This window comes from Thermophilibacter sp. ZX-H3 (assembly GCF_052599055.1).
On record NZ_JBQXES010000007.1, the window covers coordinates 54,034 to 100,573 of the forward strand.

Sequence of the window (46,540 nt, forward strand, 5' to 3'; positions counted from 1 at the left end):
GCGCCATGCCGAAGTTGCGGCGCACGCGCTCCTTGGTTGAGTTGCCGCGCTCGATGGCGATGACGGTCATCACGCGGCCTCCCTTCCAGCCGATGCCCGCCACGATGGCGGCGTCGTCGGCGAAGAGGCGGTCGCCGTGAAGCTCGACGAAGCCGTCGAGGCCACGCTCCAGGAGCTCGAGCGCCGTCGCGCGGTCGGCGGAGCGGGTGAGCTTGACGATGTCGTAGGCGCAGGTCGGCTCCTCCACGCGCTTGGGGCGCGCGCCGCGCTTGCCGCGGGGCTCCTCGCGGGAGAGCGTGTGCGGGGCCCCGGCCGCGGGGGCCTCGCCCTCGTGCAGGGCAAGGAGCTCGGTCAGGGTGGCCACCATGTCCTTGCGCTCCACGATGAGGTCGCAGAAGCCGTGCTCGAGCAGGAACTCGGAGCGCTGGAAGCCCGCGGGCAGGCGCTTGTGGGTGGTCTGCTCGATCACGCGCGGGCCGGCAAAGGCCACAAGCGCGCCCGGCTCGGCGAGGATGACGTCGCCCTCCATGGCAAAGCTCGCGGTGACGCCGCCGGTGGTCGGGTCGGTGAGCACGGTCAGGTAGAGCAGACCCGCCTCGCCGTGACGGCGCACGGCCGCCGAGACCTTGGCCATCTGCATGAGCGAGGTCGTGCCCTCCTGCATGCGGGCGCCGCCGGAGACGGTGAAGCCCACGACGGGCAGCCCGAGCTCGGTGGCACGCTCGAAGGTGCGACAGATCTTCTCGCCCACCACCGAGCCCATCGAGCCCATCATGAACTCGGCGTTCATGAAGAAGACCGCGCACTCGTGGCCGCCGATCTCGGCGCGCCCGCACACGACGGCGTCGGCCTCGTGGGACTTCTCGCGCGCGTCCGCGAGCTTCTCGGCATAGCCGGGGAACTCGAGGAAGTCCGTGGCGGCGAGGTCGCGGTCCCATTCCTGGAAGCTCCCGGCGTCCACGGTCATGCGCATCCGCTTGCGGCCGGAGACGCGCAGGTGGCGCCCGCAGCGCGGGCACACGTCAAGGTTCTGGGCGAGCTTGTCCTGATCGATCACGCGCCGGCAGCCCGGGCACTTGACGAGGATGTGGCGCTCGGGGAACTCCGCCGACACCTCGGTCATCGGCCCCTCGAGGGCGTTGATGCTCTTCTCTCGCTTACTCATAGAGATGCTCCATCAGGTTGGTGTGGTAGTTCCCCGAGACGAACTCGGGGTTGGCGAGAATGTCGAGGTGCAGCTCGCTGTTCTCGGCCACGCCGTCGACCACGAGCTCGCCGAGGGCGGAGCGCATCTTGCGGATGGCCTCCTCGCGGGTTGACGAGCAGACGATGAGCTTGCCGAGGAGCGAGTCGTAGTACGGCGGGACCACGGCCCCCACGTAGAGCGCGGAGTCAAAGCGGACCTGCGGGCCGCCGGGGACGTGCAGCATCGTGACGTCGCCGCAGGACGGGAGGAACTCCGGCGTCTCGGCGTTGATGCGGCACTCGATGGCGTGCCCCTGAATGGAGATGTCATCCTGCGAGAAGGGCAGCTCGGCCCCCGCCGCCACGCGCAGCTGCCACTTGACGAGGTCGACGCCGCTCACGAACTCCGTGACCGGGTGCTCGACCTGCAGGCGCGTGTTCATCTCCATGAAGTAGAAGTTGCCGTCGTCGGCGAAGAGGAACTCGATCGTGCCCACGCCCACGTAGCCCACGGCGCGCGTGAGGTCGCGGGCGGCCTTGTGCATGCGCTCGCGGACGCCCGGGTGGGCGTCCAGGCACGGCGCCGGGCTCTCCTCCACGAGCTTCTGGTTGCGGCGCTGGACGGAGCACTCGCGCTCGCCGAGGGAGACCACGTTGCCGTGGGCGTCGGCGAGGACCTGGACCTCGACGTGGTGGGCCGGGGAGACGAACTTCTCCATGTAGCACTCGCCGTCGCCGAAGGCCGCCTCGGCCTCGGCATGGGCCTCGGTGAAGGCCTTGCCGGCGTCGGCTGGCTCCTCGACCTTGCGGATGCCGCGGCCGCCGCCGCCCGAGCGCGCCTTGATGAGCACGGGGCAGCCGATGCGCTCCGCCTCGCGGACCGCCTCGTCCGCGTCCTTGAGCAGGTCGCAGCCCGGAACGATGGGCACGTCCGCCTCGCGGGCGGTGCGGCGCGCGTTGTCCTTGTCGCCCATGCGGTCGATGACGTCCGGGTCGGGGCCGATGAACACGAGGCCGCACTTCTGGCACTCGCGCGCGAAGTGCGAGTTCTCCGAGAAGAACCCGTAGCCGGGGTGGATGGCCTTGGCGCCCGACTGCAGGGCGACCGTGAGGATGGCGTCCTCGTTGAGGTAGCTGTCCGCCGGGCGCGGCCCGCCGATGCAATAGGCCTCGTCGGCAAGGGCGACGTGCAGCGCCTCGGCATCGGCCGTGGAGTACACGGCAACGGTCTTGACGCCCATCTCCTTGCAGGCGCGAATCACGCGGACCGCGATCTCGCCGCGGTTCGCAATGAGGATCTTGTCGAACATCGTCGCCTCCTGGCGCACCGTGCAAAGGGGACAGTCACTTTTGCACGCCGCTCTCTTCGAATGCCCAGCACCGTGCAAAAGTGACTGTCCCCTTTGCACGGAAGAGCCTCCGTCACATCAGCGCGAAGGACATCTCCGCCTGGCAGCAGAGCTCGCCGTTCACGCGGGCCTCGCCCGTGGCAAAGCGGAAGGGCCCGCGGCTCCTGGTGATGCGGCACGTGAGCTCCACCGTGTCACCAGGACGCACGGGATGCTTGAAGCGAACCTTGTCGAGGCTCGTATACATGGGCGTGGCGCCCTTGGCGGCAAGGTCGTCGGCGAGAAGAACGCAGCAGTTCTGCGCGAGCATCTCGCACTGGATCACGCCCGGGACGATGGGGTTGCCCGGGAAGTGGCCCTGGACGAAGAACTCGTCACCGGTGATGGTGATCTTGCCGTGGGCCTCGCCGTCGACGACCTCCGCCTCGTCGAGCAGGAGCATCGGCTCGCGATGGGGCAGCAGGTCCTTGAGCTCTTCCTTGTTCATCTTCTCAGCTCCCAACGTGGAAACGTGACCGTGCAAAAGTGACTGTCCCTTTTCCACCTAGTAGATCTTCATGAGGCAGCAGCCGTACTCGACGAGGTCGCCGTCCTTCACGCAGATGTCGACGATCTCGCCGTCGGCCTCGGCGGTGACCTCGTTCATGACCTTCATGGCCTCGATGACGCAGAGGGTCTCGCCCTTCTTGACCTTGGAGCCCACGTGCACGAAGGGCTCGGCCCCAGGCGAGGGTGCCGCGTAGAAGACGCCGACCATCGGCGCGCGCACGGCCGTGGCGTGGGACATGTCCATGGGGGCGTCGTCCGCCGGCGCGGGCGCAGGGGCCGCGGGGGCGGCAGGGGCCGGAGCCGCGGGCGCCGGGGCGGGCGCGGCGGGCGCGGCCGGGGCGGGCGCGACGGCGCCGCACTCGAGCTCGACCGCCGAGCCGTCAGGCTCCTCGACGCGCACGCGCGAGAGGCCGTGGTCCCTCATGATGTCGGCAATCTGGGAGATCTTCGCAGAGTCCATCGTTAGCTCCTCTCCACGGCGCGCAGCGCCAGCGCGGCGTTGTGGCCGCCAAATCCGAGGTTGGTGGAGAGGGCCCAGGTGAGCTCGCACTCCACGGCCTCGTTGGGCGTGTAGTCGAGGTCGCACGCCGGGTCGGGCGTGTGATAGTTGATCGTGGGCGGGACGACCCCGTTCTCGAGGGCGAGGGCGCAGGCCATGGCCTCGACGGCACCGGTGGCCCCGATCATGTGGCCGGTCATGGACTTGGTCGAGGAGACGTGCGCGGCGCGCGCGGCCTCCTCGCCGAGGGCCTGCTTGAAGCCGAGGGTCTCGGAGGCGTCGTTGAGCTTGGTGGAGGTGCCGTGGGCGTTGATGTAGAGGCCCTCCTCGGGCTTCACGCCGCCCTCCTCCACGGCGAGCCTGATGGCACGCGTGATGCCGGCCGCCTCCGGGTCGGGAGAGGTGATGTGGTAGGCGTCGTCGGTGTTGCCGTAGCCCACGACCTCAGCGTAGATGTGGGCACCGCGCGCGACGGCGTGCTCCCACTCCTCGAGGACGAGCACGCAGGCGCCCTCGCCCATGACGAAGCCGTTGCGGTCGGCGTCGAACGGGCGGCACGCGGTCGCGGGGTCCGGGTTGGTGGTGAGGGCGCGGCAGCTCGTGAAGCCGGCGATGGACTCGGGCATGATCGCGGCCTCGGCGCCGCCGGCGAGAATGGCGTCGGCGTAGCCGTGCTTGATCGCGCGGAAGGCCTCGCCCACGGCGTGGGCGGAGGTGGCGCAGGCGGTCACGACGGGCAGGGTGGGGCCAAGGGCCTTGTGGCGGATGGCGATGTTGCCGGTCGCCATGTTGGCGATCATCATCGTGATCATGAACGGGGAGGCGCGGCGCGGGCCGCGCTCGGCGATGGTGTGGACGTTGTCGGCGAAGGCGTTGATGCCGCCCGTGCCGGAGCCCACGTAGACGCCCAGGCGCTCGCGGTCGATCGAGCCCTCGGCGTCGAGGCCGGAGTCGGCCATGGCCTCGTCGGAGGCGACGAGCGCGTACTGGGAATAGAGGTCCAGGTGCGCCGCCTCCTGCTTGCCCAGGAGCTCGGCGCCGTCGAAGTCCTTGACCTCGGCGGCGACCTTGACCTTGAACGCCTCGGTGTCGAAGTGGGTGATGGGGCCGATGCCGCAGCGACCGGCGACCATGCCCTCCCACGTCTCCTTGGCCGTGTTTCCGAGCGGCGTAACGGCGCCGATACCGGTGATTGCTACCCTGTGCTCCATCTCAACTCCCAACGCGTGCAAAAGGGACAGTCACTTTTGCACGTCTGTCGTGCGGGCGTGCAAAAGTGACTGTCCCTTTTGCACGCGTGCCAGTTACATCGCCATGCCGCCGTCGACGCGGATGACCTCGCCGGTCACGTAGGACGCAGCGTCGCTCACCAGGAAGCGGGTGACTGCGGCGATCTCGTCCGCAGTGGCCAGGCGCCCGAGGGGAATCTGCTTCTCGTAGCTCTCGACGACGCCCTCGGAGAGGACCGCCGTCATGTCCGTCTCCACGAAGCCGGGCGCGATGGCGTTCACCGTCACGCCGCGCGGAGCGAGCTCGCGCGCCACGGACTTGGTGAGGCCGATCAGGCCCGCCTTGGACGCCGCGTAGTTGGCCTGGCCGGCGTTGCCCATGAGGCCCACGACGGACGCCATGTTCACGATGCGGCCGCCGCGCTGGCGCATGAAGGCGCGCGTGAGGGCGCGCGTGGTGTGGAAGGCGCCCTTGAGATTGACGTCGATCACGCGGGAGAAGTCCTCGTCGCTCATGCGCACGAGCAGGCCGTCACGGGTGACGCCCGCGTTGTTGACGAGGGCCCAGACGCTCCCGAAGTCGGCGAGGACCGCGTCGACGGTGGCCTTCACGGCCTCCGCGTCCGAGACGTCGCAGCGATAGGCGCGCGCCGTGGCGCCGGCCTCCTCGCAGGCGGCGACGGCCTCGGCGGCCGCGGCCTCGTTGCCCGCGTAGACGAGCGCGAGGTCAAAGCCGTCCGCGGCGAGCCCCTCGGCGACGGCGCGGCCGATGCCGCGGGAGGCGCCGGTCACGAGGGCCACGCGACGGGAGGCGTCGCGCTCGATGGTCCCGGTCTTCTCGGCCATGGCTACTCCCCCTTCTCGGAAAGCGCGGCGAGAACCGCCTCGAGCTGCTCGACGGTCTCGCACGGCAGCGCCGTGACGCCCTCGAGCGTGCGGGAGACGAGGCCCGTGAGGGTCTTGCCGGGACCGACCTCGATAAAGGTGTCGACGCCGTCGGCGGCCATGCTCTGCAGGGTGCGGACCCACTGGACGGGGTTGGCCACCTGGCTGGAGAGCAGCTCGACGCGCTCGGCCTCGTCAGCCGGGTAGGCCTCGCCCGTGCGGTTGGCCAGCACGGGAACGGACGGACGGGCCGGGGCATGGCCGTCCGCGAGGTACGCGGCGAGGCCCTTCTCGGCATCCGCCATGAACGGGCTGTGGAAGGCGCCCGAGACGGCGACCTTCATCGCGCGGCCCTTGGCCTCCTTGACGAGAAGATCGAGCTTCTCGCAGGCCTCCGGCGTCCCCGCGACGACGGTCTGGAGCGGGCTGTTGTAGTTCACGGGCCAGGCGTCGCCCGCCTCGGCCGCGAGGCGCTCGACGGTCTCCGCGTCGAGCTTCACGACGGCGCGCATGGCGCCGGGGTGGGTCTCTGCGGCGTCGGCCATGAGCTCGGCGCGGTGGCACACGAGCTCGAAGCCCTGCTCGTCGGTGTAGGCGCCGGCAAAGGTGAGCGCGGCGACCTCGCCGAGCGAGAAGCCCGCCACCACGTCCGGCGTCACGCCGCGCCCGGCGAGCGCGCGGGCGCACGCGAGGTCGGCGGCAAAGACGCAGGGCTGCGTGTTGATGGTCTGCGCCAGCTCCTCCTTGGTGCCGGAGAGGCACTGCTCGGTGGTGCCGGGGCGCACCGCGTCCGCCACGTCGAAGACGGCCTTGGCCGCGGGCTCGGACTCGATGAGGTCGGCGCACATGCCGGGGTGCTGGGCGCCCTGGCCGGCGAAGAGGAAGGCTACTTTACCCATTGCATCGCTCCTGCCAGGACCTTCTCGGCCCCGTTCACGAGGTCGTCGACGATCTCGAGCGCGCTCTGGCGCTCCTTCACCATGCCGGCGATCTGGCCGCAGAGGAAGCTGCCGTTCTCGTAGTCGCCCTCCTTGGCGGCCTTGCGGAGTGCCCCGGTGCCAAAGGCGTTGAGCTCCTCCTCGGGCGCGCCCGAGGACTCCATCTGGGCGTACTTGTTGGAGAACGGGTTCTTGAGGGCGCGGACCGGGTGGCCGGTCGAGCGGCCGGTGGCGCGCGTGGCGATGTCGTTGGCCTTGAGGACCATGTCCTTGTACTTGTCGGACACGGTGCACTCCTCCGCCACGAGGAAGCGCGTCCCCACCTGGACCCCAACGGCGCCGAGCATGAGGGCGGCGGCGACCCCGCGCCCGTCGGCGATGCCGCCGGCGGCGATGACGGGGATCTTCACGGCATCCACGACCTGCGGCACGAGGGCCATCGTGGTGGTCTCGCCGATGTGGCCGCCGGACTCGGTGCCCTCGGCCACCACGGCCACGGCGCCGGCGCGCTGGACGAGCTTGGCCATGGCAACGGAGGCCACCACGGGGATGACCTTGATGCCGGCCGCGTTCCAGGCCTTCATGTACTTGGTGGGGTTGCCGGCGCCGGTGACGACCACGGGCACGTGCTCGTCGATGACGACCTGGGCGACCTCGTCGGCGAACGGGCTCATGAGCATGACGTTCACGCCGAAGGGCTTGTCGGTCTTCTCGCGCAGCTCGTGGATCTGGTCGCGCAGCCAGTCGGCGTTGGCGTTCATGGCGGCGATGATGCCGAGGCCGCCGGCCTCGGAGACCGCGGCGGCGAGGGAGGCGTCGGCGATCCAGGCCATGCCGCCCTGGAAGACGGGCTTCTCGATGCCGAGAAGGTCACAGATGGGGGTGCGCAGCATGGCTAGTTCTCCAGGAGGGCGTCGACCATCTCGACGAACTCGCCGATGGTGGTGGGGTTGGACTCGGCGTCGATCTCGATGCCGAACTCGTCCTCGCAGGCCATAACGGCCTCGACGGTGGCCAGGCTGTCCAGGCCGACCTCGGCGAGCGTGGTCTCGGCGGTGAGCTCGACGTCATCGAGGCCGCCCTGCTCGCGGACGATCGCGCAGACGCGGTCGAAGGTGCTCTGATCTGCCATGGTGTTCTCCTTTGTTCCGTGCGCCCGGTCGGGCGCGCCAATGGACGAATATGTGCGACCTACTCCCAGCGGAGCAGGCAGGCACCCGTATCGAGGCCGGCCCCAAAGCCCACGAGGGCGACGAGCTGTCCGGCCTTGAGCTGGCCGGAGCGGACGAGCCGGTCGAGGGCGAGCGGCACGCACGCGCTCGAGATGTTGCCGGTCTCCGCAAGCGAGCGCACGACCTTCTCGTCATCGAGGCCCAGGCGGGCGACGGCTGACGACAGGATGCGCTCGTTGGCCTGATGGAAGACGAAGTGGTCGATGTCCTCGACGGCCACGCCCGCCTCGCGCGCGAGCTCGGTCACCGAGGTGCAGATGGCGTTCACGCCGAACTTGAAGACGCGGCGCCCCTCCATGGAGAGGGTGTTGGCGGGATGCTCGGTCGCGTCGTAGGGCGAGCTGCCCCCGATGCCGGGCACGTGGAGGATCTCCACGGACGGCTCCGTCTCGAGCCGCATGGCGAGCGGGTTCTGGCCGCCCGCGGACAGAACCGCCGCGGCGGCCCCGTCACCGAAGAGGACGCACGTGGCGCGGTCCTCCCAGTCCACGAGGCGGCTCATCTTCTCCGCCGCAACGACGAGCACGCGCTCCGCGCGGCCGCGCGCGAAGTAGCCGTCCGCGACGTCGAGGGCAAAGACGAAGCCCGCGCAGGCCGCCGACACGTCGAAGGCCGGGCAGGTCGCGCCGAGGCGCTCGGCGATGGCGCAGGCCTCGGCGGGGATGAGGTGGTCGCCGCTCGTGGTGGAGCAGATGATGAGGTCAAGCTGGTCGGGCGTGACGCCGGCCGCCTCGAGGGCGCCGCGGCTCGCCTCGCACGCGAGGTCGTCGAGCGACTCGGAGGTGCAGATGCGGCGGCTCCTGATGCCGGTCCGGGGGAAGATCCACTCGTCAGAGGTATCCAGGAACTCCGAGAGGTCGTCGTTGGTGACGGAGCGCGCCGGAAGCGCCGAGCCCGTTCCCAGAATGCGGAATCCCATCTTCTCGCCTCCTGCCTCGCTCTGTTGTTAACGCGTCAACATCTCTTTGGTAGGCTAGCAATATAGACGATGACGCTGCGTCGTCATTCCCCCACCCCGCTATTTTGCCACGATACCTCCACACGCGTGTGTACCATTTGAGCACCTGCCGCAAACGGGGGAAACGACCGGGAGAGCGTATGGAAAACGAAACCGAGATTCGCGTGGTCGACGAGGTTGGCTCCACGAACGACGAGGCGCTTTCCCTTGGCCGGGCCGGCGCGGCGCACGGGTCCGCAATCGCCGCGCGACGCCAGATTGCGGGGCGCGGGCGGCGCGGGCACGCGTGGGAGTCGCCCGAGGGCAACCTCTACCTCTCCGTCGTGCTGCGGCCCGCCGTAAGCCCCGCACGCCTCCCCGGCCTTGCCGCCGCCTGCGGGCTGGGCGTGACGGACGTCCTGCGTGGCACGCAGCTCAAGTGGCCCAACGACGTCCTCGCTCGCGGGCGCAAGCTGGCCGGGATCCTCGTCGAGACCGCGCGCGATGACGCCGGGCGGACGTTCGCCGTCTGCGGCGTGGGCGTCAACGTGGGACGGGCGCCGCGTGACCTGCCCGCGATCTCCTTGGCCGAGCTGGGGGGCGCGCCGTCCTTCTCGGCCCTCGCCGAGGCGCTGCGGGGCGAGGTCGTCCGACGGGTCGACGCATGGGCCGCCGCACCCGGCGACCGGCCGCTCGACGGGATTCGCGAGGACTACCTCGCCCGCCTCGCCTGGCTCGGCAACGAGGTCCGCGTGCTCGCGGGCGACGGAGAGGCCGCGCTCTCATGCGGCACGTTCGAGACCGTCGACCCCTGGGGACGCGCCGTCGTGGACGGCACCGCGTATGCGGCCGAGCTCTCCTCCCTGCGCCCGCTCGCCTAGCGCGTCCACCTCCGCCTGTCCGCGCGCTGCCGATTTGGGGGTCATGGCAATTCTCGCGCGCGGGGCGTTGCGCTGATGGGGGTCATGGCAGTGATTGGGCTGCCATGACCCCCTTCCGTGCAACAGGGCGAGAAGAACGCCCAGTTGACGCCCCGCGCCGATTGCCACGACCCCCATCCGCGCAACGCCCCGGCTCCAGCCGCTGCCACAACCCCGAAACCCGCAACGCCCCAAGCGGAGCCCCAGCCCCGCACGTTGCGGTCGGCGACCTTCGGCCCACACGACACGGGGCGGCCCGGTTCTTCTCGCCCGGCGACTTCTGCGCGCAGCGCAGTGAGCCGGAGAGAAGAACCGGGCCGCCCCCTCAGGTGCGATGGGACGAGCGCCTACTCCTCGGTCTCCTGGCGGACCACCTGGGAGAGGAGGTCGTCGAGGGAGCCAAGGTCCTCGTTGATGATGCCCGAGTCGCTGGACGGGGCCTCCGAGCCGCCGATCAGCTCGTCGTCATCGAAGTGGTGCGTCGAGGGCGCGGCGGTGCCGAGCATGATGTCGGCGTCCGCGTCCGGCGAGAAGACCATGTTGAGGAGCTGGGAGAGGTCCTCGCTGTCAGCCTCGGAGTCATCGGGCTCCAGGATGTAGAGCAGGCCGCGGGCCTCGAGGCCGTCGCGGAGCTCCTCGATCGCCTTGGCGCCGATGCCGTCGATGCGCAGCAGGTCGTCCTCGGTCTTGCCGATGAGGTCGCCCACGGTCTCGATGCCCACCTCGCTGAACTTGTTGGTCCAGCGCTGCGAGACGCCGAGGTCGTCGAAGAGGTAGAGCTTGGCGTCCTCGCTGGAGAGCGTGCGGCCGTTCTTGGAGTACACGCCGCCGAAGCCGTAGTCGTCGCCGACCCAGTCGAGCTGCTTGGGCAGCTGCTCCTCGATGTCCTTGAGCTCGTCGGGCGCCCACTCCGGCAGGCTCTTGGCGAGCGGCGAGGTGGGACCGTCGATCTTGGTGCCGTGGTAGGTGAGCTCCACGTTGTTGTAGGCGGAGAGGCCGGTGCCGGCGGGGATCTGCTTGCCCACGATGACGTTGGACTTGAGGTCGAGCAGGTGGTCGATGTCGCCCTCGATGGCGGCCTCGGTGAGGACGCCGGCGGTGCGGATGAACGACGCGCTCGAGAGCCAGGAGTCGATGCTCGAGGCGACCTTGAGCGTACCGAGGATGACGGGCTCGGCCTCGGGCGGGGTGCCACCGGCCAGCGTCACGTTGCGCACGGTGTCGGCGAACACGTAGCGGTCAACGTACTGGCCGAGCAGGTACTGGGAGTCGCCCGGGTTGGTCACCTGGACGCGGCGCAGCATCTGGCGAGCAATGACCTCGATGTGCTTGTCGTTGAGGTCGACGCCCTGGGAGGTGTAGACGTCCTTGACCGACTCGACGAAGGTGTGCATCGTCGACTCGATGTCCGTCAGGCGGCGCAGCTTGCGGAAGTTGACGAAGCCGCGGGTGATCTGGTCGCCGGCGCGGACCACGACGCCGTCCTCGACGTCCGGCATGAAGCGCACGGACGCGGGCACGCGCCACTCCTCGATGATGCGGCTCGGGTCCTCCGTGTCGACGATGCGCAGGAGGTACTCGGTCTGCTCGGGGGTGATGCGCAGGGTGCCGGAGACGGGCGCGAGGTCGGCCTCGCGGCCGAGGATCTTCTCGTTGACGTTGCCGACGACGTCGAACATGCGGGCGACCGTGGGAAGGCCCTGCGTAATGTCGTCAGCGCCCGCGACGCCGCCGGAGTGAATGGTGCGCATCGTGAGCTGGGTGCCCGGCTCGCCGATGGACTGGGCGGCGATGACGCCGACCGCGGTGCCGATGTTGACCGGGCGACGGGTGGAGAGGTCCCAGCCGTAGCACTTCTGGCAGACGCCGTACTTGGACTTGCAGGTGAGCAGCGCACGAAGCTCAACGCGCTTGAGGCCGTGCTCGACGAGCATCTCAAGGTCGGCCTTGGACTCGATGTAGCCGTCCTTGGCGATGAGCACCTCGCCGGTGGCGGGGTCGACGATGTCATTGAGCGCGCAGCGGCCCACGAGGTCGGTGTCCACGGAGGTCTGGCCTGGCTTGATCAGCGGGTAGGTGACGCCCTCGTCGGTGCCGCAGTCCTCCTCGCGGACGATGACGTCCTGGGCCACGTCGACGAGACGACGGGTCAGGTAGCCGGAGTCGGAGGTGTGCGACGCGGTGTCGACGAGGCCCTTGCGGGCGCCGTAGGTGGAGATGAAGTACTCGAGTGGCTCGAGGCCCTCGCGGAAGTTGGCCTTGATCGGCAGGTCGATCGTGTCACCGGACATGTCCGCCATGAGGCCGCGCATGCCGGCGAGCTGACGCAGCTGCGTCTTGGAGCCACGGGCGCCGGAGTCGGCCATCATGTAGATGGGGTTGTCCTCGGCGAAGCCCGCGAGCATCTCGGTGGCGAGGAGGTCGGTGCACTCGGTCCACGCGTTGACGACCTCGGTGTGACGCTCCACCTCGGAGAGGAAGCCGTCCTCGTAGTACTCGTTGATCTCGTCGACGCGGCCCTGCGCCTCCTCGAGGAGCTGGGGCTTGTCGGCCGGGATCGTGGCGTCCCACACGGAGACGGTGAGGCCCGCGAGCGTGGCGTAGTGGAAGCCGGTCTCCTTGATGGCGTCGAGGATCGGCTCGACATCGGCCGTGGTGTAGCGGTCGCAGCAGTCGTTGACCAGCGCGCCGATGTCGCTCTTCACCATCTTGTAGTTGATGAAGGGGTAGTCGGCCGGCAGGCACTGACGGTTGAAGATGATGCGGCCCGGCGTGGTCTCGAAGCGCGCGGTGTGCTCGGTGACGTCGAAGTCCTCGTACTGGCCCTTGGCGGTGAGCACGCGGAAGATCTTGCGGTCGCCCTCGACGACGTTGGCGTCGGCGGCGGAGACGCGCACGATGACCGGCTCCTGGATGCCCAGGCCGCGCTTCATGTCGATGGCGAGAAGGGCGTCGTCGAAGTCGGCGAAGACCTGGGTCTCGTCGTTCTTCTCGCCCGTCTCGGTGGTGAGGTAGTAGGCGCCGAAGACCATGTCCTGGGACGGCACGGTCAGCACCTTGCCGGAGGCCGGCGAGCGCAGGTTGTTGGAGGACAGCATGAGGACGCGGGCCTCGGTCTGCGCCTGCGTGGAGAGCGGCACGTGCACGGACATCTGGTCGCCGTCGAAGTCGGCGTTGAAGGGGGCGCACACGAGCGGGTGCAGGTGGATGGCCTTGCCCTCAACGAGAACCGGCTCGAAGGCCTGGATGGAGAGGCGGTGCAGCGTAGGGGCGCGGTTGAGCAGGACCAGGCGATCCTGGACGACCTCCTCGAGCACGTCCCAGACGGCCGGCAGCTGGCGGTCGATCGCGCGCTTGGCGCCCTTGATGTTCTCCACCTTGCCGAGCTCGACGAGGCGGCGCATCACGAACGGCTTGAAGAGCTCGAGGGCCATCTGCGTGGGCAGGCCGCACTGGTGCAGCTTCAGCTTGGGGTCGACGACGATGACCGAGCGGCCGGAGTAGTCGACGCGCTTGCCGAGCAGGTTCTGGCGGAAGCGGCCCTGCTTGCCCTTGAGGGCCTCGGCGAGCGACTTCAGCGGACGCCCGCCGCGCCCGGTGACGGGGCGGCCGCGACGGCCGTTGTCGAAGAGCGCGTCCACGGACTCCTGGAGCATGCGCTTCTCGTTGTTGACGATGATCGCCGGGGCGTCGAGGTCGAGCAGGCGCTTCAGGCGGTTGTTGCGGTTGATCACGCGACGGTAGAGGTCGTTCAGGTCAGACGCCGCGAAGCGGCCGCCGTCGAGCTGCACCATCGGGCGCAGGTCGGGCGGGATGACCGGGATGACGTCGAGGATCATGTTGGCCGGGTCGTTGCCGCCCTTGAGGAAGGCGTCGACGATCTCCAGGCGCTTGATGGCCTTCTCGCGCTTCTGCTTCTGGGCGTCCTCGGAGGCGATGATCTGGCGCAGGGTCTGGGCCTCGGACTCGAGGTCGATGCCGCGCAGCAGCTCGCGCACGGCCTCGGCGCCCATGCCGCCCTTGAAGTAGATGCCGTAGTAGCGCTTGAGCTCGGAGAAGAGGCTCTCGTCGGAGATGAGCTCGCGCTCCTCGAGCTGCATGAACTTCTCGTAGGCGTCGCGGCGGAGCGCCTTCTCCTCCTCGTACTCCTCCTCGAGGTCGGCGATGCCGGCGCGGATCTCGTCGGCCGAGAGCGGCTCGATGTCGCTGAACTCGTCGTCGGAGGCCTCGCCCTGCTCCTTCAGGCGCTCGATCTGCTCGTCGCGCTCGGCGTCGAGCTCCTCGAGGTCGGCGGCCAGCTCCTCCTTGAGGTCGTCGGCGTCGGCCTCGCGGGCCTCGGTGTCGACGTTGGTGATGATGTAGCTGGCGAAGTACAGGACCTTCTCGAGGTCCTTGCTCTTGATGTCGAGCAGGCGCGCGAGCGGGAAGCTCGTGGGGCTCTTGAAGTACCAGATGTGGCTCACGGGGGCCGCGAGCTCGATGTGGCCCATGCGCTCGCGGCGCACCTTGGCCGTGGTCACCTCAACGCCGCAGCGCTCGCAGACGATGCCGCGGAAGCGGATGCCCTTGTACTTGCCGCAGGCGCACTCCCAGTCCTTGGTGGGGCCGAAGATCTTCTCGCAGAACAGGCCGTCCTTCTCGGGCTTGAGGGTGCGGTAGTTGATGGTCTCGGGCTTCTTGACCTCGCCCTGCGACCAGCTGCGGATGCGGTCGGCAGAGGCAAGGGAGATCTTGATGGCGTCGAAGTCGGTGGTGTCGAAGTCTGCCACAGTCGCTACTCCTTATCGCTCTTCACGTCGCCAGCGAGAACGGCGTCGGCGTTGTCGAGGTCATCGTCCGAGCCGATGAGGTCATCGGCGGGCGCCATGTCGGCGAAGACGTCCACGGCGCTCTCGGCAGCGGCCTCCTCCTGCTCCTGGGCGGCGCGGTCGGCGCGCTTCTTGTAGGAGATGGGCTCGATGTCGAGGGCCAGGGAGCGGATCTCCTTGACGAGGACCTTGAAGGACTCCGGGATGCCGGCGGACGGCACGTTCTCGCCCTTGACGATGGACTCGTAGGTCTTGACGCGGCCGTTGGTGTCGTCGGACTTGACGGTGAGGATCTCCTGGAGGACGTTGGCCGCGCCGTAGGCGTAGAGGGCCCACACCTCCATCTCGCCGAAGCGCTGGCCGCCGAACTGGGCCTTGCCGCCGAGCGGCTGCTGGGTGACGAGGCTGTAGGGGCCGGTCGAGCGCGCGTGGATCTTGTCGTCGACCATGTGGCCGAGCTTCAGGATGTAGCTCGTGCCCACGGTGATCGGGCTCGCGAAGGGCTCGCCGGTGCGGCCGTCGTAGAGGGTGGTCTTGCCGAGCTCGTTCAGCTGCGGGACGAACTCCTCGCGCATGTGCTCGCCGTAGTCCATGCGGGCCTTGTTCATGAGGTTGATGTTCGTGCGGCGCAGGAGCTCCGCGACCTCCTCGTCGGTGGCGCCGTCGAAGACGGGCGTGGCCACGTTGATCGGGCCGGGCACGTAGCGCTCGGAGTTCTCCGACTCGTCATCCCAGCCGTGGGCGGCGCCCCAGCCGAGGTGGCACTCGAGGAGCTGGCCGACGTTCATACGGGACGGGACGCCCAGCGGGTCGAGAAGGACGTCGACGGGCGTGCCGTCGGCCATGTAGGGCATGTCCTCCACGGGCAGGACGTTGCAGACGACGCCCTTGTTGCCGTGGCGGCCGGCGATCTTGTCGCCCTGCTGGATCTTGCGGCGCTGCGCGACGAAGACGCGGACGAGCTCGTTGACGCCCGGCGGGAGGTCGTCGCCGGCCTCGCGGCTGAAGCGGACCACGTCCACGACGCGGCCGTAGGCGCCGTGCGGCATCTTGAGGGAGGTGTCGCGCACGTCGTGGGCCTTGGCGCCGAAGATGGCGCGGAGCAGGCGCTCCTCGGCCGTGAGGGCCGTCTCGCCCTTGGGCGTGACCTTGCCCACGAGGATGTCGCCAGGGCCGACCTCGGCGCCGATGCGGATGATGCCGTCATCGTCGAGGTTGGCGAGCATGTCCTCGGAGAGGTTGGGGATCTCGCGGGTGATCTCCTCGGGGCCGAGCTTGGTGTCGCGGGCGTCGATCTCGTGGCGGGAGATGCTCACCGAGGTGAGGAGGTCCTCCTGCACGACGCGCTCGGAGACGATGATGCCGTCCTCGTAGTTGAAGCCCTCCCACGGCATGTAGGCCACGGTGAGGTTGGCGCCGAGGGCGAGCTCGGAGTGGTCGATCGAGGTGCCGTCGGCGAGCGGCTGGCCCGCCTCGACCTTCTCGCCCGCGTGCACGATCGGGCGGTGGTTGATGCACGTGGACTGGTTGGAGCGCTCGTACTTGGGGAGGTCGTAGCGCTCGGAGCCGTACTCGTCGGAGTAGACGACCACGTGGGCGGCGTCGACCTCGGAGACGGTGCCGGCGTGCGCGGCGCGGATGAGCTCGCCGGAGTCGAGCGCGGCGCGCTCCTCCATGCCGGTGCCGACGAACGGGGCGTGCGCCTTGATCAGGGGCACGGCCTGACGCTGCATGTTGGCGCCCATGAGGGTACGCTTGGCGTCGTCGTGCTCGAGGAACGGGATGAGGTTGGCGGCCACGGAGAGCAGCTGGCGCGGGGAGACGTCCATGTAGTCGACGTCCTCGACGGCGACCTGCGCAGGAGCGCCGAAGGAGCCGTCGAAGTCGCGGGTGCGGGCGATGACGCGCTCGGGGTGCGTCACGTTACCGTGGGAGTCGACCTCCACGAACTCGCCGGTCTTGGGGTCGAACGGCGTGTTGGCGGGGGCGATGTTGTGCACCTCCTCCTCGTCGGCCGTCATCCAGTCGATCTTGTCGGTGACCTTGCCGTCCTCGACGCGACGGTACGGCGACTCGATGAAGCCGTACTCGTTGACGTGGGCGTAGAGGGCGAGCGAGCCGATGAGGCCGATGTTCGGGCCCTCGGGGGTCTCGATCGGGCACATGCGGGAGTAGTGCGAGTTGTGGACGTCGCGGACGGCCGTCGGCACGTTGGTGCGGCGGCTGGAGCCGGACTTGTGGCCGGCGAGGCCGCCCGGGCCGAGCGCCGAGAGGCGGCGCTTGTGGGTGAGGCCGGCCAGCGGGTTGGCCTGGTCCATGAACTGCGAGAGCTGCGAGGAGCCGAAGAACTCCTTGATGGCCGCCACGATCGGGCGGATGTTGATCAGGCTCTGCGGCGTGATATCGTCAACGTCCTGGGACGCCATGCGCTCGCGCACGACGCGCTCCATGCGGCTCATGCCGATGCGGAACTGGTTCTGGACCAGCTCGCCCACGGTGCGGACGCGGCGGTTGCCGAAGTGGTCGATGTCGTCGAGGCGCTTGGTGGTGTCACCGGCGTGGAGGGCCAGCAGATAGCGCAGGGACTCGACGATGTCCTCCTGCGTGAGCACGCGGGCGGAGGACTCGAGGTCGAGGCCGAGCTTCTTGTTGACCTTGTAGCGGCCGACGCGAGCGAGGTCGTAGCGCTGCTCGTTGAAGTAGAGGCCGTCGATGAGCGAGCGGGCGGAGTCCACGGTGGGGGGCTCGCCGGGGCGCTGGCGACGGTAGATCTCGAGCAGGGCGTCCTCGCGGGTGGTGGCGGTGTCGCGCTCGAGCGTGTTGCGCACGACGTCGGAGTCGCCGAGGAGCGAGAGGATCTCGTCGTCCGTCTCGGCGATGCCGAGGGCGCGCAGGAACATCGTCGCGGACTGGCGGCGCTTGCGGTCGATGGAGACCACGAGGTGGCCGCGCTTGTCGACCTCGAACTCGAGCCAGGCGCCGCGGGCGGGGATGAACTGCGCCTTGTGGACGCGCACGCCGTTGTCCATCTCGGAGGCGAAGTACACGCCCGGGGAGCGGACGAGCTGGGAGACCACGACGCGCTCGGTGCCGTTGATCACGAAGGTGCCGCGCTCGGTCATGAGCGGGAAGTCGCCCATGAAGACGAGCTGCTCCTTCATCTCGCCGGTCTCCTTGTTGACGAAGCGCACGTCAACGAAGAGGGGGGCCTGGTAGGAGATGTCCTTCGCGCGGCACTCGGCGATGGTGTGCGCCGGATCGCCGAACTGGTGGTCACCAAAGGTGACCTGCAGGGTGTGCGCGGAGTTCTCGATCGGGGAGAACTCGGCGAAGGACTCGGCAAGCCCCTCCCCCATGAACCGCTCGAAGGACTCCTTCTGAACGGAGATGAGGTTCGGCAGCTCCATCGCCGGGGCGATCTTGCTGAAGGTCTTGCGTCCGGTCGTTCCTTGTGGTTTGGTAAGAGCAGTCTTTGCGGTAGACACCAGGCTTTTCCTCCTTCAAAAAGGGTGGAAGGCGGCAATTGTCGCAACGTAATAAGTTACCGAAACCACCTGGCATGGTCAATGAAAAGTCTTGACTTGGCTACCGTTTTCGAGTAGGTTTTCGCAGATACCCCTTTGAGCTGCATAAACGCGATGACGAGAAGAACCTCGATGTGAAGGTTCGGTGTTTGCCCGCCGCTCGACGTTCTTCTCGCCGTCAGCGGGCCCTCTCGTCGTGCCTGCCGACCGGCCGTGGCCCGCGGCGGCCCGCCCCCATCCTCCCCCGTTGGCAAATCTGGGGTTATGGCAATCTCGCCGCGTTCGGCGTTGCCCAATCCGGGGTCGTGGCAGCAATCGGCCTGCCACGACCCCGGATTGGGCAACATGCCAAGAAGAACTCCCTGTTGGCGCCTCGTCCTGGTTGCCATAAGCCCCAAAACGCCAACGCCGCCGGCCCGGAAATTGCCACAACCCCCAACCGCGCAACGCGTGCGGCGCGCTCACGAGAAAGGGGCCGGACCCGAAGGTCCGACCCCTTGTCTGCGCTGAGCGCGTAACCCGAGTAAGCGAACTTACTTGAGGGTGACGGTGGCGCCGGCCTCCTCGAGCTGCTTCTTGGCGGCCTCGGCGTCCTCCTTCTTGGCGCCCTCGAGAACGGCCTTCGGGGCGCTCTCGACGACCTCCTTGGCCTCCTTGAGGCCGAGGCTGGTCAGGGCACGGACGACCTTGATGACGGCGATCTTGTTGTCGCCGAAGCCCTCGAGCACGACGTCGAAGTTGGTCTTCTCCTCCTCCTCGGCAGCGGCGGCGGCCGGAGCGGCGGCCACGGCGGCGACGGGGGCGGCGGCGGAGACGCCGAAGGTCTCCTCGATGGCCTTGACGAGCTCGGAAGCCTCGAGCAGGGTCATCTCCTTGAGGGCGTCAATGATCTCCTCAGTGGTAAGCTTAGCCATTTCTGTTTCCTTTCGGTCCCGTGCGGCGTGCACGGATTGCTTTTGCGTGTGCGGGGCTGACGCCCCGGGTGCGCGGCGTGATGCCGCAGGTTGCCGCTAGGCGGCCTGCTTCTGCTCGGAGACAGCGTTGACGGAGCGCGCGAGGCCAGCGGGGACCTCCTTGACGCACACGGCGATGTCGCGGGCGAAGCCGCTGATGAGACCAGCGATCTGAGCCATGAGCTGCTCGCGGTTGGGCAGGTCGGCGTAGGCCTTGGCCTCGTCGGCAGTAAGGGCCTTGCCGTCGGTGATGGCGCCGACGAACGCCATCTTCTTGAGCTTCTCGGACTGCTCCTTGATGACCTTGGCGGCATCGACGGGGTCCTTCTCATAGAAGACGTAGGCGCAGGTGCCGGCGAGCGCGTCGTCGATGTTGGGCAGCCCGGCGTTCTCGAGCGCGAGCTTGACGATGTTGTTCTTGTACACCTTCATCTCGGCGCCCGCCTCGCGCAGCGCGCGACGAACCTCCTGGGTCTCCTTGACGGAGAGGCCACGGTAGTCGACGACGAACACGCCCTGGGAGGACTCCAGCGAGTGGGAGACCTTCTCGAGCATCTCGACATTGGACTTGGACGGCATGTAGTACACCTCCTTCTCTCTGCGGTCGGGCATGCCGCCGACGCGGGCGGGCCTTCCGCATGAGAAGACCCCGTTCGGCACAGCCAAAGCGGGGTCCTCGAAGATGCTATCTCTGAGACCACCTCGGCAGGCGGGTTACCCCTTTGAGCCTTGCGGCACCGGCTGTCTTTGGCAGCGGACATGCGATGTTCTTCACACAGGACGGGCGTCCTGCGCGTGACATTCTGTCACGACGCCGGACGCCCGTCAAGCAGACACAGGAACTTCAAACGAGAAGAACTACTCCTCCATGAGGTTGCGGGTCTTGGTGGAGTCGACCTTGATGCCAGGGCCCATCGTGGTGGAGACGACGACGGACTTGACGTACTTGCCCTTGGCGCTGGACGGCTTCACGCGGAGCAGCTCGTTGATGAGCGCGCCGTAGTTCTCGACGAGCTTCTGGGTGTCGAAGGACACCTTGCCCATCGGGACGTGGCAGATGCCGTAGCGGTCGGCGCGGTACTCGACGCGGCCGGCCTTGAGCTCGCCGACCATCTTGGCGACGTCCATGGTGACGGTGCCGAGCTTGGGGTTCGGCATGAGGCCGCGGGGGCCGAGGATCTTGCCGAGGCGGCCGACCTTGCCCATCATGTTGGGCGTGGCGATGGCGGCGTCGAAGTTCAGCTCGCCGGCCTGGACCTGGGCCACGAGATCGTCGGAGCCGATGACGTCGGCGCCGGCGGCCTCGGCCTCGCGGGCCTTCTCGCCCTCGGCGAAGACGGCGACGCGCACGGTCTTGCCGGTGCCGTGGGGCAGCGCGATGGAGCCGCGGACGTTCTGGTCGGCCTTGCGGGTGTCGACGCCGAGGCGGACGTGAACCTCGACGGTCTCGTCGAACTTGGCGGGGGCGAGCTCCTTGGCGAGCTCCATGGCCTCCTTCGGGGAGTAGAGCTTGGTGCTCTCGACCTTCTCCGCGGCGGCCTTGTAGTTCTTTCCGTGCTTAGGCATGTTGCTACCTCCTGTGGTCAACGGGCTTCTTGCCCTCCCACATCGTGCGTGCAAAGGGGACAGTCCCTTTTGCACGGTGAAAGCGTGCAAAAGGGACTGTCCCCTTTGCACGCACGAAACGCTACTCGGCGATGGTGACGCCCATGGAGCGGGCGGTGCCGGCGACGATCTTCTTGGCGGCCTCGATGTCGTTGGCGTTGAGGTCCGGCATCTTGATCTCGGCGATCTTGGTGAGCTGCTCCTGGGTGAGCTGGCCGACCTTGTCGCGCTGGGGCACGCCGGAGCCGCTCTTGAGGCCGAGCTCCTTCTTGATGAGCTGCGCCGCGGGCGGGGTCTTGCAGACGAAGTCGAAGGAGCGATCCTCGTAGACGGTGATCTCGACGGGGATGATGTCACCCTGCTTGTCCTGCGTGGCGGCGTTGAAGGCCTGGCAGAACTGCATGATGTTGACCTGGGCGGCGCCGAGAGCGGGGCCGACGGGAGGCGCGGGGTTGGCCGCACCGGCCGGAATCTGGAGCTTGATGAAGGCAGTGACCTTCTTCTTTGCCATGGTTCTTCTCCTTGAAGACGTGTCGGGTCGTACTATGTGTGCGCCGCGTCCGAGAAGCTATCCTCACCGATACCGGACGGGCGGGAACTCCGCTAGGCGATGACGGAGATCTGGTCGAGCGTGAGCTCGACGGGGGTCTCGCGGCCAAAGATGGTGAGCATGACCTTGACCTTGCCGGACTCGGGCATGACCTCGGAGATCTGGCCGTCGAAGTCGGCGAGCGGGCCGGAGAGCACGTGGACCGCCTGGCCGACCTCGAGGTTGGTGGCGACGCGCTTGGGAACGGCCGCGGTAGTGCCGCGAGAGCCGCCGCGACGCATGATCTTGTCGAACTCGTCGCGACGAAGCGGCGTCGGCTTGCCGTCCAGCCCAACGAACCCGGTCACGCCCGGGGTGTTGCGCACCACGGCCCAGGTGTTGTCATCAACCTCCATGCGGACGAGGACGTAGCTCGGGAAGACCTTGGACTCCTTGGTCTCGCGCTTGCCGCCGTCCTTGATCTCCGTGACCTCCTCGGTCGGGATCTGGATGTCGACGACCTTGTCCTCGAGGCCATAGGTCTCGATGCGGTGCTCAAGGTCAGCCTTGACCTTGTTCTCGTAACCAGAGTAGGTGTGAATCACGTACCAACGCTTAGCCATGCCTACCCCCTGAGACCAGTGAAGCCGATAAGAGCGGCGACGATGCCGGAGTCAACGAGCCAAATGACGATGCCAAAGACGATGAGCATGGCGATGATGGCCACCGAGCAGCTCATGAGCTCGTCGCGAGAGGGCCACACCACGCGGCGCATCTCGGAGCGGACGTCGCCGAGGTAGTTCCGCAGGCGACGGAAGAGGCCGGGCTTCTTGTCCGACTTCTTCTCGTCCTTCTTTGCGGGCTTCTTCTCGGCCTTGACGACCTCCTTGGCCGGCTTCTTGCCGTCGGAGCCGGCAGAACCCTGCGCAGAGGCGGCCTGGGCGGCCTCGACGCGGGCGCGCTCCTCGGCACGGGCCTTGCGGACGCTCCTCTTGTTACGGTCCTTGTTCGCCATCCGTCGACTCCTAGAAACGGGCCTTACATGGAAACCGGCTATCCCCGAAGGGAAAGCCGGTGGTGAAATCTGGCAGGCCAGGAAGGACTCGAACCCTCAACAAACGGTTTTGGAGACCGCCGCTCTACCATTGGAGCTACTGGCCTGTGATGAAAACCCACCTAGTTAGCGGGTCTCCCTGTGAAGCGTGTGCTTCTTGCACCACGGGCAGTACTTCTTGAGCTGCATACGGTCCGGGTTGTTGGACTTGTTCTTGTCCGTGGTGTAGTTGCGGCGCTTGCACTCGGTGCACGCGAGGGTAACTAGAGTACGCATTGATCCTCCTGAAGAGCTTCTCGTTGGAGGGAGTTTCCCTCGAACGCGGTGCGGTGGTAAACACTACCAGTACCGCAGCCATTCTGTCAACCTCGCACGAGGCGAGAAGAACGAATCACAAAACCGTCAAATATCTTGGCGGATTCGAGCGAAAAAAGGACCCGGTACCAGAGGGTACCGGGTCCAAGAGTCTCTTCCTGGGAAGTTACTCGATGATGGTGGAGATACGGCCGTCGCCGACGGTGTGGCCGCCCTCACGGATGGCGAACTTGTCGCCCTGCTCCATGGCGATGGCGTGGATGAGCTCGGCGGTGATGGTCACGTGGTCGCCCGGCATGGCCATCTCGACCTTGGTGCCGTTGGAGTCGGTGAGCTCCTGGATGTCGCCCGTGATGTCCGTGGTGCGGAAGTAGAACTGCGGACGATAGCCGGCGAAGAACGGGGTGTGACGGCCGCCCTCCTCCTTGGTCAGGACGTAGATCTCACCGGTGAACTTCTTGTGCGGGTCAACGGAGCCCGGCTTGCAGATGACCTGGCCGCGCTCGATGTCCTCGCGCTTGATGCCGCGGAGGAGGATGCCGACGTTGTCACCAGCCTCGCAGAAGTCCATGGTCTTGCGGAACATCTCGATGCCGGTGGCAACGGAGGTCTGCTTCTCACGGATGCCGACGATCTCGACGGGGTCGTTGAGCTTGAGCTGGCCACGCTCGACACGACCGGTGGCGACGGTGCCGCGGCCGGAGATGGTCATGACGTCCTCGATGGCCATCAGGAACGGCTTGTCGTTGTCACGCGGCGGGGTCGGGATGTACTCGTCGACGGCGTGCATGAGCTCGATGATGGAGTCGACCCACTTCTGCTCGCCGTTGAGGGCGCCGAGGCCGGAGCCACGGATGATGGGGAGGTCGTCTCCGGGGAAGCCGTACTCGGAGAGGAGGTCACGGGTCTCCATCTCAACGAGGTCGATGAGCTCCTCGTCGTCAACCATGTCGCACTTGTTCAGGAAGACGATGATGTAGGGGACGCCGACCTGACGGGCGAGAAGGATGTGCTCGCGGGTCTGGGCCATGGGGCCGTCGGTGGCGGCGATGACCAGGATTGCGCCGTCCATCTGAGCAGCGCCGGAAATCATGTTCTTGATGTAGTCGGCGTGGCCCGGGCAGTCGACGTGAGCGTAGTGGCGCTCCCAAGTCTCGTACTCGATGTGGGCAACGTTAATGGTGATGCCGCGCTGACGCTCCTCGGGAGCCTTGTCGATGTTCTCGAAGGCGGTGTAGTCGGCCTTGCAGCCCTCGGTCTCAGAGAGGACCTTGGTGATGGCCGCGGTCGTGGTGGTCTTGCCGTGGTCGACGTGACCAATCGTACCGATGTTTACGTGGGGCTTAGAACGATCGAACTTCTCCTTGGCCATTGCCATCCTCCTTTTGGAACCAACCTGTTCGGCCATCCCGTAGTGCTAACGCGTTCTTATGGTAAGCGGCGCCGAAGCGCCGCTAAGAACTCTGGTACCGGTGACTGGACTCGAACCAGTGACATCGCGGGTATGAGCCGCGTGCTCTAACCAACTGAGCTACACCGGCGTGGTGCCGTACGACTGAAAGAGGGAATGGAGCCCGCGACCGGATTTGAACCGGTGACCTCTTCGTTACCAACGAAGTGCTCTACCGACTGAGCTACACGGGCGGATGGTGGGGATGCTTGGACTCGAACCAAGGAACCCAGAGGGAGCGGATTTACAGTCCGCCGCAGTTGCCGCTGTGCCACATCCCCATTCCGTTTTCAGCCACCCACAAGGCGCTTTCTCCCCTGCGAGCGGAAGATAGATTACGCCGGAGAAAAAAACTTGTCAACGTATACCCCGTAGCCGGGCGTCTCTATACTCACGAGTTGCACACATCCGCAGGTCAGAATGGTCCTTCGTGGCGCTTTATACGCAACGAGGCCGCAGCGCATGACGCAACGGCCTCGAATCTTTTCTGGAGCCGGCAGAGGGAGTCGAACCCCCAACCCACGGTTTACAAAACCGTTGCTCTGCCATTGAGCCATGCCGGCGTGTCAGTACATGATAGCGAGTTGGTCGTGCGGCGAGAAGTGCGTTCTTCTCGCCGCCGCCTTTGCGTACCCCGGCCGGCACTCATGAGTGCCGGCCCGGGAGTGCGGGCTGAGGCGACGGCCCAGGGCATCGAGTGCCGGCTCTTTCCTGGCGTTTGGCGAGAAGTGCCGGCCGGCAGAGGGCGTTGTGCCCGCACTTATGAGTGCCGGCTGGAAGTGCGGGCTGGGAGTGCCGGCTGAATGCGCCGGCGGGCCCAGGGAGAAGGGCGCCGGGAGAGCCTCACCCGCGCAGGAGGCGCCAGAGCTTCTCGCGGGCGGCCGGGTCGATGCGGTCCTCCAGGCGCATGTGCTGCGTCTGGCGCTCGGCGTTGGCCTGCTCGTACTCCGCGGTCAGCTGGTTCACGTCAGCAACGAGGACGTCGCTCGAAATTCGCGTCACGGGCACGCCGCCCACCGTCGCGCGGATCGTGCGGTCCGAGGTCACCACGGTCACCGCCCGCGGCAGCAGGCGCTGCTCGGTCACGATCCGCTCTATGACCGCGTCTGCGGACTCGCCGGTACGCGAGAAGACCATGCGCACGCCGGCCTTGGAGAGGTCGGGCCGCTCCGGGGAGACGTTTCCGGCCGCGTCGAACACGATCACCGGCTCGTAGCGCCCCTTGGCATAGGCCGCCACGTCGGCGACGAGCAGGTCGCGGGCCTGCTCGAAGGGGTCGCCCGCAACGGTCTCGTCCATGCGGGCGAGATAGCGAGCCGACTTGAAGATCACGTTGTAGCCGTCCACCACGAGCAGCTCGCGGGAGCCCTCCGGGCTAGGCATCCGCCCCACCCGTCTCGACGCGCCGCAGCCACTCGTAGCAGAGCACGGTCGTGGCCTGGGCGACGTTCAGCGACTCCACGCGGCCGCGCTGCGGAAGACGGCAGGCAAAGTCGCACTTCTCGGCAACCAGGCGCGAGATGCCCTCTCCCTCGGAGCCCATGACCAGGGCCAGGCGACCGCCCACGGGCGCGTGCCAGACGTCCTGCTCGGCATGCTCGGTCGCGGCGCAGGCCCAAAATCCCGCGGCCTGGAGCTCCTCGATGGCACGGGCGAGATTGGGCACCTGCGCGATGGGCAGGTGCATGACGGCGCCGGCGGAGGTCTTGTACGCGCCCACGCCAACGGAGGCGCTCCTCGCCTTGGCCACGACGACGCCCGCCGCGCCCACGACCTCGGCCGTGCGCACGATGGCGCCGAAGTTGCCCTGGTCGGTCACGTGGTCGAGCACCACCACGAGGGCGTCGCCCTCCCCCGCCGCGGAGATCACGTCGGAGAGCTCGGCATACTCAAAGGGGCGCGTGCGCACCACGACGCCCTGGTGCGCGCCGTGGCTCGACAGCGCGTCAAGCCGGCCGCGCGGCACCCGCTCCACGGGGACGCCGGCATCCTCCAGGCGTGCGGCGATCCTCTCGAGCGCCTGGTCGCGCTCGCCGGAGCGCTCCTGCACGAGGGCGCTCCTCAGCGGCATGCCGCACCCGAGCGCCTCCTCGACGGCGCGGCGCCCCTCGATGAGGTCGCCCCTGTCGCGGAGCTGCGGGCCGCGCCGCGCCGCGCCCGGAAACGGGCGAGGCCCGCGGCCCTTCTCGCCCCGCGTGGCCCTGCCCTTGGGCCCACCTGGGCGAGGCGCCTGCGCGCGCCCCTTGCCCTTGCCGCCGCGGACGTCGCGGCCCGGCGTGCGTGACTGGTTCTTTGCCATACGACTCTCCCCTTGCTTTGTTTAGCCAGTATACCGGGCCCACGTCACCCGACGCGACGATACTTCAGCCCCCTGCCCGCGCCAATCGTCTCCACGAGCCCAAGAGCAATCAGACGCTTGAGGATTCCCCGGAGCTTTGAGCGACTAAAACTCACGCTCTTCTCAAGCTCTCCGGTCGCCATGGCCCGCACGGGACTGAGCAGATCGTATACGAGCCTCTGATCGCCCTCCAGTCCGTTATCCTCCTTGACGAAGGGCAAGGTCACCGTTATCGAATTCTCAGCGACAGCAAACGTCGGCTTTGCAACGCTGCCCTCATACGCCTCCTTGATCCTGATGACCCCCGTACCAAAGGCCTCGATGATGCCCAGCCGGTAGAACACGTTGGCAAGGATGGGATTACGCATGATGGAGACCCTGCCGAAGAGGTACTCCTCCTCGGATATGCCCGCTGGAAGCCCGCCCGGAGATGAGACCTCCACGCGGTCGGGGTGCATCGACACGCGAACCCGCGCCGCAACGTCCCACGTCCTGTGAACGACCGCGTTTGCGAGCGCCTCGCGGAACGCCTGGACGGGAACCGTTTCGACCAGCCTGCGATGGACCCCCTCAACCCGTTCGTAGCAATATGCGTCCCTGAAGAGCCCTGCCACGTCATCAAACTCCGCCAGGAGAGACGCGCCTTCATAGGTCGCGCGCTTGAGTATCACGCTGATGTCCTCGCCAAAGCGTGCGACATCGATTCCGGGGAACGCGCTTCGATCGGCGAGAATCGCCGCGGCGTTGTTGTAGGTTCCCGACGGGGAGAGAAGGCTGAGCGTCTTGAGCGTGTCGGAGTTAAAACTCGCAAGACCCAGCTCCTCCTGCATCGCCGCCCCAAGTCGAGCGAACGTAAGATCCTGGTCCTCTGACGGGAGCTGCTCGAAGCTCAGATTGCTGCCGGCAAGGGTGAGGCGCGTCAGTTCCGTACGATCGACCTCGACCGTCGCGCTATCTGCGCGCTTGTAAGCCTTCGCACGATAGAGATAAGGCGTTGCGGCACCCGGCATGACCTTGAGCTCGACCGTCGAGGTGAGCGCGCGTATCGTGAGCTCAAACTCCGGAATGGGCGCGATGGAGTCGTTGATGCGGTTCTCTATGTCGAGACACGCCCGCGTGGGGTCTTGAAGACCAACCGGCGTCCCGTCATCAGCGATGCCGAAGTAGACCGTCCCGCCACCGTAGTTCGCAAACGCAGAAACAGTTTTGAGGAACGAGTTGCTCACGGACGCCTTGAACTCAACGGTTTTCGACTCTCGCATTTCATCCCCCTCTCTCGTTTGCCCACAAAGTGTACGCAGAAAAGTGCGCACAAAATTTTGCGCGCACTTTTCTGCGTAAAAAAACGAGAAAGCCGTATTTGCTCGTACGCTGGCGCCTACTCCTTGCGACGCAGGCGGGCGCCCGCGGCGGTGTCCTCGACCACGAGGCCGAGGGCGGTGATGCCATCGCGGATGGCGTCGGCCACGCCCCAGTTCTTCTCGGCACGTGCCTGCTGGCGCGCGGCGAGAAGGACCTCTGCGGCCTCTGAGGGGGCATCGCCCTCATATCCGGCCTGCTCGCGCGCGAGGTCGACGAGCTCGGCCGGCAGGTCGTCGTTCCCGGCGGTGCGGGGCAGCTCGATGCCCATGACGTCGGCGAGCTCGCAGAGCATGTCGGCGGCGCGCAGCGTCACGGCCGTCGAGGTGTCGTCCGCGGCGTCGGCCAGGTAGGTGTTGGCGTCGGTCACGAGCGAGAAGATCGCGGCGAGGCCGCCCGCGGTGTTGAAGTCGTCGTCCATCTGGCGGCAGAACTCCTCGCGCGCGGCGTCGATGGCGCGGCCGAGCGTGCGGTCGGCATCGTTGAGCTCGCCGTCCTGCGGGGCGCGCTCCGCGGCCCAGCGCAGGTTCTTCACGCAGGTCTGCAGGCGCTCGAGGGTGCCGCACACGCCGTCGAGCCGGTCGAAGGAGAAGTCGAGCGGCGCGCGGTAGTGGGTCTGCAGCATGAGCAGGCGCACGGCGTCGGCGGGGTACTTGTCGAGCACCTCCTTGAGCGTGTAGAAGTTGCCGAGGCTCTTGGACATCTTCTCGCCGTCGACGCGAAGCATGCCCGTGTGCATCCAGGTGTTGGCGAGCGCGGCGTCCCAGGCGCACATGGCCTGGGCGGTCTCGTTCTCGTGGTGCGGGAAGACGAGGTCGGCGCCGCCGCCGTGGATGTCGATCGGGGTGCCCAGATAGCGGTGGATCATCGCGCAGCACTCGGTGTGCCAGCCGGGGCGGCCGTCTCCCCACGGGGAGGGCCAGCTGGGCTCGCCGGGCTTCGCGGCCTTCCAGAGGGCAAAGTCGAAGGGGTCGCGCTTCTCGTCGTTGACCTCCACGCGCTCGCCGGCGCGCATCTGGTCGAGGTCGCGCCCGGAGAGGACGCCGTAGCTGTGGTCGGAGCGCACGGAGAAGTAGACGTCGCCGGACGGCACCGGGTAGGCATGGCCGCGCTCGATGAGAAGCGAGATCATCTCCTGCATGGCCTCGATCTCGCGCGTGGCGCGCGGGCGGATGTCGGGGTCGAGCACGCCGAAGCGGTGCATCTGCTCGATGAAGGCGGCCGAGCACTCCTCGGCGACCTCGGCGGCGGTCTTGCCCTCCTCGTTGGCGCGGTTGATGATCTTGTCGTCCACGTCCGTGAGGTTCTGGGCAAAGGTGACGGCGTAGCCCTTGTACATGAGGTAGCGGCGAATCACGTCGAACGCGAGGAACGTCCGCGCGTTGCCGATGTGGATCTGGTCGTAGACCGTGGGGCCGCAGACGTACATCCGGATCTTGCCCTCCTCGATGGGGGTAAGCTCCTCCTTCTTGTGCGTCTGGCTGTTATAGACGAGCATGCTTGCTCCTTGGCGTCTCGGATACGTTGTCTGACCAGTATAGCGCCGGGACCGGCGCAGGCCGGCCTAGGGCTCCGCGCGCTCGAGAAGGACGACGGCCCAGGCCGCGATCCCCTCCTCGCGTCCCACGAAGCCGAGCCGCTCCGTCGTGGTGGCCTTGACGCCCACCGTCTCGGTGGGAACGCCGAGGGCGGCGGCCATGTTGGCACGCATCTGCTCGCGGTAGGGCGCGAGCTTGGGCGCCTGCGCCGCGATGGTGCAGTCGGCGTCCGCCACGCGCCAGCCGCGGCCGCGGGCGAGTTCGGCCACGCGGCGCATCAGCGCGAGCGAGTCGGCGCCCTCGTAGGCGGGGTCCGTGTCGGGGAAGAGCTTGCCGATGTCGCCCTCGCGCAGCGCGCCGAGCACGGCGTCCATGAGCGCGTGCGCCACGACGTCCGCATCCGAGTGGCCGGCGAGGCCGCGCTCCGCGGGCACGTCGACGCCGCCTAGGATGAGACGGCGCCCCTCCGCGAACGCGTGCACGTCAAAGCCATGTCCTATGCGAAGCATCTTCGTCCTTTCCTGGTTGTGCCCCCGGCGTCTGCGTGCCACGGGCGTCTGTGCCACTGGCGTCAGGTTTATTTGGCACGCGGCCTACGCGTGCCAAATAAACCTGACGCCAGTGGCACGCGGTCTACGCGTGCCAAATAAACCTGACGCCAGTGGCACGCAGACGCCGGGGGCACGCTCATTGCCCTATGAGGCGCTGTCCGAGGGCGGCCTCGGCGAGGGCGAGGTCCTCGGGAACGGTGACCTTGATGTTGTCGCGCGAGCACTCGACCACGCGCACGCGGCCTCCATGGCGCTCGACGAGCGAGGAGTCATCGGTGCCCTGGTACTCGTCGCGGGCGGCCGCCCGGTGCGCCGCAAGCAGGATGCGGCGCCGGAAGACCTGCGGGGTCTGGGCCGCCCAGTAGAACGAACGGTCCGGCGTGGCCACGATGGTGTCCCCCTCCACAAGCTTGAGCGTGTCGACGGAGCGGGAGGCCAGGATGGCGCCGGCGAGCGAGGCGTCCCCGCGCACGGCGGCGACGGCCCGCTCGATCATCTCGACCTCGATCAGCGGGCGCGCCGCGTCGTGCACGGCAACGAACTCCAGCTCGCGGGGCACGGAGCCCAGGCCGGACAGCACAGACGCCTGCCGCGTCGCCCCGGAGGGGGCCAGGGACACGGACTTGGTCAGGGAGAGCCGCGAGAGCACGTCCTTCTCGACCTCCGGGCCGCGCTCGGGGGCGCAGACGACCACGATTCGCGCGACGGAGGGGGCCTGGTCGAAGGCCGCGACGGACCAGCACATGAGCGGGAGGCCGCAGAGGTCCACGAACTGCTTGCCGCGCGGGTCGCCAAAGCGCTCGCCGGTGCCGCCCGCCACGATGACGGCGCAGGTGTCCGCGCCGGCCTCGGGCGCGCCCATGAGGCTCGGCTCCGCGCAGGCGCACGGCGTCGGGGCGTCGGGGCCCATCACTCGCCCTTCCCCCACATGCGGTGCAGGCTGCTGGCGAGGATGTCGGGGTTCTTCACGCCTATCTCGCCGAGGCGCTGCGGGTCGTCGTCGACGGCCTCGAGGATCTCCTGGAGCGAGCCGTACTCGTCGACGATCTTGTCGGCCATGCCGTCCCGGACCACCGGGACGCGCGAGAGCGTGCGCAGCCCGAGCGGCGTCATGATGGAGTCCTCGCCGCGCTCGTCCCCGTAGCCGAGGATCTTGGCCACGAGCTTGGCGGAGCGCAGCTGCGCGTTGACGGTGTCGTGGAGGCGCTTGCGGATGGTTCGCGCGGCCTCCTCGGAGGAGTCGACCGCGTAGTCGCGAATCATGAGCGTGTAGGCCTCGTCCACGCCCGAGAGGTACTCCTCGCGCTGCATCTGGGCAATCTTGCCCTCGTTTCCGAGCTGGACAATGCACTCGTCGAGCTCGGAGCCCGCGGACATGAGCACCTCGAAGAGGTAGAAGATGTCCGTGAGGTCGCCGAGCGTGACGCAGTCGTCGAGCTCGAGGCTCGTGAGGCGCAGCAGGCTCCGGTCGAGCTGCGAGCGCGTGTTCTGCATCGCCACGGTGAGCTGGTTGCCCAGGACGAAGAGGTCGCGCACGCTCTTGATCTGGAAGCCCTTACCGTCCACGTAGACGTTTACGACGGAGCGGCGCGAGGACACCGAGATGACCGTCGCCTTGGTGAGCAGGCTCATCCGCGCGGCGGTGCGGTGGCGCGTGCCGGTCTCGGAGGTGGGCAGCGACGGGTCGGGGTTCAGGTGGTAGTTGGCGCGCAGGATCTTGGTGATGTCGCGGTCGATGACCACGGCACCGTCCATCTTGCAGAGCTCGAAGAGGCGGTTGGCCGTGAACGAGACGTCGAGCTTGAAGCCGTCGTCGCCGGCGGCGAGCACGTTCTCGGTGTCACCGACGCAGATGAGCGCCCCGAGGTGGCCGGCGAGGATCATGTCGAGCGCCACCCTGAGGGGCGTGCCGGGGGCGGTGTTCCTGATGGCGTCCTGCAGGCGCTGCTCGCGCTCCGCGACACCCGTGTTCAGCTGGGATGCGTCCATGGGCGGCCCCTTCATGTGCGCCGACCTCAAACGGGCCGGCCGGTCTTCTCATCCCCCAGTATACGGCCTCGGCGGCAATGGGTCATGAGAGGTCGGAGGTGAGGGGGACGGAGCGGCCACGGCCCCTCCGTCCCCCTGTCGCGCTAGTCGGATGCGAGGAGGCTCCCGCCGCTCGCCCTCGGGGCGGACGGCTCCGGGAGCGAAGCGAGGTCGGGTGACGCCATGTGCTCGCGGCGACGCGGCGCGGGAATCTCGCCGGTCGCGTGCTCGAAGACGAGCCGCCCGTCCTTCTCGTCCACGCGAATGATCTCCCCGCGGTGCCAGATGTTCTGCAGCAGCTCCTCGGAGAGCGGGTCCTCGATGAGCGTCTGGATGGCGCGACGGAGCGGCCGCGCGCCATACACCGGGTCGGCGCCCTCCTTGGCCACGAGGTCGCGCGCCGCGTCCGTGAGCTCGATGGACATGCCCTGCGCGATGAGGCGGTCGCGCAGGTCGGCCACCATGAGCTCCACGATGCCGCGCAGCTGCTCGGGCGTGAGGGACTTGAAGACCACGACCTCGTCCACGCGGTTGAGGAACTCCGGGCGGAAGTGTTTCTTGAGCTCGGACATCACGCGGCTCGTGATCTCCTTGTCGGAGAGGCCGTTCGCGCCCTGCGCGGAGAAGCCCATCGTGGTGGTCTGCGCGATGTCGCGCGCGCCGATGTTGGACGTCATGATGATGACGGTGTTGGAGAAGTCCACGTGACGGCCCTGGCCGTCCGTGAGGCGACCCTCCTCCAGGATCTGGAGAAGGACGTTGAAGACGTCGGGGTGCGCCTTCTCCACCTCGTCGAAGAGCACGACGGAGTAGGGCCGGCGGCGCACGGCCTTGGTGAGCTCGCCGCCCTCGTCGTAGCCCACGTATCCCGGAGGGGCGCCGACGAGCTTGGAGACGGTGTGCTTCTCCATGAACTCCGACATGTCAAAGCTGATGAGCGCTTCCTCGGAGCCGAAGAGGAACTCGGCAAGCGCCTTGGCGAGCTCGGTCTTGCCCACGCCCGAGGGGCCGAGGAAGATGAACGAGCCGCCGGGGCGGCGCGGGTCCTTGAGGGGGCTGCGGCTGCGCCGGATGGCCTTGGCGACCTTGGTCACGGCCTCGTCCTGGCCCACGACGCGCTCGTGGAGCACGTCCTCGCAGCGCAGGAGCTTGGAGGCCTCGGCCTCGGTGAGGCTCGAGACGGGCACGCCGGTCATCGTGGAGACCACGTCGGCGATGTCCTCCTCGTCGACGGTCACCACGTTGGCGGCCAGCTCCTCGCGCCACTTGGCCTCGAGCTCGTCACGGCGGGCCACGAGCGCCTTCTCCTCGTCGCGCAGGCGCGCCGCCTCCTCGAACTCCTGGGCGGCGGCCGCGGCGGACTTCTCGTCGCGCACGCGCGCGAGGTCGGCGTCGGTCTGGGCGATCTCGGGCGGCAGCGCCATCTTGTGGACGCGCGTGCGGGCGCCCGCCTCGTCGAGCACGTCGATGGCCTTGTCGGGAAGGAAGCGGTCCTGCACGTAGCGGCTCGAGAGCGTCACGGCGGCCTCCACGGCGGCGTCCGTGTACCGGACGTGGTGGTGCTTCTCGTAGCGCTCCTTCAGGCCCTCGATGATCTTGATCGTGTCATCGGGGCTCGGCTCGCCGATGTTCACCGGCTGGAAGCGCCGCTCGAAGGCGGAGTCCTTCTCCACGTGCTTGCGGTACTCCTCGGCCGTGGTGGCGCCGATGACCTGGATCTCACCGCGCGAGAGGGGCGGCTTCAGGATGGAGGCGGCGTCGATGGAGCCCTCGGCCGAGCCCGCGCCGATCACGGTATGGATCTCGTCGATGAAGAGGATGTCCTCCTTGGAGTCCTGGAGCTCCCTCACGACCTTCTTCATGCGCTCCTCGAACTCGCCGCGGTACTTGGAGCCGGCGACGAGGCTCGCGAGGTCGAGCGTCCAGATCTGCTTGCCGCGCAGGATGTCCGGCACGTTGCCGCCGGCGATGAGCTGAGCGAGCCCCTCGACGATGGCGGTCTTGCCCACGCCCGGGTCGCCCAGGATGAGCGGGTTGTTCTTCTGGCGGCGCGCGAGGACCTGCATGACGCGCTCGATCTCTCGGTCGCGGCCGATCACCGGGTCAAGGCGGTCATCCGCGGCGAGCTTGGTGAGGTTGCGCCCGTACTGCTCCAGGACCGAGCCCTCCTCGCCCTGCTGCTGCGGGCCGGGCCCGCCGAAGCCGGCCATCCGCACGTCGGCGGTGGCGGGCTGGGCGCCCTCGGAGGACTTCGAGGCGAGCTCGTTCACGGCGTTGCGCACCGCGTCGGCCGAGACGCCCATCTGGCGCAGGGCGTCCATCGCGCGGCCGTTGCCCTCGGACACGATGCCGAGCAGCAGGTGCTCGGTCGAGATGTACGTCTGGCCGTGGGTCATCGTCTCGCGGTACGCCCCCTCGAGCACGCGCTTCGCGCGCGGCGTGAAGGGGATGTGGCCACCCGGCACGGGCTCGGTCTCGCTGGGCGTGAGGTCGCGCACCGTGGAGAGCGTCTCGTCATAGGTGACGTCGAGCTTGGCGAGCGCCTGGGCCGCCACGCCCTCGCCCTCCTTGATGAGGGCCAGGAGCAGGTGCTCGGTGCCCACGTACATCTGTCCGAGGCCGCGCGCCTCCTCCTGCGCGAGGCTCATCACCTTGCGCGCCTTGTCGGTAAACTTCTCAAACATAGGGGGTTCCCTCCCATGGTCGTTTCACGGTTATAGTTTGTACCCACCACGCGCCCAGCGCAAACGCGATAAGCGACGTGACGTTCTTCTCGCCTTTTTTCCGCCCCTCCCTTCGCGAGGCCCCCCTCAGCAGGCCCTCCTCCAGACGACCTCCTCCTCCGGTCGCCCCTCTTCAGCCGGCATCCTCCGGTCGCCCCTCCTCAGCCGGCACTTATAAGTGCCGGCTGAACGCCTGCCACCAGCCGGCACTTCTCGCTAAACCCCGAGAGATTGCCGACACTCCTGTCGACAGCCCGCCAAATCAGCCGACACTCCTTGCCGACACTCATAGGTGTCGGCTACGAGCGGGGCGCAAGGGGCTTTCGTCTCAGGCCCCTGCCCTGAACGCCGGACCACACGGGTTGTGATGGTTTGGCGCATCAACAGAATGTCAAGGCAAAAGCCCCCTATGCCATGCGCGTGGCTCACACCTCGCCCGACCTGCTCTTTTCTCGGCATGTCGACAGGAAAACGCAGAGTTTGGTCAGAGGCCGGCAACCAGATGGAGCGCTTCGCGCAAGTGCCCCCCGCTAGGCTTTCGAGCCCACCGAAGGAAAGGGGGCCTCATGGCGGAGAGCATCTTTCTCGCAGGCACCGACTCGCTCAAGTTCACGCGCATCGCTCGGCGCGACCCAGACCTGCGGCTTGTGCCCGCGCCGGGCGCCGCCCCCATGGTCCGACAAGGCCCGATTGACCTCTCCGCCCTACGCGCCTCCCTCCCCGACGGCCTCGGGGGCATCTCGAGCGCACGCCCACTCGAGCTCACCTTCTTCTCTCGCCGGGACCGGACGGAATCCTCCCTCGTCAGGTCGCGTGCCTTGCTGTCGCATCTGCCGGACGCGGCGTTCTATGAAGTCGTGCACGAGGACGGGCGCGCCTGGGACTACGCGGGCGGCGGCGACCTCCGCATCTTTGTCGAGTCCCCTGCGCTCAGCATGGTGCGGATGCAGCAGGCCCTCGCGACCCTCGTAAGACACGGGGCGCTCACCGACAACGCGAGCCTCTACCGACTCTTAACGTTTCCCATGGAGGCCTGTGGATCCTATGCGCGCGACCCCTTCGACCCGGCGCACGGCGCCTGCGCCTTCGAGCTCGAGCCCATCGCGCACGCCGCCGACCTGCGCGTCTTCCTGGGGGAGGCGACCGGCATCAAGGGCCTTGCCCAAGCCCGGCGAGCCGCCGGCCTCGTTCAGGACGGGTCCGGCTCCCCCGAGGAGACGCTCCTCTCGTTTGCGTTCAAGCTTCCGGGAGAGCTCGGGGGCATAGAGACGCCGCCCTTCCTCGAGAACGCGCCCATCGAGTGGCCGCATGAGGTGCGTGACCTCATCGAGCATCAGCGCATGCGGCCCGACTTTCACTGGCCGGACCAGCTCACCGCATCTGAGTACAACGGCAAGGAGCATATCAGCGAGGCTGCCTTCGAGGAGGATCAGCGCAGAATCCGCGACTACCAGACCTGCGGGATCTCCGTGTTTCCGGCGAGCTATAAGAACGTGAGCACCCTGCCCGCGCTCAACGCCTACCTCGCCCGCGTCGCACACGCACTCGCAGTGCATGAGGGCGCCAGCTACGAGACCAAGGTCAGGGGAATTCTTGCCGACGAGGGATGCGCCCACGCCCGTCGCGTCCTTCTCAGCCAGATGCTGCCGGCGCTTCCCAGCGAGAAGCCCGGGTGGTGACACCGAGCGGTCGGAGCGCAGCCGACACTCATGAGTGCCGGCAAGGAGTGCCGGCCAAAAGGGTGGCCTGTCCGCAGGAGTGCCGGCCCCTTCTTGGCGTTTGTCGAGAAGTGCCGGCTGAAAATGACACGGCAGCCGACACTCATGAGTGTCGGCCGCCGCAGAGCGAAACAACGAGAAGGACGGGCGTCGCGTCGCTACTTGCCAAACGTGTCGCGGTCGGGGGCGATGGCCTTCATCGCATCGATCGTGCGCGAGAAGAGCTCGTCGAGCTCCCAGCCGCAGAGCTCGGCGCCGGCACGGATGACGTCGCGGTTGCAGCCGGCGGCGAAGCGCTTGTCCTTGAACTTCTTCTTGAGCGACTTCACCTCGAAGTCCATGACGGACTTGCTCGGGCGCATGATCACGGCCGCGCCGATGAGGCCCGTGAGCTCGTCCACGGCAAAGAGGACCTTCTCCATGGGAAGCTCGGGCGTGGGCAGGTCGGGGTTGTTGTCGGAGTTGTGCGACTGGATGGCACGCACGAGCTCCTCGGAGGCACCCGCCGCGCGCAGCAGCTCAGCGGCGTAGACCGTGTGGTTGGCCGGGTCGTCGGCGTGCTCCTCCCAGTCGAGGTCGTGAAGGATGCCCACGACCTCCCAGAAGTCGGCGTTCTCGGGGTCCATTTCCTCGGCGAAGACGCGCATCACGCCGCCGACGGTCTGACCGTGCTCGAGGTGGAACTCCTCGTGGTTGTGCTCGGCGAGAAGGGCGAGCGCGGCGTCGCGGTCAATGCCGGCGACGAGCGCCGCAGGGGCCTCCGCCGTAGCGGCCGCGACCTTCTCGCTGTCCTCGGCGATGGCGTCCACGGAGGCGGCGGCGTTGTCCGTCACCACACCCGCGACCTGGGCCTCGATGTCCGCGCGCGTGATGGTCTCCGGCTTCATGGCCGGGAAGAGCAGCACGTCGCGGATCGCGGGCTGGTCGCAGAAGAGCATAATCATGCGGTCGATGCCGTAGCCGATACCGCCCGCCGGGGGCATGCCGTACTCGAGGGCGCGCACGTAGTCGTAGTCGTAGCCCATGGCCTCGTCGTCGCCCATGCCCTTGGCCGCGACCTGCTCGGCAAAGCGGCCGGCCTGGTCCACGGGGTCATTGAGCTCGGAGAAGGCGTTGGCGTACTCGTGGCCGGCGATGACCAGCTCAAAGCGGTCGGTGAGGCGCGGGTCCTCGGCCTTGCGCTTGGAGAGCGGGGAGACCTCCTCCGGGTAGTCGCACACGAAGGTGGGGTTCACGATGGTCTTCTCACCCAGCTCGTCGTAGAGCTCAAAGAGGAGCTTGCCGGCGCCCCAGTTGGGCTGCGGCTCGATGCCGTTTTTCTCGCAGAGCTCGCGCAGGTGCTCGATGGGGGTGTCCATCGTGAGCTCCTCGCCCACGCACTCGGAGGCGATCTCTGAGAGCGGGCGGCTCGCCCAGGTGCCGGACATGTCGATCTGCTGTCCCTGGAAGGTGATGACCTCGTGGCCCTCCTCGCAGCCGCAGACCTCGCGCGCGATGGCCTTGAACAGGCCCTCGGAGAGGCGCTTCATGCCCTCGAGGTCGGAGTAGGCGCAGTAGGCCTCCATCGAGGTGAACTCGGGGTTGTGCGTGAGGTCCATGCCTTCGTTGCGGAACTGGCGGCCGATCTCAAAGACGCGCTCCATGCCGCCCACGATGAGGCGCTTGAGCGGCAGCTCGGTGGCGATGCGCAGGTAGAAGTCGCGGTCGAGCGCGTTGAAGTGCGTCACGAAGGGGCGCGCGTTGGCGCCGCCGAGGATGGCGTGCATCATCGGCGTCTCGACCTCCATGTAGCCCTCGGCCTCCATGTAGCGGCGGATGAGGGAGATGATCTGGCTGCGCTTGCGGAAGACGTCGCGGACCTCGGGGTTCATGATGAGGTCGACGTAGCGCTGGCGGTAGCGGACCTCGCGGTCCGTGAGGCCGTGGAACTTCTCGGGCAGCGGGCGCAGGGACTTGGAGAGCACCGTGAGCTGCGTCGGGGAGACGGAGAGCTGCCCGCGGCGCGTGCGCATGACGGCACCCGTGGCACCCAGGATGTCTCCGAGGTCGAGCTTGCCGAGAAGGTCCCAGCCCTCGTCACCGAGCACGTCGTGGCGGCAGAAGAGCTGGATGGAGCCCGTCACGTCCTCGAGCACGATGAATGCGGCCTTGCCCTGCTTGCGGAGCGCCCGGATGCGGCCGGCGACGCTCACCACGTCCTCGGTGTCCGTGCCGTCCGCGAGGTCGGCGTACTTGGCCTCGAGCTCGGCGGCGTGCGCCGTGACCTCGGAGGCGATGGGATACGGGTTCACGCCCGCGTCGATGAGCGCCTGGCGGCGGGCGCGGCGCATCGCGCGCTCGTCGGTGGCGGCGATGCCCGCGGCGGTGTTCTCTGCCATGTTGTCCCTTTCAGATAGAATCGCCCCGCACCTGCGATACGCAGACACGGGGCGCCACGCTTGCTGCTTGCCGGAGAGGAAGTGCCGACCTAGCGGGAAATCCCCGTGATGACGTACTTCCTCGTCTTGCCGGACGGCGCGACGACCTCGACCTCGTCGCCCTCGCGGTGGCCCACCAGGGCGCTGCCCACGGGGGACTCGTTGGAGATCTTGTGCTCGAGGGAGTTGGTCTCGGTGGTGCCCACGATGGTGAAGGTGGACGTCTTGCCCTTCTCGTCCTTCAGCTCGACGGTGGTGCCGATGGAGACCGTGAGGTCGTGCGCGGGGCCGGCCTCGACGACCGTGGCAACGGAGAGAATCTGGCGAATCTCGTTGATGCGCGCGGCGTTGCGCGCCTCCTCCTCCTTGGCGGCGTCGTACTCGGAGTTCTCGGAGAGGTCACCGAAGCCGCGGGCCTCCTTGATGCGCTCGACGATCTCGTCGTGCTTCTCGCCCTCGCGGTACGCGAGCTCGTCGACGAGCTTCTGGCGACCCTCGGAGGTGAGCTCGATCTTCTTGGTGCTGTCCATGCGCTGCTCCCTACCTGCCGCGTGCCACTAGTTGAGCTTGTTGCCGCACTTGGAGCAGAACCCGGCGTCGGCCGCGTTCTTGGCGCCGCACTTGGAGCAGAACACCGCGTCGTCGGCAGCGGTCTCGGGGGCGTCGGCGTCGTCCTCGTCCTCGATGACCTCGACGGAGTCGTCATGGGACTCGATCGGGCTCTCGTCCTTCTCGTCCTTGCCCTCTTCCATGCCCTCGCGAACGTTCTTGACGGTCTTGCCAAGGGCGCTGCCGATCTTGGGGAGGTTCTTGGGCCCAAAGATGACCAGCACGATGACGAGGATGATGACGATCTCAAGCGGCCCCATGCCAAGAATCATGATGAAGTGTCCTTCCGGTGCGTTGTCTCAGACGGGCCCCAGGCCCAATACAGCATCAGCTAGTATAGCCGACGTTACGCGCTACTCACAATCTCTAAAACGCGAAAAGGGGCCCATGTTGAGAGAGCTCGTCTACGCCCTCCTCATCCTGACCGTCGTCTGCACCGTCGTGCTGGTCGTCCTGCTCTGGGGGCTGCGCCGGCGCGGCGTGAGCGTGCTGCGCACCAAGTTCGGCCTCACCCTCGTCTTTGACTCGCTGACCGAGGACAAGACGCCCGTGCGCCTGCTCAACGTCAACGGCACGTTTCAGTCCGTGAGCTACGTCCCCCACGACCTGCGCTTCGAGCTTGCCTGCGAGTATCACCGCGCGATGGCCGCCATCATCGAGGGGCTCGTCTCCGCCCGCGGGCGGTCGGCCGACCGTCCGCTGCGCGTGATGGTCATGGGAGGCGGCGGCTACTCGCTTCCCAAGTACCTGGCCGCGTACGTGCCGGCCGCATGCGTGGACGTGGTCGAGGTCGACCCCGCCATCACGAAGCTGGCGCGCGAGCGGTTCTTCCTGGACGACTGCCTCGAGGAGACGGGGGCCGAGAAGGACGGGCGCATTCGCCTGGTGAACGATGACGCCTGGGGGTTCCTCCGCGCCGCCGCGGAGCCGTACGACGTGATCGTCAACGACGCGTTCTCGGGCAAGCGCCCGCTCGGGCCGCTCACCACCGACGAGGGCGCGCGGGTGGTGCGCGGACACCTCGCCGAGGGCGGCGTCTACCTCGCGAACGTCCGCTGCGCCTGCGAGGGGCGCGGCGCGCGCACGCTGCGCGAGGTCGAGGAGGCCTTCGGGCGCGAGCTCGCGCACGTGAGCTACGTGCCGGAATGGCCGGGCGAGCCGGAGAAGCCCGGGAACAACGTGGTCGTGGCAAGCGACGCTGAGGTCGCCGTTCCCGAGGGAGCCGTGACGGTGCAGTAGCGGGCTTTTCTCGCCTCCGCGTTCTTCTCGCCCCGTCGCTCTTCTCGCCCTCCCCCAGCGGCCCCATTTGACGTTTGCACGAGCAAACTCAAAACGTGAGAAAAACGACGTGTTGCGTCGGCTTTGTGTCACCTTGGACGAGCGGCAGCTCCGCGCGGCTGAGCGGCGGCATCCCCAACGCGGCGGCAACGGGGCGATATACTGCCTCCTGTATCGCCGTGGGAGGTGGGACCCCTGATCAGACTCTTTGCCAGCGACCTCGATGGGACGCTCTTCAACGCTCTCCACCAGACGGACCGCGCCATCCTCCTGCAGCTGAGGCGCGTGCTTGACGCGGGCCGCCACGTGGCGCTCGCAACCGGGCGCGCCGTGCGCCGCGCCTCCACGCTCGGCTTTGGCGACCTTCCGCTCGAAACCGTCTCCGCAAACGGCGCGCTCATCTGCGACGCGCGCGGGGAGCTGCTGCGCTTCTCGCACTTCGACCCACAGACGCTCGAGGAGCTCCTTTCCGCGTTTCCCGAGGTGTGCTTCAACTGCATCGCCGAGGACGGCACCTATGTCCGAGGCACGCGCGAGAGCTTCCTCGCGGGGCTCCGCCCGTCCCCCGGGCTGCTTGGGAGGCTCGTCGCGCATCGGCTGCGCCGGCGGCCGCCCGCCCCTGACACCCACTTCGACCAGACGGACGCCGACGTGCTGGCGCGCCCGATCTGCAAGGTCAACTTCCGCGTAGCCGACGGGGCGCTTCGCCGCGAGCTGGCCGGCTTCGTGGCCGACCATGCCCGCTCGATCGTGAACGCCTCCTTCGACGGCGACCTCTTCGAGCTCACCGACGCCCGGGTCAACAAGGGCGAGGCCGTGGCCTGGCTCGCGGGGCACCTCGACATCGCCGAGAGCGACGTGGCCGTCTACGGCGACGGCGGCAACGACCTCGCCATGCTCGAGCGCTTCTCGCACGCCTACGCCCCGAAGGGCGCGAGCGAGGCGGCCAAGCTCGCCGCGGGCCACGTGATCGGCAGCTGCGCGCATCACGCCGTCCCCCGTCACATGCTGATGACCTGCCGGCGAGAAGGACGTCTGGGCAGCGCAAGCTGACGGCGAGAAACCCGGTTTGACATCACGTTGCGTCGTTCGGCGATGGTGTGTGGATCGCACTGTCAGCCACAACTAACACGGAGGAAAACATGCACCGCACCAACAGGCGCGCGCACATCTTCGGTGCGCTCGTCGCAATCTGCGCCGCGCTGGCGTTCTCGCTGACGCCGCTGCCCGCGCAGGCCCTGAGCACCAACAGCTTCTACACGGGGACCAGGCCCGGGGGCGGCTCCCGCGTCAACGACGCGCCCCTCACCGCGGCCACCGGCGTCACGTATGCGCTCTACTACACCGACGACTCGGGCCAGGTATCCAACTACGCCAACGTGAGCGACACGGACGTCAATCGCATGGACAAGTCGGTCGCCGACGTCGACCTCGTACACAACCTGCGCGCGGTGCTCGTCGTCACCAACCCGGGGAATGAGGATGTCTCGTTTGACGCGCGCCTCTCGACGCCCTATGCGGACTACGCGGGCGGCGGGACCGAGGACCGCCCGCTGGTAAGGGTCTCCGGAGCCGCGACGTTTGCCTCGACCGTCGCCGGATCCGAGGCGTATGCGAGCCTGGAGGCGGACTCCGGCTCGATGGACCCCGCCCCCTTTGCCGACGCGGCGGGAGCATACGCCGCCACCAACGCCTGGGACGACCTCAAGCGCGTCACCCTGAGCGGCTCCATCCAGCCGGGCGAGACCCTGACCGTGACGCTGCCGCTCGAGCTCACCAACGAGACCCGCGCGGTGCTCTACGGCCACGGCTTTGCCAAGCTCGGCCTCTGGAGCTCCTCCACGCTCGAAGGTCGCAGCAACAACGCGAGCGCCTTCCTGCGCTTTGCCCGGCAGCTCACCGAGGAGGACGCCAACGGCGCCACGGTGGGCCGCTTCCAGGGCGGCGGCAAGTACCTCGGCGTGACGGTGGTCCCCGAGGGCGACCTCCTTGCCGGGACCTTCACGCCAGTCCCCGCCGACGTACAGGCCGCGATCCCCGAGATCTCACTCGAGGACTTCCACTTTGACAACATCAACTACCTTGACCGTCACCGCGCAACCGACGACCCGACCCTGTATTCGGGAAGCGTCTATAGCATTGACCTGCGCCGCATTCGCGATGCCATACACGACCTCGGGTGGTCGGTGGGCACGGGCAACTCGGCCGTGGTCTACCCCGGGCTTCCCGACTGGGTGCTCAACGAGGACGAGAACCTCGACGATGACCTCATGCAGGAGTATCGCTACCGCGCCGCGGCAAAGGACGCCGTCATCCTCAACCCCGACGGCAGCAATGCCACGCTGAGGGGCGTCAACGCTGACGGCATACGAATCGGCAGCATCCACGTAAGGCTGCGCCCCACCATCCAGACGCGTGACCTCGAGCTTGCCGTCGGCGACTCCTGGCAGCCCTCTGACAGCCTCGTGAGCATGTCCGACCATGCCGGCGCCGAGGTGGGCCTCGATGACGCCGAGCACGCGCGGGTCGAGCACGACGTCGACACGTCGCTGCCCGGAACCTACGCGGTCCGGTTCTATCACCACTACGCCGGCAACGCCGCGTCCGGCGGAGACTACGAGACCTCCCGCGCGGCAACGGTCGCGGTGACGGGAACCTACCGCGTTGCGTACGACGCCAACGGCGGCACCGGTGCCCCGGACGCGGAGGAGACTCGCGCCGCCGCAGCGACCCTCGAGACCGCGGTGTCCTCGCAGGAGCCCACGCGCGAGGGGTTTGCGTTCGTCGGCTGGAACACCAAGGCCGACGGGACGGGAACGGCCTACGACGCGGGCGCGCACCTCTCGCTCCCCTACGCCAACCACGACCTCACCCTCTACGCCCAGTGGAAGCCCGTCGAGAAGGACACGGGCGCCAGCGGCCAGCAGGGCGGGAAGGACGGCTCGTCCACCTCGCCGCAGGGCGAGAAGAACGGCGGGCGTGACGGCGGCTCCCCCGAGAAGCCCGGCGCGAAGAAGGCCTCCGGGCGGCGGAAGGCCGGCGTTCCCGAGACCGGTGACGCCACCTCCAACGCGCCCCTCTTCCTCCTCGGCGCGGCGATCCCCCTCGTCGCCGCCGGCTCCGTCATGATCGTTCGCGCGCGGCGCTCCTAGACCGCCGGCAGGGAGGGCCTGCCGGTCCGCCCACCCCGGGCGCGGCCTTCCCGAGCGCTGCCCTCCCTGAGTGCTGCCCTCCCCGAGTGCAACCCCCCGAGTGACGGGTTTCGAACAAACGAGGCCGAAAAAACGGCCCCATCCGTTCGAAATCCGTCACTCTCTTTGTGTCCGATGCCCCCGGGGGCGCGCTGTCCGCAAGCGCGTTCTTCTCGCCCAGGGCGCATGCAAAAGGGCCGCCGGCGCACTGCCGACGGCCCTGCATCTACGTGGTCGGGTTGACTGGATTCGAACCAGCGACCTCTCGGTCCCGAACCGAGCGCTCTACCAAGCTGAGCCACAACCCGTAGCAGGGGAGTATTCTAGCAGACTTTCTCGCGCGAGCCAACCAGTTTTTGTCGCCCACGCGCGCCAGCCCTTCCGACGCGCCTCGGCACAGGCGGCCTCCGCCGCAGCGGCGCTCTCGCAGAGCGCAAACGAGCAGGTGCCTGACCCCGTTATCTGTGCCGCAAGGACGCCCGGCCGCCGGCGAAGCCACGCCTCGACCTCGCCCGCCTCCGAGCACAGGGCGCGCGCCGCGGGCGCAAGGTTGTTGTGAAGGTGAGCGGCAACCGAGGAGACGTCCCCCTCCTCGAGCGCGGAGCAGAGGTCATCGTAGCCACGGGGCTCCGCGCCTGCCCGATCGAACTCCGCGTAGGCGGCAACCGTCGAGCCGCCCTCCGCGCGGGGCATCACCAGCGCAACGGGAACCTCGAGCGCGGGGAAGGTCCGCTCGAGCACGTCCCCCGCACCGCCATAGAGTCCCGGTTCGGGGTTGAGAAAGAACGCCACGTCGGCCCCGACGCGACGTGCCACCGCAACGACGCGCGAGTCGAGCGGATCGACTCCCCAGAGCCCGCAGAGCGCGCGAATCGCGGCACCCGCGTCCGCAGAGGACCCCCCGAGACCCGCGCGCTCGGGAATGTGACACGCCACTGACACGGAGACGCCGGGCTGCCGACCCAGGGCCTCGGCGAGAAGGACGGCCGCCTTCCAGACGCCCGTCTTCTCGGGGGCGACCTCGAGCGCGGGCTCAAACCGAACGCTCAGCGCGGGCGCCTCCTCAACCGTCACCACGTCGCACAGGTCGACCGGCACCATCACGGAGTCGACGTGATGATACCCGCGCCCGTCCTTCTCGCGATGAACGCCGAGGTGCAGGTTGACCTTACAGGGGGTCGTAACGACGACTGCGCCCGCCATCGTGCGCCGGGCCTACTCCGAGAAGGACTCGACGAAGTCGAAGAGGCGCTCGCCGGTCTCCGTGTCGTAGAGCTCCACGGTACCGGTAAGCACGTCGACGTACTGATAGGACTGGCGAGAGGTGCGGCCGCGGCGCTCCTCCACCTCGACGACGAAGAGCGAGGGGTGCGCGTGCACGAGCGTGCCGGCGCGCTCCACGATGCGGGAGCGGCCCATGTTCGCCTTCACCTTGAGGCGCTTGCCCTCGAGCCTGCCGAGCTCCTCACGAATCTCGTCAACCCGGTTCACGGGAGGAATGTCGTTCTCCATGGATGCCTCCATTCGTCTCATGGGCAAAATGCCCAGAATGAGCGAAGTTCTATCTTACTCTGACTTCACGCAAGCAACAAACTGCCCGGTGGCCGCCACGATGCCGCCACATGACGACGGCGTACCATGGCAGGAGGACTGCACCCACGGCCGAAGGAGACGCAATGGACGAGAGTCGCCTCGCACGCGTGAGGGAAAACCTCGCGAGAAGAACCATCGATCAGATGCTCGTGGTGGACCCGCTTTCCATCTGGTGGCTCTGCGGCTACTACACCGAGCCCTACGAGCGCTTCCTCGCACTCTTCGTCCCTGCCGAGGGAACGCCGACCCTCTTTGCGAACCGCCTCTTCCCGGACGCGTCCGGATGCGGGGCGCGCGTGGTCGAGTTCTCCGACACCGACGACCCCGTCCCCCTGGTAGCGCAGGTCACCATGCGCGACCGCCCGCTCGGCGTGGACAAGGAGCTCACCGCCCGCTGGCTCGTGCCCCTCATGGAGGCCGGGGCCGCCTCGCGCTTCGTCCTCGCGTCCGATGCCGTGGACGACGCGCGCTCGATCAAGGACGCCCGCGAGCGTGAGCTCATGCGCGCCGCGTCGCGCACGAACGACGAGGCCATGGCGTGGCTCGTCGACCAGGTGCGCCCCGGCGTGACCGAGCGCCAGATCGCCGACGGGCTGCTCGGCGAGTATCGCCGCCTCGGGGCGCAGGGGCACTCCTTCTCCCCCATCGTGAGCTTTGGCGACCACGCCGCCGACCCGCACCACGAGCCCGACGCCACGCCGTTCGTGCCGGGCGACATGGTCCTCTTTGACGTGGGGTGCAAGCGCGACTGGTACTGCTCCGACATGACGCGCACGTTCTTCTCCGCCGAGCCAACCGAGCATCAGCGCGCGGTCTACGACGCGGTGCGACGCGCGAACGAGGAGGCCGAGAAGGTCGTGCGGCCCGGGGTCACCTTCGCCGAAATCGACCTCACGGCACGCCGCGTCATTGAGGACGCGGGATGGGGCCCGGCATTCACGCACCGTCTCGGGCACCAGATCGGTCTCGTCGACCATGAGCCGGGAGACGTCAGCTCCACGCACGACGAGCCGGTGCGCCCCGGCCAGTGCTTCTCCATCGAGCCGGGCATCTACCTTCCCGGCGACATGGGCGTCCGGATCGAGGACCTCGTCATCGTGACCGAGGACGGCTGCGAGGTCCTCAACAGCCACCCCAAGGGGATCACGGTTCTGTAGCCGCCTGCGCGCCCCCGTGCCGCTGTGCCACTGGCGTCAGGTTTATTTGGCACGCGCTTCGCGTGCCAAATAAACCTGA

The 46,540-nt window shown here is 67.8% G+C and carries 39 protein-coding genes and 6 tRNA genes (1 of these 45 cut by a window edge); 6 read left to right on the plus strand and 39 right to left on the minus strand.

Annotated features, from left to right (window positions below; translation table 11 throughout):
• The 10 genes from accD to ACULPM_RS04360 form a co-directional block, all read right to left on the minus strand.
• Positions 1-1,165, minus strand: the 5' portion of a protein-coding gene (gene accD, locus ACULPM_RS04315; RefSeq protein ID WP_167929792.1) for an acetyl-CoA carboxylase, carboxyltransferase subunit beta. The gene continues 560 nt to the left of window position 1, outside the view; the window shows 1,165 of its 1,725 coding nt (coding positions 1-1,165); it begins with the start codon at positions 1,163-1,165; the stop codon falls past the left edge of the window.
• The gene (accC, locus tag ACULPM_RS04320; protein ID WP_167929791.1) at positions 1,158-2,495 is read right to left on the minus strand and encodes an acetyl-CoA carboxylase biotin carboxylase subunit; all 1,338 of its coding nucleotides are present in this window, start codon (positions 2,493-2,495) and stop codon (positions 1,158-1,160) included. Before accC ends, accD begins: the two co-directional genes overlap by 8 nt.
• A 112-nt stretch (positions 2,496-2,607) precedes the next feature.
• Positions 2,608-3,021, minus strand: coding sequence for a 3-hydroxyacyl-ACP dehydratase FabZ (fabZ, locus tag ACULPM_RS04325; protein ID WP_075279243.1), 414 nt, complete (start codon positions 3,019-3,021; stop codon positions 2,608-2,610).
• Positions 3,022-3,078: 57 nt separating this feature from the next.
• Positions 3,079-3,543, minus strand: a complete 465-nt coding sequence (accB, locus tag ACULPM_RS04330) for an acetyl-CoA carboxylase biotin carboxyl carrier protein (protein WP_445331184.1) — start codon at positions 3,541-3,543, stop codon at positions 3,079-3,081.
• A 2-nt stretch (positions 3,544-3,545) separates the two neighbouring features.
• On the minus strand, positions 3,546-4,793 hold the full coding sequence (gene fabF / locus ACULPM_RS04335; RefSeq protein WP_445331185.1) for a beta-ketoacyl-ACP synthase II: 1,248 nt from the start codon (positions 4,791-4,793) through the stop codon (positions 3,546-3,548).
• A 93-nt stretch (positions 4,794-4,886) separates the two neighbouring features.
• Positions 4,887-5,657 carry a 3-oxoacyl-[acyl-carrier-protein] reductase gene (gene fabG / locus ACULPM_RS04340; RefSeq protein ID WP_445331186.1) on the minus strand — a complete coding sequence of 257 codons (771 nt, stop codon included), beginning with the start codon at positions 5,655-5,657 and terminating at the stop codon, positions 4,887-4,889.
• Positions 5,658-5,659: 2 nt separating this feature from the next.
• Entirely contained in the window at positions 5,660-6,595 is a 936-nt protein-coding gene (locus ACULPM_RS04345) for an ACP S-malonyltransferase (protein WP_445331187.1), read from the minus strand.
• Complete coding sequence (fabK, locus tag ACULPM_RS04350) at positions 6,583-7,527, minus strand: enoyl-[acyl-carrier-protein] reductase FabK (protein ID WP_445331188.1); 945 nt, start codon at positions 7,525-7,527, stop codon at positions 6,583-6,585. Before fabK ends, ACULPM_RS04345 begins: the two co-directional genes overlap by 13 nt.
• A 2-nt stretch (positions 7,528-7,529) precedes the next feature.
• On the minus strand, positions 7,530-7,766 hold the full coding sequence (locus ACULPM_RS04355) for a phosphopantetheine-binding protein (protein ID WP_075279237.1): 237 nt from the start codon (positions 7,764-7,766) through the stop codon (positions 7,530-7,532).
• Positions 7,767-7,825: 59 nt separating this feature from the next.
• Positions 7,826-8,785, minus strand: a complete 960-nt coding sequence (locus ACULPM_RS04360) for a 3-oxoacyl-ACP synthase III family protein (RefSeq protein WP_167930856.1) — start codon at positions 8,783-8,785, stop codon at positions 7,826-7,828.
• Between the two features lie 179 nt (positions 8,786-8,964).
• On the opposite strand from ACULPM_RS04360, the gene ACULPM_RS04365 reads away from it, so the two are divergent.
• Positions 8,965-9,684, plus strand: coding sequence for a biotin--[acetyl-CoA-carboxylase] ligase (locus tag ACULPM_RS04365; protein WP_167930855.1), 720 nt, complete (start codon positions 8,965-8,967; stop codon positions 9,682-9,684).
• 386 nt (positions 9,685-10,070) lie between these two features.
• On the opposite strand, the gene ACULPM_RS04370 is transcribed toward ACULPM_RS04365, so the two are convergent.
• The 23 genes from ACULPM_RS04370 to ACULPM_RS04480 all read right to left on the minus strand — a co-directional run bounded on the left by ACULPM_RS04370 (position 10,071) and on the right by ACULPM_RS04480 (position 34,459).
• On the minus strand, positions 10,071-14,492 hold the full coding sequence (locus tag ACULPM_RS04370) for a DNA-directed RNA polymerase subunit beta' (RefSeq protein ID WP_445331191.1): 4,422 nt from the start codon (positions 14,490-14,492) through the stop codon (positions 10,071-10,073).
• 5 nt (positions 14,493-14,497) lie between these two features.
• Positions 14,498-18,016 carry a DNA-directed RNA polymerase subunit beta gene (gene rpoB / locus ACULPM_RS04375; RefSeq protein WP_445331192.1) on the minus strand — a complete coding sequence of 1,173 codons (3,519 nt, stop codon included), beginning with the start codon at positions 18,014-18,016 and terminating at the stop codon, positions 14,498-14,500.
• 572 nt (positions 18,017-18,588) lie between these two features.
• A complete protein-coding gene (gene rplL, locus ACULPM_RS04380; protein WP_075279228.1) occupies positions 18,589-18,969 on the minus strand; it encodes a 50S ribosomal protein L7/L12 in 381 nt (126 codons plus the stop codon).
• Positions 18,970-19,065: 96 nt separating this feature from the next.
• Positions 19,066-19,587 carry a 50S ribosomal protein L10 gene (gene rplJ, locus ACULPM_RS04385; protein WP_445331224.1) on the minus strand — a complete coding sequence of 174 codons (522 nt, stop codon included), beginning with the start codon at positions 19,585-19,587 and terminating at the stop codon, positions 19,066-19,068.
• Positions 19,588-19,866: 279 nt separating this feature from the next.
• A complete protein-coding gene (gene rplA / locus ACULPM_RS04390) occupies positions 19,867-20,574 on the minus strand; it encodes a 50S ribosomal protein L1 (RefSeq protein WP_075279226.1) in 708 nt (235 codons plus the stop codon).
• A gap of 121 nt (positions 20,575-20,695) precedes the next feature.
• Entirely contained in the window at positions 20,696-21,124 is a 429-nt protein-coding gene (gene rplK / locus ACULPM_RS04395; protein WP_075279225.1) for a 50S ribosomal protein L11, read from the minus strand.
• 92 nt (positions 21,125-21,216) lie between these two features.
• Positions 21,217-21,765, minus strand: coding sequence for a transcription termination/antitermination protein NusG (gene nusG / locus ACULPM_RS04400; protein ID WP_445331193.1), 549 nt, complete (start codon positions 21,763-21,765; stop codon positions 21,217-21,219).
• Positions 21,766-21,767: 2 nt separating this feature from the next.
• Positions 21,768-22,157, minus strand: coding sequence for a preprotein translocase subunit SecE (secE, locus tag ACULPM_RS04405; RefSeq protein ID WP_445331194.1), 390 nt, complete (start codon positions 22,155-22,157; stop codon positions 21,768-21,770).
• 70 nt (positions 22,158-22,227) lie between these two features.
• Positions 22,228-22,303 (minus strand) — tRNA-Trp (locus tag ACULPM_RS04410).
• Positions 22,304-22,322: 19 nt separating this feature from the next.
• Positions 22,323-22,472 carry a 50S ribosomal protein L33 gene (rpmG, locus tag ACULPM_RS04415; RefSeq protein WP_075279222.1) on the minus strand — a complete coding sequence of 50 codons (150 nt, stop codon included), beginning with the start codon at positions 22,470-22,472 and terminating at the stop codon, positions 22,323-22,325.
• Positions 22,473-22,677: 205 nt separating this feature from the next.
• Positions 22,678-23,883, minus strand: a complete 1,206-nt coding sequence (gene tuf / locus ACULPM_RS04420; RefSeq protein WP_167930847.1) for an elongation factor Tu — start codon at positions 23,881-23,883, stop codon at positions 22,678-22,680.
• 92 nt (positions 23,884-23,975) lie between these two features.
• A tRNA-Met gene (locus tag ACULPM_RS04425) sits at positions 23,976-24,052 on the minus strand.
• Between the two features lie 27 nt (positions 24,053-24,079).
• Positions 24,080-24,155: transfer RNA gene (locus ACULPM_RS04430), tRNA-Thr, on the minus strand.
• Positions 24,156-24,158: 3 nt separating this feature from the next.
• Positions 24,159-24,242: transfer RNA gene (locus ACULPM_RS04435), tRNA-Tyr, on the minus strand.
• Positions 24,243-24,449: 207 nt separating this feature from the next.
• Positions 24,450-24,524, minus strand: a tRNA-Thr gene (locus ACULPM_RS04440).
• Positions 24,525-24,804: 280 nt separating this feature from the next.
• On the minus strand, positions 24,805-25,344 hold the full coding sequence (locus tag ACULPM_RS04445; protein WP_445331195.1) for an NYN domain-containing protein: 540 nt from the start codon (positions 25,342-25,344) through the stop codon (positions 24,805-24,807).
• Positions 25,337-26,260: a 23S rRNA (guanosine(2251)-2'-O)-methyltransferase RlmB gene (gene rlmB / locus ACULPM_RS04450; RefSeq protein WP_445331196.1), complete on the minus strand. Its 924-nt coding sequence runs from the start codon at positions 26,258-26,260 to the stop codon at positions 25,337-25,339. Before rlmB ends, ACULPM_RS04445 begins: the two co-directional genes overlap by 8 nt.
• A 44-nt stretch (positions 26,261-26,304) precedes the next feature.
• Positions 26,305-27,561, minus strand: coding sequence for an ATP-binding protein (locus tag ACULPM_RS04455; protein WP_167930844.1), 1,257 nt, complete (start codon positions 27,559-27,561; stop codon positions 26,305-26,307).
• Between the two features lie 116 nt (positions 27,562-27,677).
• Positions 27,678-29,156, minus strand: a complete 1,479-nt coding sequence (gene cysS / locus ACULPM_RS04460; RefSeq protein ID WP_167930843.1) for a cysteine--tRNA ligase — start codon at positions 29,154-29,156, stop codon at positions 27,678-27,680.
• A 66-nt stretch (positions 29,157-29,222) separates the two neighbouring features.
• Entirely contained in the window at positions 29,223-29,705 is a 483-nt protein-coding gene (ispF, locus tag ACULPM_RS04465) for a 2-C-methyl-D-erythritol 2,4-cyclodiphosphate synthase (RefSeq protein ID WP_445331197.1), read from the minus strand.
• Positions 29,706-29,883: 178 nt separating this feature from the next.
• Positions 29,884-30,657 (minus strand): 2-C-methyl-D-erythritol 4-phosphate cytidylyltransferase, encoded by a 774-nt coding sequence (gene ispD, locus ACULPM_RS04470; protein ID WP_445331198.1) that lies wholly within the window; start codon positions 30,655-30,657, stop codon positions 29,884-29,886.
• On the minus strand, positions 30,657-31,736 hold the full coding sequence (gene disA, locus ACULPM_RS04475; RefSeq protein WP_167930841.1) for a DNA integrity scanning diadenylate cyclase DisA: 1,080 nt from the start codon (positions 31,734-31,736) through the stop codon (positions 30,657-30,659). The genes ispD and disA overlap by 1 nt, the downstream gene beginning before the upstream one ends.
• A 143-nt stretch (positions 31,737-31,879) precedes the next feature.
• A complete protein-coding gene (locus tag ACULPM_RS04480; protein WP_445331199.1) occupies positions 31,880-34,459 on the minus strand; it encodes an ATP-dependent Clp protease ATP-binding subunit in 2,580 nt (859 codons plus the stop codon).
• A gap of 605 nt (positions 34,460-35,064) precedes the next feature.
• Here ACULPM_RS04480 and ACULPM_RS04485 point away from each other — a divergent pair.
• A complete protein-coding gene (locus ACULPM_RS04485; RefSeq protein WP_167930839.1) occupies positions 35,065-36,177 on the plus strand; it encodes a hypothetical protein in 1,113 nt (370 codons plus the stop codon).
• Between the two features lie 197 nt (positions 36,178-36,374).
• Here the strand turns inward: ACULPM_RS04485 and lysS are convergent, their stop codons facing one another.
• From lysS to tatA, 3 genes are all read right to left on the minus strand, one after another.
• The gene (gene lysS / locus ACULPM_RS04490) at positions 36,375-38,594 is read right to left on the minus strand and encodes a lysine--tRNA ligase (protein WP_445331200.1); all 2,220 of its coding nucleotides are present in this window, start codon (positions 38,592-38,594) and stop codon (positions 36,375-36,377) included.
• A gap of 89 nt (positions 38,595-38,683) precedes the next feature.
• The gene (gene greA / locus ACULPM_RS04495; RefSeq protein ID WP_445331201.1) at positions 38,684-39,163 is read right to left on the minus strand and encodes a transcription elongation factor GreA; all 480 of its coding nucleotides are present in this window, start codon (positions 39,161-39,163) and stop codon (positions 38,684-38,686) included.
• A gap of 27 nt (positions 39,164-39,190) precedes the next feature.
• Positions 39,191-39,514 carry a twin-arginine translocase TatA/TatE family subunit gene (gene tatA, locus ACULPM_RS04500; RefSeq protein ID WP_075279199.1) on the minus strand — a complete coding sequence of 108 codons (324 nt, stop codon included), beginning with the start codon at positions 39,512-39,514 and terminating at the stop codon, positions 39,191-39,193.
• A 115-nt stretch (positions 39,515-39,629) separates the two neighbouring features.
• Between tatA and ACULPM_RS04505 the strand changes: the two genes are divergently transcribed.
• From ACULPM_RS04505 to ACULPM_RS04515, 3 genes are all read left to right on the plus strand, one after another.
• Entirely contained in the window at positions 39,630-40,481 is an 852-nt protein-coding gene (locus ACULPM_RS04505; protein ID WP_445331202.1) for a spermidine synthase, read from the plus strand.
• Between the two features lie 225 nt (positions 40,482-40,706).
• The gene (locus tag ACULPM_RS04510; RefSeq protein WP_445331203.1) at positions 40,707-41,573 is read left to right on the plus strand and encodes an HAD family hydrolase; all 867 of its coding nucleotides are present in this window, start codon (positions 40,707-40,709) and stop codon (positions 41,571-41,573) included.
• An 89-nt stretch (positions 41,574-41,662) separates the two neighbouring features.
• Positions 41,663-43,672: an InlB B-repeat-containing protein gene (locus tag ACULPM_RS04515; protein ID WP_445331204.1), complete on the plus strand. Its 2,010-nt coding sequence runs from the start codon at positions 41,663-41,665 to the stop codon at positions 43,670-43,672.
• 270 nt (positions 43,673-43,942) lie between these two features.
• On the opposite strand, the gene ACULPM_RS04520 is transcribed toward ACULPM_RS04515, so the two are convergent.
• The 3 genes from ACULPM_RS04520 to ACULPM_RS04530 form a co-directional block, all read right to left on the minus strand.
• Positions 43,943-44,019 (minus strand) — tRNA-Pro (locus ACULPM_RS04520).
• Positions 43,997-44,914, minus strand: a complete 918-nt coding sequence (locus tag ACULPM_RS04525) for a 4-(cytidine 5'-diphospho)-2-C-methyl-D-erythritol kinase (RefSeq protein ID WP_445331205.1) — start codon at positions 44,912-44,914, stop codon at positions 43,997-43,999. Before ACULPM_RS04525 ends, ACULPM_RS04520 begins: the two co-directional genes overlap by 23 nt.
• A gap of 12 nt (positions 44,915-44,926) precedes the next feature.
• Positions 44,927-45,223 carry a Veg family protein gene (locus tag ACULPM_RS04530; RefSeq protein WP_075279197.1) on the minus strand — a complete coding sequence of 99 codons (297 nt, stop codon included), beginning with the start codon at positions 45,221-45,223 and terminating at the stop codon, positions 44,927-44,929.
• A gap of 164 nt (positions 45,224-45,387) precedes the next feature.
• Between ACULPM_RS04530 and ACULPM_RS04535 the strand changes: the two genes are divergently transcribed.
• Positions 45,388-46,461, plus strand: a complete 1,074-nt coding sequence (locus tag ACULPM_RS04535) for a M24 family metallopeptidase (protein WP_445331206.1) — start codon at positions 45,388-45,390, stop codon at positions 46,459-46,461.
• Positions 46,462-46,540: the final 79 nt, after the last annotated feature.

Bases quoted from the DNA above. Each gene is read 5' to 3' on its own strand.
- ACULPM_RS04485 (WP_167930839.1), top strand. From the start codon at position 35,065: ATGGCGGAGAGCATCTTTCTCGCAGGCACCGACTCGCTCAAGTTCACG.
- ACULPM_RS04360 (WP_167930856.1), bottom strand. From the start codon at position 8,785: ATGGGATTCCGCATTCTGGGAACGGGCTCGGCGCTTCCGGCGCGCTCC.
- greA (WP_445331201.1), bottom strand. From the start codon at position 39,163: ATGGACAGCACCAAGAAGATCGAGCTCACCTCCGAGGGTCGCCAGAAG.
- fabF (WP_445331185.1), bottom strand. From the start codon at position 4,793: ATGGAGCACAGGGTAGCAATCACCGGTATCGGCGCCGTTACGCCGCTC.
- fabG (WP_445331186.1), bottom strand. From the start codon at position 5,657: ATGGCCGAGAAGACCGGGACCATCGAGCGCGACGCCTCCCGTCGCGTG.
- ACULPM_RS04515 (WP_445331204.1), top strand. From the start codon at position 41,663: ATGCACCGCACCAACAGGCGCGCGCACATCTTCGGTGCGCTCGTCGCA.
- secE (WP_445331194.1), bottom strand. From the start codon at position 22,157: ATGGCGAACAAGGACCGTAACAAGAGGAGCGTCCGCAAGGCCCGTGCC.
- ispF (WP_445331197.1), bottom strand. From the start codon at position 29,705: ATGCTTCGCATAGGACATGGCTTTGACGTGCACGCGTTCGCGGAGGGG.
- ispD (WP_445331198.1), bottom strand. From the start codon at position 30,657: ATGGGCCCCGACGCCCCGACGCCGTGCGCCTGCGCGGAGCCGAGCCTC.
- accB (WP_445331184.1), bottom strand. From the start codon at position 3,543: ATGGACTCTGCGAAGATCTCCCAGATTGCCGACATCATGAGGGACCAC.
- ACULPM_RS04355 (WP_075279237.1), bottom strand. From the start codon at position 7,766: ATGGCAGATCAGAGCACCTTCGACCGCGTCTGCGCGATCGTCCGCGAG.
- fabK (WP_445331188.1), bottom strand. From the start codon at position 7,527: ATGCTGCGCACCCCCATCTGTGACCTTCTCGGCATCGAGAAGCCCGTC.
- lysS (WP_445331200.1), bottom strand. From the start codon at position 38,594: ATGGCAGAGAACACCGCCGCGGGCATCGCCGCCACCGACGAGCGCGCG.
- nusG (WP_445331193.1), bottom strand. From the start codon at position 21,765: ATGGCTAAGCGTTGGTACGTGATTCACACCTACTCTGGTTACGAGAAC.
- disA (WP_167930841.1), bottom strand. From the start codon at position 31,736: ATGGACGCATCCCAGCTGAACACGGGTGTCGCGGAGCGCGAGCAGCGC.
- ACULPM_RS04445 (WP_445331195.1), bottom strand. From the start codon at position 25,344: ATGCCTAGCCCGGAGGGCTCCCGCGAGCTGCTCGTGGTGGACGGCTAC.
- tatA (WP_075279199.1), bottom strand. From the start codon at position 39,514: ATGATTCTTGGCATGGGGCCGCTTGAGATCGTCATCATCCTCGTCATC.
- ACULPM_RS04535 (WP_445331206.1), top strand. From the start codon at position 45,388: ATGGACGAGAGTCGCCTCGCACGCGTGAGGGAAAACCTCGCGAGAAGA.
- ACULPM_RS04530 (WP_075279197.1), bottom strand. From the start codon at position 45,223: ATGGAGAACGACATTCCTCCCGTGAACCGGGTTGACGAGATTCGTGAG.
- rpmG (WP_075279222.1), bottom strand. From the start codon at position 22,472: ATGCGTACTCTAGTTACCCTCGCGTGCACCGAGTGCAAGCGCCGCAAC.
- ACULPM_RS04365 (WP_167930855.1), top strand. From the start codon at position 8,965: ATGGAAAACGAAACCGAGATTCGCGTGGTCGACGAGGTTGGCTCCACG.
- ACULPM_RS04480 (WP_445331199.1), bottom strand. From the start codon at position 34,459: ATGTTTGAGAAGTTTACCGACAAGGCGCGCAAGGTGATGAGCCTCGCG.
- ACULPM_RS04455 (WP_167930844.1), bottom strand. From the start codon at position 27,561: ATGCGAGAGTCGAAAACCGTTGAGTTCAAGGCGTCCGTGAGCAACTCG.
- ACULPM_RS04525 (WP_445331205.1), bottom strand. From the start codon at position 44,914: ATGGCGGGCGCAGTCGTCGTTACGACCCCCTGTAAGGTCAACCTGCAC.
- ACULPM_RS04345 (WP_445331187.1), bottom strand. From the start codon at position 6,595: ATGGGTAAAGTAGCCTTCCTCTTCGCCGGCCAGGGCGCCCAGCACCCC.
- tuf (WP_167930847.1), bottom strand. From the start codon at position 23,883: ATGGCCAAGGAGAAGTTCGATCGTTCTAAGCCCCACGTAAACATCGGT.
- rplL (WP_075279228.1), bottom strand. From the start codon at position 18,969: ATGGCTAAGCTTACCACTGAGGAGATCATTGACGCCCTCAAGGAGATG.
- accC (WP_167929791.1), bottom strand. From the start codon at position 2,495: ATGTTCGACAAGATCCTCATTGCGAACCGCGGCGAGATCGCGGTCCGC.
- rplK (WP_075279225.1), bottom strand. From the start codon at position 21,124: ATGGCAAAGAAGAAGGTCACTGCCTTCATCAAGCTCCAGATTCCGGCC.
- cysS (WP_167930843.1), bottom strand. From the start codon at position 29,156: ATGCTCGTCTATAACAGCCAGACGCACAAGAAGGAGGAGCTTACCCCC.
- fabZ (WP_075279243.1), bottom strand. From the start codon at position 3,021: ATGAACAAGGAAGAGCTCAAGGACCTGCTGCCCCATCGCGAGCCGATG.
- ACULPM_RS04505 (WP_445331202.1), top strand. From the start codon at position 39,630: ATGTTGAGAGAGCTCGTCTACGCCCTCCTCATCCTGACCGTCGTCTGC.
- rplA (WP_075279226.1), bottom strand. From the start codon at position 20,574: ATGCCTAAGCACGGAAAGAACTACAAGGCCGCCGCGGAGAAGGTCGAG.
- rlmB (WP_445331196.1), bottom strand. From the start codon at position 26,260: ATGGCAAAGAACCAGTCACGCACGCCGGGCCGCGACGTCCGCGGCGGC.
- rplJ (WP_445331224.1), bottom strand. From the start codon at position 19,587: ATGCCGTCCAAGTCCAATGTCGAGATGCTCGAGAAGGTCTCCCACTCG.